The following is a 57,671-nucleotide window of genomic DNA, read 5'->3' as shown; positions in this document are numbered from 1 at the left end:
CTCCGATGTCCTGCCGTCGACCCGCCGTCCCCCGCACGGTCACCGGAACACCGACGGGCGGGCGCTCCCCCCTCCGGGGAAGTGCCCGCCCGTCGGCGGAGGTGCCGGGGCCCGGCCGGCTCAGCGGCCGCGGCGCCGCCCGCTCCGGCCGCGCTCGCCCGTCCGGGCCGCGCCCGCGGTCCGCCCGGCCCGGGCCGCCTTGGCCCGCCGGGTGGCGGCCTTCACCCCGCCGGGGCTCTCCCCCGCCTTGACCTGGACCACCCGGGTGGAGGTCTCCAGGGTGCCCTCGCCGACGGCGATGACGCTCCACTCGACCGCGCCCAGCTTGGTCAGCCCGGCCCGCGAGTCGGCCAGCTCCTGCTCCGCGCTGTCGCCCTTGAGCGCCAGCATCTGCCCGTGCGGACGCAGCAGCGGCAGCCCCCAGCCGGCCAGCCGGTCCAGCGGCGCCACGGCCCGGGCGGTCACCACGTCCACCGCGAGCTTGCCGACCATCTCCTCGGCGCGGCCGCGCAGCACGGTGACGTTCTCCAGGCCCAGCTCCCGGACGACCTCCTCCAGGAAGGTGGTCCGGCGCAGCAGCGGCTCCAGCAGCGTGACCGAGACGTCCGGCCGGGCCAGTGCCACCGGGATGCCCGGCAGGCCGGCGCCGGAGCCGACGTCGCAGAGGGTGGAGCCGGGCGGCAGCAGCTCGGCGAGCACCGCGCAGTTCAGGACGTGCCGGTCCCAGAGCCGGGGCACCTCGCGCGGCCCGATCAGCCCGCGGCGCACGCCCGCGGTCGCCAGCAGCTCCGTGTAGCGGACCGCGGCGTCGTAGCGGTCGCCGAAGACCTCCCGCGCGACGGCGGGCGCCTCGGCCAGCTCGGGCACGTCCGCCGCCCCGGCGTCCGGGCCCGTGGCGGCCGGATCCACGTCAGCCGCCCCCGGCCGGCCGTCGGCCGCGTTCTCCGTGTCCATCTCGACCTCTCCGATCCCCGGATCCACCGACCCGCTCTCCACACCGTTTCACGTGAAACATCTCGCGCCGGGCCCGGGCCCCGCGAAGGGACGACGACCCCGCCCGCACGAGGCGGACGGGGTCGCGTCCGGTGAACCCACCGGCCGCCTCGGCGGCCGGTCGTCGTGCCGCCGGCTCAGGCCGGGAGCACGACCACGCACCGCTGGGGCTCCTCGCCCTCGGACTCGCTGCGCAGACCCGCCGCCGCGACCGCGTCGTGGACGACCTTGCGCTCGAACGGCGTCATCGGCCGCAGCTTGACCTGCTCGCCCGTGCTCTTCGCCTGCTCGGCGGCCTGAGCGCCGATCGTGGCCAGCTCGGACCGCTTGCGGGCCCGGAAGCCGGCAATGTCCAGCATGAGGCGGCTGCGCTCGCCGGTCTCCCGGTGGACAGCCAACCGGGTCAGCTCCTGCAGCGCCTCCAGCACCTCGCCGTCCTGGCCGACCAGGCGCTGCAGCGCGCGGTCGTTGCCGTCACCGACGATGGAGACCAGGGCACGGTCGCCCTCGACGTCCATGTCGATGTCACCGTCGAGGTCGGCGATGTCGAGCAGACCCTCCAGGTAGTCCGCCGCGATGTCGCCCTCCTGCTCCAGTCGGGCGATGAGGTTCTCGTCGGCGCTGGCGGCGGCCTCGGCCTCGACGGCGGAGGTGGTGCCTTCCGTCACTGATGGACTCCTTCGGAGATGGGCCCGGGTAGGTGGGCCGGGGACGAAGCTCTGCGTGCGGTCCGGGTCAGGACTTCTTCTTCGGCCGCTGGCCGCCACCGCGCTTCGGCTGCTGCCGGGCGCCCTGCTGGCGGCCGGCTGCCGGCTTGGCACCGCCGGACTTGGCCGTGCCCTGCTGGGCGGGCGCCGGCTCGGCGGCCGCGTCGGCCGGAACGGCGTCCGCGGGCTCCTCGGCCGGGGTGTCCTTGGTCAGGTCGGCGGCCGGCTGGTGGCCGCCCTGCTGGCGCTGCGCCTTGGTCTGCTTGCGGGGCTGCTGGCGGCGGGCCTGGGCGGACTCCTCCACCACCGCGGCCGCGGCCGAGGCGGCGCTGACGGCGGCCTTCGACGGGGGCAGCATGCCCCAGAGCGCGCCCTTGATCTCCGTGCCGTCCGGGTTGAGCCGGCCGGCCTTCTTCAGCCGCTCCTGGCGCTCGGCCCACGCCTTGCTGCCCGGGGTCGGGTTGTTGTGGATGACGATCAGCTGCTGGCCCATGGACCAGACGTTGGTGGTCAGCCAGTAGACCAGGACACCGACGGGGAAGTTGATGCCCATCACGGCGAACATGATCGGGAAGACGTACATCAGCATCTTCTGCTGCTGCATGAACGGCGTCTTCACCGTGAGGTCGACGTTCTTGGTCATCAGCTGGCGCTGGGTGATGAACTGCGACAGCGACATCAGGATGATCATCACCGCGGTGACGATCTTGACGCTGGTCTCCGTGCTGCCCAGGAAGGTCGCGGACAGCGGGGCGCCGAAGATGTGCGCCTTGCCGGCGCTCACCAGCAGGTCGCCGTGGATGACGCCGATCGGCTCGTTCTTCGCGACCTTGGCGAGCACACCGTAGAGGGCGGTGAAGAACGGCGCCTGGACGATGATGGGAAGGCAGCTGGAGAACGGGTTGGTACCCGCCTCCTTGTACAGCTTCATCATCTCTTCGGACTGGCGCTGCCGGTCGTTCTTGTAGCGCTCCTGGATGGCCTTCATCTTCGGCTGGATCGCCTGCATGGCCCGGGTCGCCTTGATCTGCTTCACGAAGAGCGGGATCAGGCAGATCCGGATGACGACCACCATCGAGGCGATGGCCAGACCCCAGGCCCAGCCACCGTCCGGGTCGAAGATGTGGCTGTACAGCGAGTGGAACTGGACGATGATCCAGGACACCGCTGTGTACAGGGGATTCAGGAAGGAGAAGGTCACCGGTCAGGCTCCTTGGACATGTGGATTGGCCCCTCGGGGCCAATGGTCGCCGGGCCCTCGGGGTCCGGACCGGCGGGGGTGGTGGTCACCGGCTGTCCGGTGGCGGACCGGCTGTTCAGCCAGTCTCGCAGCCGCCGGTGCCACACCGGATGCCTGCGCGGCGGGACGTGATCGACCCCACCGGGCGTCCACGGATTGCAACGCAGGATGCGCCAGGCGGTCAGACCGCCGCCCTTGACCGCCCCGTGCACCTTCACGGCCTCGTAGCCGTAGTGCGAGCAGGAGGGGTAGTAACGGCAGACCGGACCGAGCAGTGGGCTGATGGTCCACTGGTAGACCCTGATCAGACCCATCAGCAGGTACTTCATCGCCCTGCTCCCGTCGGCGCCGTCATGGCGGGCTCCGCCTTCAGCAACCGCTTCAGCGCCGCGTCCAGGTCACGTTCGAGGTCCTGGTACGAGGCGGTCGCGGCCTGGGGCAGCGCACGCACCACTATCAGGCTACCGGCGGGCAGCCTGATGAGACGATCACGAACGAGGTGCCGCAGCCGGCGCTTGACCAGGTTGCGGACGACCGCCGGGCCGACGGCCTTGCTCACGACGAAACCCGCACGCGCCGAAGGAGTCCCCTCGGCGACGTGCGGGCGGGAGTCGCTGGTCCGGTCGACCTGCCCCTTGGGGTCACCGTCTCTGCTGAGATGGACGACCAGAAGGGGCCGGCCGGCCCGGCGACCGCGTTTCACTGCGGTCGCGAAGTCCTGGCGCCGCCGCAGCCGATTCTCGGAGGGCAGCACAACAGACTCTGGTGCGGATCAGGCGGACAGGCTGGCGCGGCCCTTGCCACGGCGGGCGGCCAGGATGGCGCGGCCGGCGCGGGTACGCATACGCAGCCGGAAGCCGTGGGTCTTCGCGCGACGACGGTTGTTCGGCTGGAAGGTGCGCTTGCTCACTCGGGGGCTCCTGAGGTGAATCGTAGGATGACGGGGAATCGCTTGGCCGTCACCGTGCGTCCGCGTGATCTCCCCTGATTCGGAAATCCGGCCCCATCACCCCAGTTCGGCTGGGGTTCGGGGCAATCCACGGCGCCCGTGCTGCGCGCCTTATGGAGCGGGTGGACCCGCGGACATGCGGCAGCGGCCATCGACAACTCGACCTGGTTACGGTACGCGGGACGGGGCACGGGGGTCAAACCGGCCCCCGGGGCGCGGCCCGCTCCGACGCACCCCCGCCCCCCTTTGCCCACAGCCTGTGGACAACGACTTGATCCGGCTCTGTTCGCTGACTACCGTTGCAGGACTTGTCTGGTTTGTTCTTCCTGGGGTCGGTCCGCCGGAGACGGGCCCGCCGATCCACTGTCTCCTGATCCACCACCCCCCTGCTGGAGCCGCGGGGAACCGAGAAAGCGTGCACCAGTGGCTGATGTCAACAGCGACCTCGTCCCGGTCTGGGCGAGGGTCGTCGAGCGGCTGGTCAGCGACCCTGACGTCGGGGAGATGGACAAGCAGTGGGTGCAGCGCACCCAGCCGATGTGGATGATGCACGACACCGCCCTGCTGGCGACCCCGAACGAGCGGGCCAAGCAGGTGCTGGAGGGCCGGCTGCTGCCGCAGCTCACCGAGGCCCTCAGCCGCGAGCTCAGCCGTCCGGTCCGGATCGCCGTGATGGTCGACGCCAACGCCGTGCCAACCACCCCCGCGCCGCCCGCCCAGGCCCCGGCCGAGCCGTACCCCGGCCCGTCCGCGGAGGACGAGGACGACGGCGGCTACGACGGCCAGGGCTACCAGCAGCCCTACGAGCAGGACTACGAGCGGCCCCGCTACGACACCGGCGGCTACGAGCAGCGCCCCGCGCCCTACGGCGGCCCGGGCCCCGGCCCGGCCTGGTCCGGCTACCCCGAGCAGGGCGGCTACCAGGAGCAGGGCGGCGGCTACCCCGAGCACGGGTACCAGGAGCAGCCGCCCGGTTACCGCCAGCCCGAGGAGCCGGCGGGCCGGCCCGCACCCCGCCCGCTGCCCGGCCCGCCCGCGACCACCCAGGGCGACCTGTTCGGCGGCGCCTACGGCCCCGGCCCGAACGAGCAGCCCCGGGCCGGCGCCGGTCGCCGGGGCCCGGGGGCCCGCCCGGCCGGCGGCCGCCCCGCGGAGAAGTCCGCGCCGGAGCGCGCCACCGAGCGCCCCGCCGTCCCCGGCGTGCCCGCCCCGCCCGGCGCTCCCCCGGCCGGCGGCTCGCGCAAGGACGAGCCGGCCGCCCGGCTGAACCCCAAGTACCTCTTCGACACCTTCGTGATCGGCGCGAGCAACCGCTTCGCGCACGCCGCGGCGGTGGCCGTCGCCGAGGCCCCGGCCAAGGCGTACAACCCGCTCTTCATCTACGGCGAGTCCGGGCTGGGCAAGACCCACCTGCTGCACGCCATCGGGCACTACTCGCGCAGCCTCTTCCCGGGGACCCGGGTGCGCTACGTGTCCTCGGAGGAGTTCACCAACGAGTTCATCAACTCGATCCGGGACGGCAAGGCGGACACCTTCCGCCGCCGCTACCGGGACATGGACATCCTGCTGGTGGACGACGTCCAGTTCCTGGCGAGCAAGGAGTCCACGCAGGAGGAGTTCTTCCACACCTTCAACACCCTGCACAACGCGAACAAGCAGATCGTCCTCTCCTCGGACCGGCCGCCCAAGCTGCTGACCACGCTGGAGGACCGGCTGCGCAACCGCTTCGAGTGGGGTCTGATCACCGACGTCACCCCGCCGGAGCTGGAGACCCGGATCGCGATCCTGCGCAAGAAGGCGATCCAGGAGCAACTCAACGCGCCGGCCGACGTGTTGGAGTTCATCGCGTCCCGGATCACCCGCAACATCCGGGAGTTGGAGGGCGCCCTGATCCGGGTCACCGCCTTCGCCAACCTCAACCGGGCGCCGGTGGACCTGGAGTTGGCCGGGATCGTCCTCAAGGACCTGATCCCGGGCGGGGACGAGGACGCCGGGCCGGAGATCACCGCGCAGGTCATCATGCAGCAGACCGCCGCGTACTTCGGACTCGGCGTGGACGACCTCTGCGGTTCCTCGCGCAGCCGGGTGCTGGTGACCGCGCGGCAGATCGCGATGTACCTGTGCCGGGAGCTGACCGACCTCTCGCTGCCGAAGATCGGTGCCCAGTTCGGCGGGCGCGACCACACCACGGTGATGCACGCCGACCGCAAGATCCGCTCGCTGATGGCCGAGCGCCGGTCGATCTACAACCAGGTCACCGAGCTGACCAACCGCATCAAGAGCTAGCCGGGGCCGGCCGCCGGCCACCCCCGGGAAAGGGCGTCAGGAGCGATCCTGACGCCCTTTCCGCATATCCACAGGTGTGCGCCGGGCACCGGCTGGGCAGGGTTGTCCACGACGGACGCTCCACCAGTCCACAGCCAGCCCCGAACATCTGACCGGTGATTCGAAAACCGGGGCCGCGCAGGGCAGTTGTCCACAGGGTGGGAGCCGTCCCCGTGGTCCACAGGCCGGGGAGTCCGGAGTTATCCAGAATTCGTCCACAGCTCCGTCACCGCTACGCTCTTCCGCGCAGGTCAGGTGCCTGTGGACTTGTGCACAACGGTTATCCACAGGGTGTGGACAATTGACGGGCCGCCAGTGGGCCGTTCGGGTTATCCACCGGTTGTCCCCAGGGGCACCCCGGTTATCCCCAGGTTGTCCACAGCGCGGTCCACAGTTCGACAACCGTGGGGCTCCGTTCATACCCTGGTGTGAAAGGCGTCACGTGAAGTTGACCGAGGCCCGTGGATAACCGGGCCCGGATCTGGGGAAAGCCCTGGGGATAACCTGTGGATACCCAACGTGCCCTGTGGGTAACGCTCCGCTGTCCACAGCGGGCCCTGTCCGTCCACAGCCGCCGTCCACACGCACTGTGGACAAAAAACGGGCCTTGACCTGCGGAAACGGGGTTATCCACGGTTTCCACAGGCCCTACTACTACCACTACACATTTAGACCCATCGACTCGCTTGAAAGTGGGTGGGCCCCGAATCTGTGGACAACCGCGCCCCGACATCTGTTCGGGTTGCTTCCGCCCGTCTGCCCCGTCTGTCGGCGGAGTACGTCAGACTGTCCTCGGCGACTGGAAGCGGAGTGGCAGAGCTCGGCGGACAGCCAGACCGACGATCAAGATCAGACGAACCAGAGTGCGAGCGGGAGCGCTCGATCCAGGAGGCGGTTACCGGTGAAGTTCCGGGTGGAGCGTGACGTCCTCGCGGAGGCGGTGGCCTGGGCTGCCCGCAGCCTCCCGGCACGGCCGCCGGTGCCGGTGCTGGCCGGCCTGCTGCTGACGGCGCAGGACGGCAGCCTGGCGCTGTCCGGCTTCGACTACGAGGTCTCGGCCCGGGTCGAGCTGGAGGCGGACATCGAGGAGGCCGGCACCGTGCTGGTCTCCGGCCGCCTGCTGAACGACATCTCGCGGAACCTCCCCAACAGGCCTGTGGAGATCTCCACCGACGGCCAGCGGGTCAGCGTGGTCTGCGGCAGCTCGCGCTTCACCCTCCCCACCCTCCCGGTGGACGAGTACCCGGCACTGCCCCAGATGCCCACCGCCACCGGCACCGTCTCCGGCGACGTCTTCGCCTCCGCGGTCAGCCAGGCCGCGGTGGCCGCCGGCCGTGACGACACCCTCCCGGTGCTCACCGGTGTGCGGGTCGAGATCGAGGGCGACCGGATCACCCTGGCCGCCACCGACCGCTACCGCTTCGCGGTCCGCGAGCTGCTGTGGAAGCCCGAGCAGTCGGACATCTCCGCCGTCGCCCTGGTGCCGGCGAAGACCCTGCAGGACATCGCCAAGTCCCTGGGCAGCGGCGACAACGTCTCGATCGCGCTGTCCTCGGGCGGCGCGGGCGAGGGCCTGATCGGCTTCGAGGGCGCCGGCCGCCGGACCACCACCCGGCTGCTGGAGGGCGAGTTCCCCAAGTTCCGCAGCCTCTTCCCGACCGAGTTCAGCGCCGTCGCCGCGATCCAGACGCAGCCCTTCCTGGAGGCGCTCAAGCGCGTCTCGCTGGTCGCCGAGCGCAACACCCCGGTCCGGCTCAGCTTCGAGCAGGGCGTGCTGACCCTGGAGGCGGGCTCGGGCGACGACGCCCAGGCCACCGAGCGGATCGACGCCGACCTCGAGGGCGACGACATCTCGATCGCCTTCAACCCGGGCTACCTGGAGGAGGGCCTCAAGGCCATCGACTCCGCCTACGCCCAGCTCAGCTTCACCACCCCGACCAAGCCCGCCCTGCTCAGCGGCAAGGCCTCGGTGGACGCCGAGGAGGACCGGGCGTACCAGTACCTGATCATGCCGGTCCGCCTCTCCGGCTGACTCTGCGGCTGAGCCCGCCCGCGCGGGATCCACAGGCTGTGCACACCCGCTGTGCACAGCCTGTGGACGTCTCCCCCGGTCGGCCCGACCACCAGGAGCCGGCACCGCTCCACCGCGTAGGCTCGGGGCGTGCGGCAACGGCGCCGCCGGCAGGCACGTCACCACAGGTAAGGACTTGGTCATGGAGCTCGGCCTCATCGGTCTCGGCAAGATGGGCGGCAACATGCGCGAGCGGATCCGCCGCGCCGGCCACACCGTCATCGGCTACGACCGCAACCCGGACATCTCCGACGTCGAGAGCCTGCAGGAACTCGTCACCAAGCTCGAGGGCCCCCGGGTGGTCTGGGTGATGGTCCCGGCCGGCGCCGCCACCCAGGCGACCGTCGACGAGCTCGCCGAGCTGCTCTCCCCCGGCGACGTGGTCGTCGACGGCGGCAACTCCCGCTGGACCGACGACGTCAAGCACGCCGAGGCGCTGGCCGCCAAGGGCATCGGCTTCGTGGACTGCGGCGTCTCCGGCGGCGTCTGGGGCCTGGAGAACGGCTACGCCCTGATGTACGGCGGCGACGCCGAGCACGTGGCCAAGGTCCTGCCGGTCTTCGACGCGCTCAAGCCCGAGGGCGACTTCGGCTCGGTGCACGCGGGCGCGGTCGGCGCCGGCCACTTCGCCAAGATGGTCCACAACGGCATCGAGTACGCGATGATGCAGGCCTTCGCCGAGGGCTGGGAGCTGCTCGAGGCCGCCCCCGAGGTCACCGACGTGCGCGAGGTCTTCCGCAGCTGGCAGGAGGGCACCGTCATCCGCTCCTGGCTGCTGGACCTCGCCGTCCGCGCCCTGGACGAGGACGAGCACCTGGCCAAGCTGCGCGGCTGGGCCGCCGACTCCGGCGAGGGCCGCTGGACGGTCGAGGCCGCGATCGACCACGCGGTGCCGCTGCCGGCGATCACCGCCTCGCTGTTCGCGCGCTTCGCCTCCCGGCAGGACGACTCGCCGCAGATGAAGATGATCGCCGCGCTGCGCAACCAGTTCGGCGGCCACGCGGTCGAGTCCAAGTAAGCAGGAAACGCGCCGCCCGGGGGCCCTCCCCCGGGCGGGCACGTCCACAGAAGGCGAGCGCAGTCCACAGCCATGCACGTCGCGCACCTGTCGCTCGCCGACTTCCGGTCGTACACCCTGGCCGAGGTTCCCCTCGACCCGGGCGTGACGGCCTTCGTCGGTCCCAACGGCCAGGGCAAGACCAACCTGGTCGAGGCGATCGGCTACGTCGCCACCCTGGGCAGCCACCGGGTCGCCACCGACGCGCCGCTGATCCGGCTGGGCGCCGAGCGGGCGGTGATCCGCACCTCGGTGGTGGACCGCGGCCGCTCCACGCTGGTCGAGCTGGAGCTCGCCCCCGGCAAGGCCAACCGGGCCCGGATCAACCGCTCCGACAACGTCCGCCCGCGCGACGTGCTGGGCCTGCTGCGCACCGTGCTGTTCGCCCCCGAGGACCTCAGCCTCGTCAAGGGCGACCCGGGCGAGCGCCGCCGCTTCCTGGACGAGCTGCTGACCGCCCGGGCCCCCCGGCTGGCCGGGGTCCGGCAGGACTACGAGCGCGTGCTCAAGCAGCGCAACGCCCTGCTGAAGACCGCCGCGATGGCCCGCCGGGCCGGCGGCGGCAAGGGCGCCGACCTCTCCACCCTGGAGGTCTGGGACGGCCACCTGGCCAGGGCCGGAGCCGAGCTGACGGCCTTCCGGATCCAGCTGGTGGCCGCGCTGCAGCCGCTGGTGACGGCCGCCTACGGGCGGCTGGCGCCCGGCGGCGGGGAGACCGCGCTGGAGTACCGCAGCTCCTTCGAGGGCGAGCTGCCGACCAGCCGGGAGCAGGCCGAGGAACAGCTGCTGGGGGCGCTGCAGGCGGTCCGGAAGCAGGAGGTCGAGCGCGGGATCACCCTGGTCGGCCCGCACCGCGACGAGCTGGTGCTCAAGCTCGGCCCGCTGCCGGCCAAGGGCTACGCCAGCCACGGGGAGTCCTGGTCGTTCGCGCTGGCGCTGCGGCTGGCCTCGTACGAGCTGCTGCGCGCCGACGGCGGGGAGCCGGTGCTGATCCTGGACGACGTGTTCGCCGAGCTGGACGCCGCCCGCCGGGACCGGCTGGCCGAGCTGGTCGCCGACGGCGAGCAGGTGCTGGTCACCGCGGCGGTCGCCGAGGACGTGCCGAAGGCGCTGGCCGGTGCCCGGTTCGCGGTCGCCGACGGCGCCGTCCGCCGGATCGACGCCTAGGGCACCCGCCCGCCCGAACGCCCGAACGCCCGCTCGTCCGGCCGCCCGAGCGCCCGGCCCCCTCCGCCCGGTCGGGCCGCCGCCCCCGTCCGTCCGGTCCCCACCCGTCACACCCGTCCCCCGGGCCCGCGCGCTCCCGTAGGCTGGACGGCTCATCGGCGCGCGACCGCGACCGTTGTCCACAGGCTGGGGAAAAGGAGATCGCCGTGAGCGAGTCCGCGGAGCAGCGGCCCGCCGGGCCCGGTGACGCGGCGCCCACCGGCGCCGACCTCGCCCGCTCGGCGCTGCGGGCGGCCCGGGCCAACGCCCGCCAGCGCGGCGAGCAGGTGCGGGAGAAGCGCGAGGCGAAGCGGTACGGCCTGCGCAGCGGCGCCCGCTCGGACGGCCGCGACCCCGTCCCGCTGGGTGCGGCACTGAACCGGCTGCTGACCGAGCGCGGCTGGGAGTCCTCGGCCGCGGTCGGCGGAGTGATGGGCCGCTGGCCGCAGATCGTCGGCCCGGACATCGCCGCGCACTGCCACCCCTCCTCCTTCGACGACACCGCCGCGGTCCTCACCGTGCAGTGCGACTCCACCGCATGGGCCACCCAACTGCGGTGGCTGGCCAAGCAGTTGGTGGCCCGTCTGAACCACGAGCTGGGGCACGGCACGGTCCGCACCATCAAGGTCCTCGGCCCGGCGGCACCCGCTCGCGGCTACGGCCGGCTGCGGGCGCCGGGGAGCAAGGGGCCGGGCGACACCTGGGGCTGACCGGTGCCGGCCCGGCCCCGACCGGACCACGATCTTCCGGAACCCCTGACAGCCCTTCCAGGCGCTCTGGGCCCCCGGGGCGAGTATCGGGACATGTGCAGAGGGGATTCAGGGCGGCGTATCTGCCTTCAAGGGCTGCCAAACGCCCATCTCTGTCAGTCGTACCGGTAGACTGAGAGCCAAACACTGTTGCTAGTGGCAACCGAGTCGAAACGCCGTGGTCGCACGCTCGCCCGCACGGGGCGGGAATGCGGCCCGTGCTGTGCCAGAGAGGGCGCTTCGTGGCCGATTCCGGCAACCCCAGCCAGACCCCAGACCAGACCGACCAGGCTTCCTACACCGGTAGCAACATCCAGGTGCTGGAAGGCCTCGACGCCGTCCGCAAGCGCCCCGGCATGTACATCGGCTCCACCGGCGAGCGCGGCCTGCACCACCTGGTGCAGGAGGTCGTGGACAACTCCGTCGACGAGGCGATGGCGGGGTACGCCGACACCATCGACGTCACGATCATGCCCGACGGTGCGATCCGCGTCGTCGACAACGGCCGAGGCATCCCGGTGGACATCGTCCCCGGTCAGGACAAGCCCGCCGTCGAGGTCGTGCTCACGGTCCTGCACGCCGGCGGCAAGTTCGGCGGCGGCGGCTACGCGGTCTCCGGTGGTCTGCACGGCGTCGGCGTCTCCGTGGTGAACGCGCTGTCCACCCGGCTCTCCGTGGAGATCCACAAGGACGGCCACATCTGGACCCAGGACTACAAGATGGGCGCGCCGGTCGCCCCCCTGGTCAAGGGCGAGCAGACCGACCGGACGGGCACCACGGTGACCTTCTGGGCGGACGGCGACATCTTCGAGACCACCGTCTACTCCTTCGAGACGCTCTCCCGGCGCTTCCAGGAGATGGCCTTCCTCAACAAGGGCCTGTCGATCTCGCTGACCGACGAGCGCCCCGAGCACGTCGACGAGGACGGCAAGCCGCTCACCGTCACGTACAAGTACGACGGCGGCATCGCCGACTTCGTCGCCCACCTCAACTCCCGCAAGGGCGAGGTCGTCCACCCCTCGGTGATCGACTTCGAGGCCGAGGACAAGGACAAGGCGATCTCGGTGGAGGTCGCGATGCAGTGGAACTCCTCGTACACCGAGGGGGTCTACAGCTTCGCCAACACCATCCACACCCACGGCGGCGGCACCCACGAGGAGGGCTTCCGCGCCGCGCTGACCGGCCTGGTCAACCGCTACGCGCGGGACAAGAAGCTGCTCCGCGAGAAGGACGACAACCTCTCCGGCGAGGACATCCGCGAGGGCCTGACCGCGATCATCTCGGTCAAGCTCGGCGAGCCGCAGTTCGAGGGCCAGACCAAGGACAAGCTGGGCAACACCGAGGCCAAGACCTTCGTCCAGAAGGTCGTCCACGAGCAGCTCAACGACTGGCTGGACCGCAACCCCAACGAGGCCGCGGACATCATCCGCAAGTCCATCCAGGCCGCCACCGCGCGCGTCGCCGCCCGCAAGGCCCGCGACCTGACGCGCCGCAAGGGCCTGCTGGAGTCCGCCTCGCTGCCGGGCAAGCTCTCCGACTGCCAGTCCAAGGACCCGTCCGAGTGCGAGATCTTCATCGTCGAGGGTGACTCCGCCGGCGGCTCGGCCAAGCAGGGCCGCGACCCGCGCACCCAGGCCATCCTGCCGATCCGCGGCAAGATCCTGAACGTCGAGAAGGCCCGGATCGACAAGGTGCTGCAGAACACCGAGGTCCAGGCGCTGATCTCGGCCTTCGGCTGCGGCATCCAGGAGGACTACGACGACGCCAAGCTCCGCTATCACAAGATCGTCCTGATGGCGGACGCCGACGTCGACGGACAGCACATCCGCACCCTGCTGCTCACCCTGCTGTTCCGCTTCATGCGGCCGCTGGTCGAGTCCGGCTACGTGTACCTCGCCATGCCCCCGCTGTACAAGATCAAGTGGGGCAAGGACGACTTCGAGTACGCCTACTCCGACCGCGAGCGCGACGCGGTCATCGCGGCCGGCGTGGAGGCCGGGCGCCGGCTGCCCAAGGACGACGCGATCCAGCGCTTCAAGGGTCTCGGCGAGATGAACGCCGAGGAGCTCCGGGTCACCACCATGGACGCCGAGCACCGGCTGCTGCTCCAGGTCACCCTGGAGGACGCCGCCCGTGCCGACGAGCTGTTCTCCGTGCTGATGGGCGAGGACGTCGAGGCGCGCCGCTCCTTCATCCAGCGCAACGCCAAGGACGTCCGCTTCCTGGACGTGTGACGCCGCCCGACCCGGCAGCGAGCACGTACCAGTCCGCGTGAAAGGAAACTGACCACCAGTGGTCGACGACAACCGTCCCGACGGCGAACAGCCCGAGACCCCCCAGGCCGCCGAGGCCACCGCCCAGACGACGATGCGCATCGAGCCGGTCGAGCTCGAGACCGAGATGCAGCGGTCCTACCTCGACTACGCGATGAGCGTGATCGTCAGCCGGGCGCTCCCCGAGGTCCGCGACGGCCTCAAGCCGGTGCACCGACGCGTGCTCTACGCGATGTACGACGGCGGGTACCGCCCCGAGAAGGGCTACTACAAGTGCGCCCGCGTCGTCGGCGACGTGATGGGCAACTACCACCCGCACGGCGACACCTCGATCTACGACACCGTGGTCCGGCTGGCCCAGCCGTGGTCGCTGCGGATGCCGCTGGTCGACGGCAACGGCAACTTCGGCTCCCCGGGCAACGACCCGGCCGCGGCCATGCGCTACACCGAGTGCAAGATGATGCCGCTGGCCATGGAGATGATGCGCGACATCGACGAGGAGACCGTCGACTTCGCCGCCAACTACGACGGCCGCTCGCAGGAGCCCACCGTCCTGCCCGCGCGCATCCCCAACCTGCTGGTCAACGGTGCCACCGGCATCGCGGTCGGCATGGCCACCAACATCCCGCCGCACAACCTGCGCGAGGTCGCCTCCGGCGCGCTCTGGGCGCTGGAGCACCCGGACGCCTCCAACGAGGAGCTGCTCGAGGCGCTGATCGAGCGGATCAAGGGCCCCGACTTCCCCACCGGCGCGCTGATCGTCGGCCGCCGCGGGATCGACGACTACTGCCGCACCGGCCGCGGTTCGGTCACCATGCGCGCCGTGGTCGAGGTCGAGGAGATCCAGGGCCGCCAGTGCCTGGTCATCACCGAGCTGCCCTACCAGGTCAACCCGGACAACCTCGCGCTGAAGATCGCCGACCTGGTCAAGGACGGCAAGATCGCCGGCATCGCCGACGTCCGCGACGAGTCCTCGTCCCGCACCGGCACCCGCCTGGTGGTCGTGCTCAAGCGCGACGCCGTCGCCAAGGTCGTGCTGAACAACCTGTACAAGCACACCGAGCTGCAGACCAACTTCGGCGCCAACATGCTGGCCCTGGTCGACGGCGTGCCGCGCACGCTGGCGCTGGACGCCTTCATCCGGCACTGGGTCAACCACCAGGTCGAGGTCATCGTCCGGCGCACCACCTTCCGCCTGCGCAAGGCGGAGGAGCGCGCCCACATCCTGCGCGCCCTGCTGCGCGCCCTGGACGTGATCGACGAGGTCATCGCGCTGATCCGGGCCTCGGCGAGCGCCGACGCCGCCCGCACCGGCCTGATGGGCCTGCTGGGGATCGACGAGCTCCAGGCCAACGCCATCCTGGAGATGCAGCTGCGCCGCCTGGCCGCCCTGGAGCGCCAGCGGATCACCGACGAGCACGACGAGCTGCAGCGCAAGATCGACGAGTACAACGCGATCCTGGCCTCGCCGACCCGCCAGCGGGAGATCATCTCCGAGGAGCTCACCGCGATCGTCGAGAAGTACGGCGACGAGCGGCGCTCCACCCTCATCCCCTCCGACGGCGACCTCTCCATCGAGGACCTCATCGCCGAGGAGGACATCGTCGTCACGATCACCCGCGGCGGCTACGTCAAGCGGACCCGCTCCGACCTCTACCGCTCGCAGAAGCGCGGCGGCAAGGGCGTGCGCGGTGCCCAGCTGAAGCAGGACGACATCGTCGACCACTTCTTCGTGACGACGACCCACAACTGGATCCTCTTCTTCACCAACAAGGGCCGGGTCTACCGGGCCAAGGGCTACGAGCTGCCGGACGCCGGGCGCGACGCCCGCGGCCAGCACGTCGCCAACCTGCTGGCCTTCCAGCCGGAGGAGCACATCGCCCAGGTGATGGCCGTCCGGACGTACGAGGACAAGCCGTACCTGGTCCTCGCCACCCGGGCCGGCCTGGTGAAGAAGTCCCCGCTGAAGGACTACGACTCCCCGCGCTCCGGCGGCCTGATCGCGATCAACCTGCGCCAGGACGACGAGGGCCGGGACGACGAGCTGATCGGCGCCGAGCTGGTCTCCTCCGAGGACGACCTGCTGCTGGTCTCCAAGAAGGCCCAGTCGATCCGCTTCACCGCGACCGACGACGCCCTGCGGCCGACCGGCCGCGCCACCTCCGGCGTCAAGGGCATGGCCTTCCGCGAGGACGACGAGATGCTCTCGATGAACGTCGTCCGGCCGGGGACGTACGTCTTCACCGCGACCGACGGCGGGTACGCCAAGCGCACCGGCGTGGACGAGTACCGTGTCCAGGGACGCGGCGGCTACGGCACCAAGGCGGCGAAGATCGTCGAGGGCCGGGGCTCGCTGGTCGGGGCGCTCGTGGTCGACGACACCGACGAGATCATGGCGATCACCCTGTCGGGTGGGGTGATCCGCACCAGGGTTTCCGAAGTTCGTGAAACCGGACGTGACACCATGGGCGTCCAACTGATCAACCTCGGAAAGCGCGACGCGGTCGTGGGCATGGCCCGCAACGCGGAGGCCGAGGACGAGGAGACGGCGGAGGACGAGGTCGCGGACACCGCGTCCACCGAGACGGCCGAGGGTACGGAGACGGTGGCCGGCGGCGACGCCGAGGCCTGAACCGAACCGCGGACCGGCGCCGTCGCGTCCAGAGAGAGGACGCGGCGGCTCCGGTCGCCGACCAGTTCCGGGCAATCCCGCCGGGCGCTGGATGACGAGTGACGAAGCAGGGCGGTGCCGCCGCCCTGGTGGGAAGTGCGGGAGGACCAGGTGAGTGGAGCCACGGGTGCTGCGGGAGGACCCTCCGGCGGCCGTCCGGGCGCGCAGGGCGGGGGTGGGTACGGCGTGCCCCAGCCGCCGGCCGAGCACTCGGCCGCGTCCACCTCGCTGATGCCACCGGTGGGCGGAGCGGGCCAGGGCGGCGCGACCTACGGCGGTCAGACGCCCCCGCCGCCGAGCGCACCGGCGCCCGGCTCGGGCGGCTTCTCGCAGCCGACCACCTACGCCAAGGGGCAGCCGACCCCGGCCCGGGGCACCCGGACCGGCGGCACCACCCCGCCCGGCGGCACGCCCGTCCCGGGCGCCGCGCGCCGTCCGGCCGCGGCCCCCGCGGCCGCCGGTCCCGGCCTCGGCCGGACCCGCAAGGCCCGGCTGCGGGTGACCAAGGCCGACCCGTGGTCCGTGATGAAGGTCAGCTTCCTGCTGTCGCTGGCGGTCGGGATCATCATCATCGTGGCCGCGGCGGTGCTGTGGATGACGCTCGACTCGCTCGGCGTCTTCGACTCGCTGACCAAGACCCTGAAGGACGTCACCGGCTCGGACAGCACCGGCGGCCTGAACCTGATGGACTACGTGGGCTTCGGCAAGGTGATGACCTTCACCGCGCTGATCGCCGTGGTCGACGTCGTGCTGCTGACCGCGCTGTCCACGCTCTCGGCGTTCATCTACAACGCGGCGGCCGGCTTCACCGGCGGCATCGAGCTGACGCTGGCCGAGGAGGACTGACCCCGGGTCGGTTCCTGATCCGGGCTCAGCCCGCCGTCCACGGACGGAATGACCGGGCCCCGCAGGCTGTTCCAGCCTGTGGGGCCCGTCGGCATTTCGGGTGACAGCCGGCCGCCCGCGGCGTGCCGCCCGGAAACGGGCCGGCCGCGGTGGGTTTAGCTGGACGCCGCCCGGTCCAGGTCTGGGAGTGCCGCAGGCCGCCCCCCGGTCCGCCCGACCGGGCCGGAGGACGTTCCGCAGGACGGCTGGACGGAGGCGCACGTGGCGAAGCTCGCAGATCGACTGGTCGGGGCCGTGGAGGGGCTGCTGGGGGTGCCGGCACCGCTGCGGCTGCAGGTCTGGGACGGCAGCGCGGCCGGGCCGCCGGGAGCCCCCACCGTGGTCCTGCGCAACCGCCGGGCGCTGCGCCGGCTGCTCTGGCAGCCGGGCGAGCTGGGCCTGGCCCGGGCCTACGTCGCGGGGGACCTGGAGGTCGCCCCCGACTCCGACCTCTACGAGGTGCTCTCGGCCGTCGGCCGGTTCGGCGAGCTCCCGGAGATCCGCACGCTGCGGCTCGGCCCGGGCGAGGTGCTCGGCGAGCCGGGCCGGCGCGCCCTGACGGCCGTGCTGCGGGCCGGGGCGCTCGGCCCGGAGCCGACGCCGCCGCCGGAGGAGGTCCGCCGGGCCCGCGGACGGCTGCACAGCCGGGGCAGGGACCGCGCGGCCATCAGCCACCACTACGACGTCGGCAACGACTTCTACGGGCTCGTGCTGGGCCCCTCGATGGTCTACTCGTGCGCCTACTGGACGCCGGAGGCGAAGAGCCTGGAGGCCGCCCAGGAGGCCAAGCTCGACCTGGTCTGCCGCAAGCTCGGCCTGCGCCCCGGCATGCGCCTGCTGGACGTGGGCTGCGGCTGGGGCTCGCTGCTGCTGCACGCGGCCCGGCACTACGGCGTCACCGCCGTCGGCGTCTCCATCTCCCGGGAACAGGTCGCGCTGGCCCGCCACCGGGTCGAGGAGGCCGGTCTGGCCGACCGGGTGGAGGTCCGGCTCCAGGACTACCGGGAGGTCCCCGACCGCCCCTTCGACGCGATCTCCAGCATCGGGATGGCCGAGCACGTCGGCTCCGTGCAGTACCGGGCCTACGCCGAGGGCCTGTACCGGCTGCTGGTGCCCGGCGGCCGGCTGCTCAACCACCAGATCGCCCGCCGCCCCGACCACCCCGGCGAGCCCTACCGCCCCAGTCCCTTCATCGACCGCTACGTCTTCCCCGACGGCGAGCTCTCCCCGGTCGGTTCCACCGTGGCCCGGCTGGAGGAGGCCGGCTTCGAGGTCCGGGACGTCGAGTCGCTGCGCGAGCACTACGGGCTGACCCTGCGCGAGTGGGTGGCCAACCTGGAGGCCCGCTGGACGGAGGCGGTCGGACTGGTCGGCCGCGGCCGGGCCCGGGTCTGGCGGCTGTACATGGCCGCCAGCGCGCTCGCCTTCGAGCAGAACCGGATCGGGGTCAACCAGGTCCTCGCCGTCCGCAGCACCGACGCGGGCGCGGCCGGACTCCCGCCGACCCGCGGGGAGTGGCTGCTGGGCCGCCCGGCCGTCGGGGCGTCGCCGCTGGTCGGGGGAGTCCGCGCGGCGGCCCCCGCCGACCCGGATTTGGGGGATCGGCCATCGGTCCGCTAATCTTTCAGTGCGGCAAGGGCCTATAGCTCAGACGGTTAGAGCGCTTCCCTGATAAGGAAGAGGCCACAGGTTCAAGTCCTGTTAGGCCCACCACCGCGAAGGGTCCGGAGCCATGTGCTCCGGGCCCTTCGGCGTTCCGCGCGGACGCCGGCCGGAGCCGGGGGTTCGACCGGATGTCACCGCCGGCCGGTTGTTCCGGTAACCTTTGCCGCGTGGCAGGGGCCTATAGCTCAGACGGTTAGAGCGCTTCCCTGATAAGGAAGAGGCCACAGGTTCAAGTCCTGTTAGGCCCACCTCCACGAGGGGCCCGGAGTGCAGCACTCCGGGCCCCTCGGCGTTTCCCCGGCCCGGCCCGGTCCGGGCGGCCCGACCGGTACGACAGGAGGTGCGGCGTCAATCCTCGGCCCGGACCCCCGGGTTGGCCGCAGCGGTGGCTGGTCACGATTGGGACACCGGTGTGTATCATCGGCCGCAAGGGCGGTCCGGCACCCGACAGCCCGTTTGCGCTCGAAACACATCTGGACTCGTCGGCCCGGTCACTCCGGCCGGAGCACCGGCTCCTGAGTCCGCCAACGCAAGAAGGACGAGGTCCCGCGGTGAAGAAGCTTCTCCTGGTCGCCCTGGTCGCCCTCGGCGGCTTCTTTGTCTACCGTCAGGTCCAGGCGGACCGCGCCGAGCAGGACCTGTGGACCGAGGCCACCGACCCGGTTCCGGCCGGTCGCTGAGCCCGGACGATCTGACGATCGACGATCTCCGGAGGCGCACGACCGCGCCTCCCGGGCCGGCCGGCCCGGTCACCCGACCGGATCGGCCGCGCCCCAGGCACCGCCCGGACACCGCCTCGGCGGCCGGTCCGGTCGGCCCGGGGGGACGGCGCTGGGAAACGCGCCGGAACCCGGTACGCTAGTGCCCGTCGGCACCCGCGGTGCCTGACGAGGGGCATTAGCTCAGTTGGTAGAGCGCTGCCTTTGCAAGGCAGATGTCAGGAGTTCGAGTCTCCTATGCTCCACAGTTCCACGCAGTCGTGACGCAGATCGGCCGCTGACCTGAATCCGGGTCAGCGGCCGATCTGCGTTCCGGCGGGCCCCGCCGGTCGGGCGGGGCCGTTGCGGCGGTCAGTGGTGCTTGCGCGGGTCGTGCGGCTTGGGGCGGTCGTCCTCGGCGGGCCGGCCGGGCGGCGGGCCGGGTTCGGCGTCCCCGGTGCCGTTGCCGTTGCCGGCAGCCGGCGGGGTGACCGCCGGGCCGTTCGCGGCGTCCGCGGCGGTGACCCCGGCCGGGCCCGCGCCGCCCGCCGCGTGGGCGCCGGCCGGCCGGCCGGCCGCCCCGGTCGGGGGCTCCACCAGCCACTCCGGGTTGCTGTGCCGGCGCCACCACTGCCACGCCAGCACGCCGCTGCCGACCGCCACCGCGCCGGCCACGGCGAGCCCGGTGGCGCAGCGGTTGCGGTGCCGGCGCCGGGCGTTGCGGGCGGCGAGGTCGCTGATCTCGGCCGAGGTGACGTTGCCCTGCAGGGCGGTGAAGGCGGCGGCGCCGCGGGTCTGCGCCTCCTGGGCGACCGGGACGACGACGGCCCGGGCGTCCTCGACGGCCTGGGCGACCCTGGGGCCGACCGTGGAGCGGGCCTGGTCGGCGGCGTGGGCGGCGGACAGCCGGGCCGCCAGAGCGGCCTCCTGGGCCCGGTGGAGGGCCTTCAGGGTGCTCTTCTGGGCCTCCGGCGGCAGGCTGGCGAAGAGGTGACCGAACTGCGGCGCGAGGTGCCGGTCGTACTGGACGCGGAGGCCCTGGGCGGCCTGGGCGGCCTTCGGCCCGAGGGCGTCCATGGCGGGGCCCAGGCGTTGCCTCGCGCCGTCCGCGAACTGCGCGGCGGTGTCCCGGGTCTTGGTGGCCGTCTCACGAGCCGAGTCCGAAAAGGTCACGAGTCTCTCCTCCTGGGTGGCGTCCTTTACGCACATATCCACCTGAATGCTGATCATGCATCCTGATTTGTCCACCGGCACTCCGGAGTGGGCCGTCTGCGGGGCCCGGGTACCGGCCCTCGGGGCGCCCGGGGCGCGAAGCCCCGGCAGTAGGCTGACGGCCTCGCTGGTAGCGCACGGGAAGGGGAACGCCGATGCTCCCGGACGATCGGACACCGGAGGCCGCGACGGGCTGCTGCTACCGGCACCCGGGGACGGCCACCGGCGTCCGCTGCACCCGCTGCGACCGGCCGATCTGCCCGGAGTGCATGGTGCCCGCCGCGGTGGGCTTCCAGTGCCCCGGGTGCGTCGGGGACGGGCACCGGGGGGCGCGCCGGGCGACCACCCGGTTCGGCGGGGCCCCGGGCGCGGGCGACGCACTGGTCACCAGGGTGCTGGTCGGGATCAACGCGGTGGTCTTCGTCCTGGCCGCCTACGTCCTCGCGCCGCGGCTCGGGCAGGTCTGGGAGCTGTACAGCGTCGGGCGGGGCGTCGCCGGCGGGCCGGAGGGCGTGGCCGCCGGCCCGGACCAGTGGTACCGCCTGCTGACCGCCGCCTTCCTGCACCTCCAGTGGTGGCACGTCGGCCTGAACATGCTGGTGCTGCTCCGGCTCGGCCCCGAGCTGGAGGAGGCGCTCGGCCGGCTGCGCTTCCTGGCCCTCTACCTGCTCTCCGGACTCGGCGGCAGCGCCCTGGCCTTCCTGGTGTCGGGCGACGGCCTGCGGACGGTGGGCGCCTCCGGCGCGATCTTCGGCCTGATCGGCGCCACGGTGGTGATGCGGCTGCGCGACCGGGGACCGCTGGCCTGGGTGGTGGCCTTCCTGGTGTTCAACCTGGTGATCACCTTCGCCCGGTCGGACGTGATCGACTGGCGGGCGCACCTCGGCGGCCTCTTCGTGGGCGGCCTGACGGCGGCCGGGCTGATGTACGCGCCGCGCGAGCGGCGCGGCCCGCTCCAGGCGCTGACCGTGCTGGGGGCGGTGGCCGTGGTGGCGGCGATGGTGATGATCGGGATGGCCCGCTACGGCGCGTGACGCCGCCGGGGGGTTGTCCACAGCGGGTGCGGGGTTGTGCACAGGCTGTTCCGCGCCCCCGTGGTGAACTGCTGTTCTACGCGTGTCCTGCTGTGCGGTTCCCCCGGACCGGGGGAGTTGTGCACAGCTGTGGACAGTCCGCGGACACCTGGTTATCCACAGGCTGGGGAGACTTTTCCCCACTGTGGATAACCATGTGGATAAGCGCGACAACCCGATTGTCGGGATAGCGCATCGGATGGGCGTCCGGGCCCGGACACGCCTGACCGCCGCCCCGGGTCACGCGGTCCGGAGCGGCGGGAGGGGAGGCCCGGTGCGGGCCTCAGGACGAGCGGGAGGTCACTTCCACTGGGTGGAGACGCCGAACCCCGCGGCGATGAACCCGAAGCCCACCAGGATGTTCCAGTTCCGCCAGCTCTCGATCGGGTAGCTGCCGCTGGTCACGTAGTAGGTGACGATCCACACCAGGCCGATCAGGAACAGTGCCAGCATCAGCGGCGCGACCCAACTACGGCCCGAACTGATCTTCACCGCGGCGGCCGTGGTCGGCGGGGTGTAGTCGGACTTCTTGCGGAGTCGAGACTTCGGCACGAGGAGCTCTCCTGTCGATGCGCTGTGAGACCGCGCAGAGGTGCAGCGGGGGTTCGAGTCGGCGGTGGTGGGCTGTGGGGAACGCTACGGGGACCGTTCCCGCAGTCGCCACCGGCGTCCGTTAGCGTAGTGGCTCGGCGGGTCTTAAGGAGATAAGGGTACGGTGCCTAATTTGTCGATTCCCCCTCGGCCGACCGCCACCCGCCGCTCCCGCACCCGAATTGTCGGACGTGCCCTGACCTGCGCCGTCTTCGCGCTCGCCGGACTGCTCTTCTACATCAGCGCGCAGACCGCCCGCGGCACCGACCTGCGGACCGACAACTCGCTGCTCAGCCTCGGCGACGTGATACGCCAGCGCAGCGCGCAGAACCAGCAGGCCCAGGCCCAGCTCAGCGACCTCCAGGCCCGCGCCCAGGAGCTCACCGGCCAGCAGGGCCGCAACCCCGCCGACGCCGCCCGGATGGACGGCCTGCGGCTCGGCGCGGCCCTGGAACCGCTGCAGGGCGGCGGCCTGACCGTCACCCTCAACGACGCCCCGCCGAACGCCACCGCGCGGATCCCGAACGTCCCGGAGCCCGGCGTCAACGACCTGGTCATCCACCAGCAGGACATCCAGGCGGTGGTCAACGCGCTGTGGCGGGGCGGCGCCGAGGGCGTCCAGGTGATGGACCAGCGGCTGGTCGCCACCAGCGCCGTCCGCTGCGTCGGCAACACCCTGCTGCTCCAGGGCCGGGTCTACTCGCCGCCCTACGTGGTCCGGGCGGTGGGCCGGACCGACGCCCTGCGGGCGGCCGTGGACACCGATCCGACGATCCGCAACTACCTGCAGTACGTCCAGGCGTACGGGCTCGGCTGGAAGGTCCAGGAGAGCGGCGACCTGACCCTTCCCGGCTACACCGGCACCACCGAGCTGCGATCGGCCGGCGGACAGCAGTGACGGGACCGGCCTCCCGGCCGTTGATCCCGGGTCTACTCTTGACCCCAGTCCGCTACGTCGAGGGAGCACCATGTACGGCTGGATCTGGCGTCATCTCCCGGGGAACACCCTGGTCCGGGCCGTCATCTCGCTGCTCCTCGTCGTCGGGATCGTCTACCTCCTCTTCACCTACGTCTTCCCGTGGGCGGAACCGTTGCTCCCCTTCGGTGACGTCACAGTGGACGGCGGCGACGGTGCCGCGGCCGGCTGAACCGACGGCCCGGCCCCTCCACCCAGTCGACCCCGCCCCGCATCCCACGGAGACCACGCGAGAATGACCACCCAGCCGACCCCGCCCCGCATCCTGGTCGTCGACAACTACGACAGTTTCGTCTTCAACCTGGTCCAGTACCTGTACCAGCTCGGCGCCACCTGCGAGGTGGTGCGCAACGACGAGGTGACCGTCGGGCACGCCGTCCGCCGGTCCGGTGACGAGGGCTTCGACGGGGTGCTGCTCTCCCCCGGCCCGGGCGCGCCCGAGGAGGCCGGGGTCTGCATCGAGATGGTGCACCACTGCGCGGGGATCGGGCTGCCGGTCTTCGGCGTCTGCCTGGGCCTGCAGTCGATCGCGGTGGCGTACGGCGCGGTGGTCGGCCGGGCGCCGGAGCTGCTGCACGGCAAGACCTCGCTGGTCGAGCACGAGGACGGCGGAGTGTTCGCCGGACTGCCCTCGCCGCTGACCGCCACCCGCTACCACTCGCTGGCGGTCGACCCGGACACCGTGCCGGACGACCTGCTGGCCGTCACCGCGCGCACCGGGAGCGGTGTGATCATGGGCCTCCGCCACCGTGAACTGCCCGTCGAGGGCGTGCAGTTCCACCCCGAGTCGGTGCTCACCGAGGGCGGGCACCGGATGCTCGCGAACTGGCTGGCCGAGTGCGGTCACCCGCAGGCCGTGGACCGGTCGGCCGGGCTCGCCCCGGTGATCGGCCGGGGCTGAGCGGCGTGACCACGCTGCGTCCGGAGGGGCGTTACCAGCCGGAGGCGGGCCCGTACGACGGGGCGCAGCAGTACGGCGAGGTGCAGCAGCAGTACGGCGGTGCCCAGTTCGGCGGTGCCCCGTACGGGGACGGGTCGTACGGGGGCGGCGCCGGCGCCGAGCCGCACCGTCAGGAGCCGTACCGGCAGGGCCCGGGCGCTCCCGAGGACGCCTGGGGCGTCTACGAGCAGGCCGCGCAGCCCGGGGCGTCCGGCCCGGAGTACCCGTGGCTGCCCGACCAGACCCTCCAGCTGCGGCTGCCGGCCTTCGAGGCCGGGCCGGCCGCCGAGCCCGCCCCGCCGACCGGCGGCCGGGCCGAGCGCCGGCGGGCCGCGCAGGGCCGCACCTCGGTGCGCTCCGGCAACGGGCGGCGCCGGGCGAACGGCCGCGCGGCCGGGCGGGCGCGCCCCAAGGAGTCCAAGGCCGTGGTGGCCGCGCGCATGGTGGGCGAGCTGTGCATCACGCTCGGCGTCGTGATGCTGCTGTTCGTCTCCTACCAGCTGTGGTGGACCAACGTGCAGGCCGACGCGGCCGCCAGCGGCGCCCGCAACCAGCTGGAGCAGCAGTTCGACGCCGCGCAGGCGCCGGCTCCCGGCCAGCCGGCCCCGGACCCGGCCAAGCCGGAGGTGTTCGAGCCCGGCAAGGGCTTCGCCATCATCTACCTGCCCAAGCTGGGCCTGAAGTTCCCGATCGCCGAGGGCACCTCCAAGTCGGCGGTGCTCGACAAGGGCCTGGTCGGCCACTACACGGGCACCGGCATGCCGGCCGACAAGTCGGGCAACTTCGCGCTGGCCGCGCACCGCAACACCCACGGCGAGCCGTTCCGGTACATCAACCAGCTCGCCAAGGGCGACAAGGTCGTGGTGGAGACCGCCACCTCGTACTACACCTACGAGATCACCGGCGGCATCCCGGAGACCTCCCCGAGCAACGTGAGCGTGATCAAGCCGGTGCCCAACGGCGCCGGGTACGCGGGCCCCGGCCGGTACATCACGCTGACCACCTGCACCCCGGAGTTCACCTCGAAGTTCCGCCTCATCGTCTTTGGCAAGATGACCGAGGAACGGCCGCGCAGTCAGGGCAAGCCGGCCGCGATCGGCGGGTAGTCGCCCGGCCGCCCGGCACGGATGGGGAGCAGCGCAGATGACGGACGAGACGGCGCAGTCGGCCGAGCCGGTGCAGGAGGCCTTCCCGCCGCCCGGGGAGGGCCCGGAGCCGGCCCGGCGCGGCCCGGGCCGGGCACTGGCCGCGCTCGGCGTCTTCGGCGAGCTGCTGATCACCCTGGGGCTGGTGCTGGGCCTGTTCGTGGCCTACTCGCTGTGGTGGACCAACGTGGAGGCCGACCGCACCGCGGCCGCGGCCGCCGACCGGCTGCGCGGCGCCTGGGCCGCGGGCCCGACCGCCGCCCCCGCACCGGCGTCGCCCGGTGCGACGCCGGCGCCCGGCGCCGCGCCCGCCGCGCCGTACGCGGCCGGCGACGCGCTCGGCTTCCTGCACGTCCCGGCGATGGGCCGGGACTACCAGGTGCTGATCAGGATGGGCACCGGCGGCGACGTCCTGGCCGAGGGCGTGGCCGGGGTGTACGAGCAGCCCTACCGCGCCGCGATGCCCTGGGACCCGAGCGGCAACTTCGCGCTGGCCGCCCACCGGGACGGCCACGGCGCCAAGTTCCACGACCTGGACGCCGTCCACAGGGGCGACGCGGTCGTCGTGGAGACCAGGGACAAGTGGTACGTCTACAAGGTCGACAACACCCTGCCGGAGACCTCCAAGTACGACACCGGCATCGTCGCGCCCGTCCCGGTCGGCTCCGGTTACACCGGGCCCGGCCGGTACATCACGCTGACCACCTGCACGCCGGTGTACACCTCGCGCTACCGGATGGCGGTGTGGGGGAGCCTGGTGCGGGTGGACGACGTGGACGCCAAGCGGACGCCGCCGCCGGAGCTGCGCCACTCCTGACGGCCGGTCGGCGGGCCCGCGGCCCGCGCGGGGCCGGTGCCCGGAACGCCCGAGGGCCCGTCGCGGTGATCGCGACGGGCCCTCGGCGTACTGCTCGGGACAACCAGGCCTCAGAAGAACGGGAACCAGGGCTTAGTTGTTGGGCTGCCCTTTGGTGTTGGTGGGTGAGGGGAGGGGGTCGCCCCCTTTGGTCGGCTCCGCCGGCCTGGTGACCAGGGCGACCTGGCTGTTCGGGTCCAGCTGGGTGCCGGCCGGCGGGTTGCTGCCCATGACCAGCGCGTTCGGGTCGGACGGGCCGGTGACGGTGTAGCCCAGGCCGGCCTTGCCGAGCGCGGCGATGGCGTCCGACAGCTTGACGTTCTGCAGCGGCGGGACGGTGGCCTTGTCCGGGGCCTTGTAGATCGTCAGCGTGATCTTCGAGTTCGCCGGGGCCTTGCTGTTCGCCGGGATCGACTGCGACGCGACCGTGTTGATCTTGGTCGGGTCGTTGGTCTGGGTGGTCTTCGAGGCGTCCACCTGGAAGCCGGCCTGCTCCAGCTGGGCCTGGGCGGCCTCCTTCGGCTGGCCCACCACGCCAGGGACGGCGACCTTGCTCTTGCCCTGCGACACGGTCAGCTTGACCGGGGCGGTCGGGTCGCCGGCCGCGTTGCCCGCCGGGTCCTGGGCGGTGACCGTCTCCTGCGGAGCGGTGTCGTCGTCCTTGTACTCGGTGGTGACGTTGGTGAAGCCGGCGTCGGCGAGCGCCTTCGTCGCCTGGTCCTTGGTCTTGCCGACCACGCTCGGCACGTTCGACTTGGCCGGGCCCGAGGAGAGCTGCACCGTGATGGTGCTGTTCTCCGCCACCTGCGCCGCGGCGGCCGGGCTCTGGCTGCAGACCTGGTCCTTCTTGACGTTGCTGTCCGGGCAGGCGACCTTGTCGCCCTCGGCCACCACGAGCTTGGGACCGGCCGCGGCGGCGGCCGTCTTGGCGTCCGCCAGGCTCTTGCCGACCAGGCTCGGCACGGCGACCTTCGGCGATTCCTTCTTGGCGCCGTCGTTGCCGTTGAACATCGCCTGGGCCACGAAGAAGGTGCCGACCAGGACCAGCACGGCGGCGACCGCCAGCACGATCCAGGAGGTGTTGTTCTTCTTCGGCGGCTCCTCGCCGCGCCGGCCGCCCTCGCGGCCGTAGCCGTCGTCGCCGCCGCCCGACGGGCCACCGGCGTAGGTCTGGCCGTAACCGTCGTCCTGGTAGCCCCCGGGCTGCCCGTAGCCGGCCTGCGGGGCGGCCTGCGGCAGGACGGTGGTCGGGCCGCCGCCGGGCTGCTGCGGCAGCACGTTGGTCTGGCCGTACGGGTCGTGCTGCTGCGGGTAGCCGTTCTGGTCGTAGCCGTAGCCGGCGGCGCCCATGCCGTAGGCGGCCTGCTGCGCGGCGGCCACCGGCAGGCCGTCGAGGAAGCGCTCGATGTCGTCGCGCATCTCGTCGGCGGTCTGGTAGCGGTAGTCGCGCTCCTTGGCGAGCGCCTTCAGCACGATCGCGTCGATCTCCGGGCGCACCTCGGGATCGAAGACGGACGGCGGCTGCGCCTCCTCCCGGACGTGCTGGTAGGCCACCGCGACCGGGGAGTCGCCGACGAACGGCGGCCGGACGGTCAGCAGTTCGTACAGCAGGCAGCCGGTGGAGTAGAGGTCGGAGCGGGCGTCGACCTGCTCGCCCTTGGCCTGCTCCGGGGAGAGGTACTGGGCGGTGCCGATGACGGCCGAGGTCTGGGTCATGGTCATCCCGGCGTCGCCCATCGCGCGCGCGATGCCGAAGTCCATGACCTTGACGTTGCCCTGCCGGGTCAGCATCACGTTGGCCGGCTTGATGTCCCGGTGCACGATGCCGGCGCGGTGCGAGTACTCCAGCGCCTGCAGGATGCCGATCGTCATCTCCAGCGCGCGCTCGGGCAGCAGCCTGCGGCCGGAGTGCAGCAGCTCGCGCAGCGTGGACCCCTCGACGTACTCCATCACGATGTACGGGATGGAGATGCCGTCGATGTAGTCCTCGCCGGTGTCGTACACGGCGACGATCGCGGGGTGGTTCAGGGACGCCGCGGACTGGGCCTCGCGGCGGAAGCGGGCCTGGAACGACGGATCCCGGGCCATGTCGGCCCGGAGCGTCTTCACTGCGACGGAACGGCCGAGCCGGGTGTCATGGCCGAGGTACACCTCGGCCATGCCGCCGCGCCCGAGGACGCCGCCGAGCTCGTACCTGCCGCCGAGGCGACGAGGCTCTTCCATAGTTCCGACCCTCTCCCTCACCCGCCGGTGAGGTTGTGACGTAGGTGTCCCCGCACGCTCTGGGTGACGCCGCGCGGGACTCGACCGGTTCTCCGGCCGGGCCGTGCGCGGCCTCGCGGGCGGCAACGGGCACACCCGCTGCTGGCGGATACGCTACCGGTCGGACCACGGAGGACCGGAGTCAGCCGTCGGCCGATATCAGACCGGTATCCGGACGGGGGTGCCGATCGTGACATTCCACTCACCGCAGCCGCGCCCTACTTGCCGAGTGCGGCCTGCATCACCGCCTTGGCGATCGGGGCGGCCAGCCGGCCGCCGCTGATGCCGTCGCGGTTGTTGGAGCCGTCCTCGACCACGACCGCGACCGCGACCGACTGGCCGTCGGAGGTCTTGGCCCAGGACGTGAACCAGGCGAAGGGCAGTCCGGCGTTGTCCTCGCCGTGCTGCGCGGTGCCGGTCTTGCCGCCGACCTGCAGGCCCGGGATCTTGGCGTTCTTGCCGGTGCCGTTCTCCACCACGGAGACCATCAGGTCCTGCATCTTCTGCGCGGTGGCCGGGCTCATCGGCTGGGAGAACTGCTTCTCGGTGTGCTTGGAGATGGTGGTCAGCGAGGCCGAGCGCTCCTGGTCGACCAGGTAGGGCTGCATCAGGCTGCCGTTGTTGGCGATCGCGGCGGAGACCATGGCCATCTGCAGCGGGGTGGCGCGGGTGTCGTGCTGGCCGATCGAGTCCTGCGCGGTGCCGTCCAGGCTGGCGCTGTCCGGGAAGATGCTCTTCTCGGAGCGGACCGGGGTGTCGATCGTGCTGTTGAAGCCGAACTTCTCGGCCTGCGCCCGCATCTTCTCCTTGCCGAGGTCGGCGCCGATCTTGGCGAAGACCGTGTTGCAGGACTGGTCCATGCCGGACTTGACGGTGGCGTTCTCGCAGCGCTCGTTGGGGCTCTCGTTCTTCAGCTGGGTGCTGGTGCCCGGCAGGATGTACGGCTCCGGCGTCGTCGTGGCGTCGTCGACGTTCTGGTAGAGGCCGTTCTCGAACGCGGCGGTCGCGGTGACCAGCTTGAAGGTCGAGCCGGGCGGATAGGTCTCCTTCAGCGCCCGGTTGAGCATCGGCTTGTTCGGGTCGGCGTTGAGGTCCGTCCAGGCCTTGGAGTCGGTGCCCTCGCTGCCGGCGATGGTGCTCGGGTCGTAGGAGGGGGTGGAGACCAGCGCCAGGATCGCGCCGGTCTTCGGGTCGATCGCGACGACCGCGCCCTTCTTGTCGCCGAGGCCGTCGAAGGCGGCCTTCTGGACCTTGGCGTTGATCGTGGTGAGGACGTCCCCGCCGCGCTTCTGCTCGCCGGTCAGCATGTCCAGGGTGTTGCGGAAGAACAGCCGGTCGTCGCTGCCGGAGAGGATGCCGTCCTCCAGGTTCTCCAGCTGGCTGGAGCCGAAGACCTGGGAGGAGTACCCGGTGACCGGGGCGTACATCGGGCCGTCGACCCAGGAGCGCTTGTACTTGTAGCGCAGGCCGTTGACGAAGTCGGACTTGGTGACCGGCTGCCCGCCGACGATGATGTTGCCGCGCGGGTGGGCGTAGCGGTCGTACTGCTGGCGCTTGTTGTTCTTGTTGCCGGCCCAGGCGTCGGCCTGGACGCCCTGCACCCAGTTGGTGCGGACCATCAGGGCCAGGATCAGGACGAGGCAGAAGATCGAGACCCGGCGGATCGGCTTGTTCATCGGACGGGTCCTCCCTGGCCCTCGGTGGCGGGGGCCGGTTCGGCCCCGGGTCGGCGGGCGCTGTCGCTGATCTTCAGCAGGATGGCGACCAGTGCCCAGTTGGCGACCACGGACGAGCCGCCCTGGGCGAGGAACGGCATGGTCATACCGGTCAGCGGGATCAGCCCGGTGACACCGCCGGCGACGACGAAGACCTGTAGGGCCATCGCCGAGGAGAGGCCGACCGCGAACAGCTTGCCGAACGGGTCGCGGGCGGCGACCGCGGTGCGCAGACCGCGCTGCACCAGCAGCCCGTACAGCAGGAAGATCGCCATCAGGCCGGTCAGTCCGAGCTCCTCGCCGAACGAGCCCAGGATGAAGTCGCTCTTGGCGGCGAAGTTGATCAGCCAGGAGCGGCCCTGGCCCAGGCCCGAGCCGGTCACCCCGCCGGATCCGAGCGCCATCAGCGACTGGCCGATCTGCTCGGTGGCGCCCTTCGGCGGGTGCGGGGCGAAGGCGGCCATCGGGTCGAGCCAGGCGTTGATGCGGACCTTCACGTGGTCGGCGGTCGAGGCCACGGCGACCGCGCCGCCGATCGACATCAGCAGACCGAACAGGATCCAGCTCGTCCGCTCGGTGGCGACGTAGAGCATCACCACGAACAGGCCGAAGAACAGGAAGGACGTGCCGAGGTCGTTCTCGAAGATCAGGATCAGCAGGCTGAGCAGCCAGATGACGACGATCGGGCCGAGGTCGCGGCCGCGCGGCAGGTACAGCCCCATGAAGCGGCGGCTGGCCAGCGCCAGGGCGTCCCGCTTGACCATCAGGTAGCCGGAGAAGAACACCGTCAGGATGATCTTGGCGAACTCGCCGGGCTGGATGGAGAAGCTGCCCACCCGGATCCAGATCTTGGCGCCGAAGTCCTCCGCCCGGGCCGGGAAGAAGGCCGGCGCGGCGAGCAGCACCAGCGCCGCCACCATCGAGATGTAGGTGTAGCGCTGCAGGACCCGGTGGTCCTTCAGGAACACCATCACGCCGATGAACAGCGTGATGCCCAGTCCCGACCACATCAGCTGGTTCTGGGCCGCCGGGTAGTTGCCGCTGAGCAGCTTGCCGGCCTTGTCGAGGCGCCAGATCATCACCACGCCGAGCCCGTTCAGCAGCGTGGCGATCGGCAGCATCAGCGGGTCGGCGTACGGCGCGAAGCGGCGCACCAGCAGGTGCGCCACCAGGGCCAGCGCGCCCATGCCGAGCCCGTAGCCGAGCATGCCGGCGGGCAGCGCGGAGTCCATCGCGAGGCCGACGTTGGCGTACGCGAGGATCGGCAGGACGACGGCGAAGGCCAGCAGGGCCAGCTCGGTGTTGCGCCGGTTCGGCGCGCCCTGCGGGGAGATGGTGGTGTTGCCCCGGCGTCGGGGCGCGGCGGGTTCGGCCGCCGCGCGACGCCGGCCGGTCCGGCCGGGGTCGCCGCTCAGGTCGTAGGTGCTCACGTGGTGACCGCCCCCTGACGGCCGGCGGTCCCGCAGGGGGCGGGCCTATGTCGGATCACGGACGTCACGGCTTCGGGCAGGACTCGGCCCGGCCGCGCTCCTCGTCGGTCAGCCCGGGCAGGTCGCCCGGCGAACCGGCGGCCGGCGCGGTGGCGCTCGGCGAGGGGGCGGGCGTGCTCGGGGCGGGCGTGCTCGGGGCGGGCGTGCTCGGGGCGGGCGTGCTCGTGGTGGGCGCGGGCGTGGGCGAGGCGCTGGGGACGGCGGCGGCCGGTCCGCGGCTCTTCTCGCCCGGGGTGGGTGTGCTCGCCAGGAACGCGGCGTGGGTGGCCTGCGTCGCCGGGGTGCCCTGCGCGGGCGGGGCGGCCTGGGCCGCCTGGGCGACCTTCTGGCAGAGCTGGGACCAGCCGTCGAGCTCCTGGACGGTGGCGTTGGCGTCGTTCAGGCTGCCGACCGAGATGGTCTTGCTGAGGTGCGCCCGCTGGTCCTGCGGCAGAAACTTCAGCTTGACGTTGCTGAACGAGGAGTGGACGGAGGACAGGCTCAGGCCGGCCAGGTTCTGGTTGACGCCCTGGTAGACCGCGACGTGGTCGCCGTCCTCGCCGACGTAGTACTGGTCCTGGGTCCACTGGTAACCGAGGAACCCGGCACCGCCGAGCAGGCCGAGGGTGACCAGGACGGCCACCGAGACGGTCAGGCCCTTGCGCTTGCGCCGGCTCGGACGCGGCTCGTCGAACTCCTCGGTGCCGTACACCGACGGCTCGGCCGGGTAGCCGTACTCGCCCTCGTAGCCCTCGGCCGGGCCGAAGCCGCCCTGGCCGCCGTACTCGCCCTCGTAACCCTCGGCCGGGCCGAAGGTGCCCTGCGGGTTGCGGCCGAGGCCGGCCGCGCGGCCGGCCGGGGTGTCGGCGATCGAGCGGTCGGCCGCGGCCGAGGACGGCGGGGTGTCGGCGACCGCGCCGACCACCACCGGGACGTCGTTGAACTGGCCGCTCATGGTGTCCGTGGCGCCGACGTCGATGACGTCGGCCACGATGCAGGTGATGTTGTCCGGACCGCCGCCGCGCAGCGCGAGCTGGATCAGCTCCTGCACGGTCTGCTCGGGCGAGTAGAAGCTGCCGAGGGTGTCCTGGAGGGTCTGGTGGCTGACCGGGCCGGAGAGGCCGTCGGAGCAGATCAGGTAGCGGTCGCCGGCCCGGACCTCGCGGATCGACAGGTCCGGTTCGACCTGGCCGCGGCCGTCGAGCGCCCGCATCAGCAGCGAGCGCTGCGGGTGGGTCTCGGCCTCCTCCGGGGTGATCCGGCCCTCGTCGACCAGGCGCTGCACCCAGGTGTGGTCCTGGGTGATCTGCACCAGCGAACCGTCGCGCAGCAGGTAGGCGCGGGAGTCGCCGACGTGCACCATGCCCATCCGCTGGCCCGTCCAGAGCATGGCGGTCAGCGTGCAGCCCATGCCCTCCAGCTGGGGGTCGTCCTCGACCATCTGCCGGAGCCGGTCGTTGGCGCCCTGGACGGCGTCGCCCAGCAGGGTCAGCAGGTCGGCGCCCGGCACGTCCTCGTCCAGCCGGACGATCGAGCCGAGCACCTCGGAGGACGCGACCTCGCCGGCCGCGGCGCCGCCCATGCCGTCGGCCACGGCCAGCAGCCGCGGCCCGGCGTAGCCGGAGTCCTCGTTCCCCTCCCGGATCAGTCCCTTGTGGGAGCCGGCGGCGAAGCGCAGCACCAGGGTCATGCGACCTGTGCCCCCCTCTGGGTCATGGACGGGATGCTGTCCCTCATGCGCTACTACTTCCGCAGTTCGATGACGGTCCTGCCGATACGGATCGGCATGCCCGGCTGGAGCGGGGTGGGCGCGGTCAGGCGCTGCCGGTCCAGATAGGTGCCGTTGGTGGAGCCTAGATCCTCGACCGTCCACTGCCCAGTCTGATCCGGATAGATCCTGGCATGCCGGGAGGACGCGTAGTCGTCGTCCAGCACGATGGTCGAGTCGTGCGCGCGGCCCAGGGTGATCGTCTGGCCCTGCAGCGCGACGGTGGTCCCGGCCAGCGAGCCCTGCACGACCACGAGCTGGGTCGGGGCGCCGCGGCGGCGCCCGCCGCCCTGGGTCTGGCCCGCCGCGGGGGCGGGCGCGGTCTGGGCGGGCGCGGGGCGGCCCCCGGGGGCGCCGGTGGCCACGGTGGTGGCCGCGGAGCCGTTCGCGGCCGCGTTGGCGCCGCGGCGCGAGGACCGGGGGTTCACCTTGGTCCCGAACAGGTCGCTGCGGATCACCTGGATCGCGACGATGACGAACAGCCACAGCACGGCCAGGAAGCCCAGCCGCATGACCGTGAGGGTCAGTTCTGACATGGCCGGCCCGCCCGTCGGTGAGTGAGGCGCGCGAACAACTCGGACACTACCCTTCGACCTGTCGGTAGACGATGGTGGTGGAGCCCACGACGATGCGGGAGCCGTCGCGGAGCGTAGCGCGCTGGGTGTGCTGCCCGTCCACCACGATGCCGTTGGTGGATCCCAGGTCGAGGACCATCGAAGGGGTGCCGGGGCGGATCTCGGCGTGCTTCCGGGAGACCCCGGGGTCGTCGATCCGCACGTCCGCCTCGGTCGAGCGGCCGAGGACGCAGGCCGCGCCGGAGATCTGGTGGCGGGCGCCGTTCACCTCGATCCAGCGGCGGACCGAGGCGCCGTGGCCGGCACCCGGGAAGGCCCGGACGTTGCCGCCGGAGGTCGCGGGCGGGCCCGGGGGCATCGCCGGGGGCGCGGCGGGCGGCGGGGGCGTGCCGAACTGGCCGGCGCCCTGCTGCTGCCACGGTGCGCCCTGGGCCGGTGCGGCCGGCTGGCGGTCGTAGCCGGGCTGCTGCTGCTGGGGGGAGTACTGCTGGGGTTCCTCGGCTGCCAGGGTGCGGCTGCGCACCCGGTACAGCCCGGTGTCCAGGTCGTCGGCCTTCTCCAGGTTCACCTGGAGCGGGCCCATGAAGGTGTACCGCTGGGCCTCGGCGTACTCGCGGACCATGCCGGCCAGCTCGGTGCCCAGCTGCCCGGAGTAGGGGCTGAGCCGCTCGTGGTCGTGCGGGCTCAGCTCGACGATGAAGTCGTTCGGCACGACGGTGCGGTCGCGGTTCCAGATGCTCGCGTTGTTGTCGCACTCGCGCTGCAGCGCACCGGCGATCTCCACGGGCTGGACCTCGGACTTGAACACCTTGGCGAAGGTGCCGTTGACGAGACCCTCGAGTCGCTGCTCGAACTTCTTCAGCACTCCCATGGGGCACCCCCTTCCAGGGTTCGTTCGCCTGCCTGCCGACCGGATCCCCCCGGGGAGTCGGTCGCGCCTACTTGCGGTACTTCCGTACTGATCGTATCCACGCCGGGCCCTTCCGTACGGTTCCCGGACAGCGTGGTGCCCGGGGGTGGGCTCGGACACACAGGGTGACGCATGTCGGGTACGGCACGCCAGATGTGCCCGCCCGGGCGGCCCCGCACCCCTCGCTCACCCGTTCGTCGCGCATCCGTTCGGATGCGGTCGGTTCCGTGCGGGAACGGATTCGGAGCGGCCCCCCGGGTCGTGCTACTGTTTTCCACGTCGGAAGGGCCGCCCGAAAGGGAGGCCGGTCCAAGGAAACGCGAAGTACTCATGGTACCGAGCGGTTCGGAAGATCGGTCGGCAACGAGGACGACACCCATGCGCGGGTGGCGGAATAGGCAGACGCGCTGGATTCAGGTTCCAGTGCCCGAAAGGGCGTGGGGGTTCAACTCCCCCCTCGCGCACAGCGGAACACCGCGAGGTGTTCGGCATCATCGACGAAAAGGTCGGTACCGTGATCACGGTACCGACCTTTTCGCTGTGCCCGGACGGACGGGCGCACCACCCGGGCCGCGCCCGCCCGGGGGCGGTCAGGCGGGGGCCGCGCGGACCCGGAAGTCGCGGGCGGTGGCGCGGATGGCGGCCTCCACCTCGGCGCCGGTCGCCCCCCGGAACCGGAACCGCCCGCCGACGTGCTCGTAGTAGGCGTCCGCCGCGGGCAGCACCTCCCCGGCGGCGAGCAGCGACTCCGCGTACGGGCCCGGCACCCGGCCCGTCATCGGGGTGACGGCGGTGATCCGGCAGGGCCGCTCCGCGGGCGCGGGGACCAGCAGCCAGCCGCCGACCGCCCCGGAGGCCGGCCGGCCCTTGGCCGGCTGCTCCCCCAGCTGCAGGGCGAACGCCGCCTCCATCAGGTCGTAGCCGTGCAGGTCGCGCCAGACGAACGGGATCTCCGCGCCGCCGACCCGGGCGCCGACCTCCAGGAAGGAGCAGTGCGGGGTGCCGTCCGGGCCGGTGCCGACGAACACCTCCAGGTGGAAGACGGTCGGGGCGGCGGTCAGCGCGGCGAGGAAGCGCGGGGCCGCGGCCTCCACGGCGGCCAGGACGGCCGGGTCGGTCTCCTCGACGGAGCCCAGGTAGGAGCCGTCCCGGAAGCCCAGGCAGGTGTTGACGTAGCGGGAGGCGCGCCAGACGTCGAGGCGGCCGTCCCGGAACAGGCCGTCGACGTGGTAGATCGGGTCGGTCCGCCGGACCTGCACCAGCAGCGGCGCCTCGTCGCCCCAGCGCACCCCGGCGAGGTCCGCCGGGCCGTGCACGATCCGCACGCCCGCGCTCGAACTGCCCCGTACGGGCTTCAGCACGAGCGGCCAGCCGTGCCGCGCCGCGAACCGCTCCACGTCCGCGGCGGCGGACACCGCGGCGAACGCGGGCACGGGGAGCCCGGCGTCCCGGACCCGCCGGCACATCTCCAGCTTGTCGCGGAAGGGCAGCAGGTCCTGCGGGGTGGCGCCGGCCAGGCCCCACTCCGCGCGCAACTGCGCGGCGATCAGCAGGTCGTCCTCCTTGAGCGCGACCACGGCCTGCGGGGCGCCGTGGCGCCGGGTCAGTTCCCAGACCGCCTCGCGCACCTCGACCAGGTCGTCGGTGGCGGCCACCAGCACGACGCCGGCCGCGGCGGCGGGCACACCGGCCGCGCCCACCTCGGTGGTCACGTAACTGACGGCGTGGGTCGCGTGATCGAGGTAGTCGTCGTAGTGTGCGTACGCGTCCCGCCAGCGGTGGATGACCACCACGTGCCGGCGCGCTCCCGCGTCCTCGTTCCTCGTAGTCGGCATGAGAACGTCCTCCAGGACGACTTGGTCATGGCCCGATCAAGCTATCCTCCGGGAAGGCGGGAGGCAATGATTCATTTCCCCCGTTAACGCCAGGCCGCCGATCTGGCAGAGTTGGGCCGGGGAATGGCCGAAACACCGTGGGGAGGGGTGTCGTTGAGCGGCTTCGAGGTGAATGGCGCGACAACGGTCCGGCTTTTCGGATTTCACCACGCCGGGGGGTCCGGCACGTTGTTCCACGGCTGGCAGGACCGGCTGCCCGCGGGCTGGGAGGTGCGGGCGCTGGACGCGCCGGGGCACGGCAGCCTGATGGGACGCGAACTGATCGACGAACTCGACCGGCTGGTGGGCTACTTCCTCGACCAGGTGCGCCCCGGGGACGACGTTCCGTACGCGTTCTTCGGGCACAGCATGGGGGGCATCGTCGCGTACGAACTGGCCCGCCGGCTGGTCGGGGAGGGCGCCGTGCCGCCGGTCTGGCTCGGGATCTCCGCCTGCCGGGCCCCGCGCTCCGCGCCTCCGGTCGTCCTGCGGCACACCCTGAGCGAGGCTCAGCTGCGCCGGCACGTGCGCGAACTCGGCGGCACGCCGGAGCAGTTGCTGGACGACCCGAGGCTCTGGGAGATCTTCGGCCCGATCATCCGGGCCGACCTGCGACTGGTGGAGCAGTGGCGGCCCGCGCACGCGGAGCCGCTGCCGGTGCCGCTCACGGTGTTCCGCGGCCGCGACGACGCGCTCGCGACCCCGGGCCGGGTCGCCGCCTGGGAGGCGGAGTCCACCGCGTTCCGCGGGCTGCGCACGCTCGACGGGGACCACTTCTACTTCGGCGCCGACCCGGCACCGCTGCTGCGGCACCTCGTCGAGGACGTCCGGTCGGCGCGCACGGCGCTGCCGCACCCCGCCCGGTGACACCGACGGCCGCCGCGGCGGACGGGGCCGACGGGGCCGTCGCCTGCCGGGTCTGGTGGGCCCGCACCGCGGACCACCGACCGGGGCTGGAGGCGCTGCTCGCGCCGGCCGAGGCGGTGCGGCGCGACCTGTACGCGGCCGAGGCCGACCGGCGCCGGTTCACCGTGGCGGCCGCGCTGCTGCGGCTGGCCGCCGCGGAGTTCTCGGGCACCGGCCCGCGGGAGGTCGAGGTGCTGCGCGACTGCCCGGACTGCCCGCTGCCGCACGGACGGCCCCGGATCACCGGCCCGCTGGACGCGTCGGTCTCCTACGCGGGGGACGTCGTGCTGGTCGCGGTGACCGCGGGGGCGGTCGTCGGCGTGGACGCCGAGGCCCCGGCGGCCTCGCCCCGGCGGCAGTCGGCGGCCCTGCGGCGGGCCCTGGGCGAGCGGGAGTCGGCCGAGCTGGGGCGCGTCCCGGAGGCGGAGCGGGACGGCTGGCTGCTGCGGCGGTGGACGTACAAGGAGGCGGTCCTGAAGGCCACCGGCGAGGGGCTCCGGGTGCCGCCGACCGCGGTCGGGGTGAGCGAGGAGTCGGGGACCGCCCGGCTGACCGCCTACCCGGGCCGCCCGCCGGGCGGCGGCCGGACCGTCCTGCTGCCGCTCGGGATACCGACCGGCGCCATGCCCCCCGGGGGCACGGCTTCGGCGGCGTTCCTGCTGGACCGGGACGCACCGGTCCGGCAGGCGCCGGGGAGATACGGCCGGGAGCTCTTCGACACCGACGGGGGCCCCGGGTGACGACGGAGAGGAATGCACGTGACGGAACAAGGCAGGCCGCGGCTGACCATCGTCGGGAGCGGGGGGCAGCCCTACCGGGAGTACTGCTACCAGTCCCTCGCCGGCGACTACGCGTTGTCGGCGGTCCTCCCCGCTGAGCCGACCTGGCAGCGCGAATACCTCACCGACCACCGGGTGGTCGACTGCACCGACCCGGACGCGATCGCCGCGGCGCTGGCCGAACTGGCCCCGGAGCAGGGGCCGTCCGGGGTGTTCACCTGGGACGAGCTGGTCCTCGAGGCGACGGCGCTGGCCTGTGAGAAGCTCGGGCTGCCGCACATGTCGTCCGCGGCCGTCGCGCGGTGCCGGGACAAGTACGCGACGAGGTCGCTGATGGCCGGGGCCGGACTGCCGTCGGCGGCGCACCGGCTGGTGTCCTCCGCCGACGAGGCGGTCGCCGCGGCGGAGGAGTTCGGCTTCCCCGTGGTGGTGAAGCCCCGCTCGCTGGCCGGCAGCATCGGGGTGGTCAGGGCCGAGGACGCGGCCGCCGTGCGCGCCGCGTTCGAGCTGGCCACCGGGGCGGCGTACGCCACCCTGCCGGCCGGTGAGGGCATCCTCGTCGAGGAGTACCTGGACGGCCCCGAGATCAGCGTGGACAGCGTGGTCTTCGAGGGCGTGGTGCACTGCGTCCACGTGGCGCAGAAGCGGCTCGGCTTCCCCCCGTACTTCGAGGAGGTGGGCCACCTCGTCACCGCCGCCACCCCGGACGCCCTGCCGCAGGAGGTCGCCGAACTCGTCCGGGCCGCGCACCGCACCCTGGGCGTGGACTACGGCGTCACCCACGCCGAGGTCAGGCTGACCACGGCCGGGCCCCGGCTGGTCGAGCTGAACGCCCGGCTCGGCGGGGACCTGATACCCCTGATCAGCCGGATGGCCACCGGGATCGACCTGGTGAAGGCCGCCGCCGAGATCGCGCTCGGGCACGACCCGGAGCCGGTCACCCGCGGCGGCGGCGGGGGCGGCACGGCGGAGGTCCGCTTCGTCTACCCGCCGCACGACTGCACGGTGCGGTCCGTCGACCTGACGGCCGCGGGGAGCGTGCCGGGCATCGTCCACACGGCCGCGCTCGCCGGGCCCGGTACGCAGCTGCTGCTGCCCCCGAAGAACCCGATCCCGCGGCTCGCGGCGCTGATCGCGGTGGCGGGGGACGAGGCCGGCACCGGGCGGGCGCTCGACCTCGCGCAGGAGCGGGTCGTCGCCGACGTCGAGCCGCTGACCGGCTGACCGGCGGTCGGCCCCGGGCCGCCGGGCCCGGGGCCGACCCGTCGCGCCCTACGCGTCCGCGGGCCCGGCCTTGACGATCCGGGCGACGAAGAAGCCCTCGAAGAGGTCGCTCGGGGCCACCCGGACCGCGTGCTTGAGGCGCTCGTCGAACTTCGTGCCGCGCCAGGAGGTGACCCCGGGCAGGAACGACGGCTCGGAGAACCCGAGCGGCTCCAGCGTCAGGTCGGAGCGGCGCTGCAGGATCTTGCTGACCGGGAACTCGTCCTCCTCCGGGCTGAGCGTGCAGGTGGAGTACACCATCACGCCGCCCGGCTTCAGCAGGGTGTAGGCCGCGCTGAGCATCTTCAGCTGGAGGAACTTGTACTTCTCGATGCGCTCCTCGGACCAGTAGCGCAACGTGATCGGCTTGCGCATGTCGACCCGGCCCTCGCCCGAGCACTGCACGTCGAGCAGGATCCGGTCGAAGGACTCGGCCGGCAGCTCCTTGTCGATGTACTGGGCCTGGTGCGTGGTCAGCTCGCCGTAGTTGACGCCGTAGGTCTTGGCCAGCTCGCCGAGCTTGCGGGCGCGCGGCGCGGCGGCGTCGTTCAGCCAGAGGTCGCAGTCGTTGCCCACCCGGGCGGCGAGGTGGAAGGCCTTGCCGCCGGGCGCGGACGCCACGTCCAGAATGCTGTCCCCGGGGCGCGGGTCGAGTGCCACCGGGGGAATGAGGCTGGACGCGTTCTGCAGATAGACGCGGCCTTCGTGGGCGAGTTCGAGAATGTCCTCGAATCCGTCGCTCTCGGGCCACAGGAAAGTGTGGTCGCACCATTCGACGGGAAATGCGCTGGGCGCCTTCTCGCGGACTATGTCGAGGGTTTCCCGGTATTTCGCCTCGTCGAGGAGGCGGTTGACCCGGATCGACGTCGGGCGGGCGCCCCGGAACACGTCCTTGACCTGGTTCGGGCGGATCCGGAGCACCTCGGCCATGCGCTGCTCGAACTGGCGGATGGTTCGCGCGTTGGACACGACTGGGCTCCTCTCGCCGTGACCAACGGGGCCGGCGGCTGTGTCTGGGGGCAAGTCCCTACATTTTGGCAGCAAGGGGCCGGGCCGTCCAATAACCGCAGGTGGGCCGACCGGGCACCGCACGGGCCGTGGCACGGCGACGGCCCCCGGGACGGTGTCCAGGGGGCCGACCGGTCGGCCGGCGGCGTCCGGGGCGGTCCGTGGGGACCGTCCGGACGCCGCCGGCCGTGCCGCCGCGCGGTGCGCCGGCGAATGCCTCAGGGCGTTTCGAACGTCAGCAGGACGCGCTTGCGGGTCTCGTCGTGCAGCTCGTCGATCCGCGCCTCGTCGGTGACGTGGAAAAAGGCGTCGTAGGTGTACATCCAGCCCTCGCGGGTGGCCTTCGACTCGCCCCGGCCCGGCACCCGCTGGCCCGCCTGCAGATAACTCTGCTCGAAATCGAATTCGGGCTGCGCGTGCACCCAGTCGAGACCGGTGAATTCCTTGAAGATGCCCGACTCGACCGCGTTGACGAAGACGCCGAGGAGGAAGCCCTCCTTGACCCGCGCGTACTTGCGCGGCAGCGGCTCGCCCATCTGCAGCTTGCGGCCCATCTCCCGGACGTCGGCGTCGAGCCAGGCGATCAGGGTCTTGGCGACGCTGCCGCCGCCGATCCGCGGGTTGATCTCGATGATGGAGACGTTCTCGCCGTCCCACTTGAGCTCGATGTGGACGAAGGTGTCGTCGACCCCGAGCTCGCGCAGCGCCTCCTCGAGGATGTCGCGGATGCGCGCCTCCTCCTCGGCGGAGACGAAGGGGGTGGGGCAGACGTTGGCGGTCTCCAGGCGGAAGCCGTCCTGCTCGGCCCAGAGCAGCTTCTCCTGGATCAGCAGCGGGACGAGGTCGCCGTTCTGGACGAAGGCCTCGAAGGACAGCTCCCGGCCGGCGCCGATGAAGGACTCCAGGAGGACCTCGTTGCGCGGGTCCCAGACCCGGGTGCCGTCGTCGAACGGACCGTGCGGGTGGTCGGCGCGCAGGCTCTCGAAGGTCTCGGCCAGCTCGTCGTAGGCACGCGCCGGGTCCTTCACGATGTCCACGAAGGCGCTCGCGGTGCCCCAGATCGGCTTGATGACGAACGGCGTGCCGAGGCGCTCGACCGCGGCGGCGACGTTCTCGGGCGTGAGGTCCGCGGCGGCGAACACCTCGGTGTGCAGCGGGAGCTGCTCGGCGAGCACCTCGCGCAGCCGGGGCTTGATGCGGCAGTTGAGCTGCCCCTGGAAGCCGGGGAAGTCCATGCCGAGGCGGCGCGCGGCGCCCAGCTGCACCGGCCAGATCTTGTCGTTGATGATCGAGAACCGGTCGAGCCTGCCCTGGAAGGGGGTGAGGGCCTCCACGACCGCGTCCTCGGAGAAGACGTCGGGGCAGATGACCACCTCGTCGGCGCACTCCTCGTAGACGGAGGCGAACTCCTCGGTGGCGAGGAACAGGACGGGGACGCCGTGCTCGCGCAGACTTCGCGCCCGATTACGCAACTCCGGCCAGAGTTCCATTCCCGGAATGGACACCTCGACGAAATACCCGGTAAGGGACGGGGAGTTGAGTTCATCCGATGCATTCACGCGAGTCAGGCTAACACCGGGCAGCAGGTGCGACAAGGCTCTGCCGGAGCCCAAGTTGTCCGCATACTATTGGGCCTGAACTGTTTCTTTGGGAACATGACAAACTGGACAATCGTGACCCTTGTGGCGATCACGGATTATTTCCCGCGAGTTGCCCCCGGCGCCCGCCGGCCGGTCCGGACGCGGATTTCGATTTCCCGGCGGGGGTTCGACGAAATCCGGAGGGACCTGCGGTACGGTCGGAGGTTGCTTGCGGGTCCTTACCTGCCCTCATAGGATAACGATTCAGGTCATATAAAAATGATGGGTGGTGGGTTGTGACCGAGTCAAAAGCTGCGGGCGCCGACAGCACCGCGGCCATTTCGGCCAGGGGCTTGAAAAAGAGGTTCGGGGACTTCGAGGCGGTCCGGGGCGTCGATTTCACCGTGCCGAGGGGCGAGGCCTTCGGGTTCCTCGGCCCCAACGGCGCCGGGAAGTCCTCGACCATGCGGATGATCTCCTGCATGTCCCCGCGGACCGGGGGCGACCTGAGGGTGCTCGGCATGGACCCCGACACGCACGGCCCGGCGATCCGCTCCCGCATCGGGATCGTGCCGCAGGCCGACAACCTCGACAGCGAGCTGACCGTCCGGCAGAACCTGCAGACGTACGGCCGGTACTTCGGGCTGTCCCGGGCGCACGTGCGGCGCAAGGCCGTCGAGCTGATGGAGTTCGCCCAGCTCTCCGACCGGGCCGACGACGCGGTGGAGCCGCTCTCCGGGGGCATGAAGCGCCGGCTCACCATCGCCCGGGGCCTGGTCAACGACCCCGAGGTGGTCCTGCTCGACGAGCCGACCACCGGACTCGACCCGCAGGCCCGGCACCTGCTCTGGGACCGGCTCTTCCGGCTCAAGCAGAGCGGCGTCACGCTGATCCTCACCACGCACTACATGGACGAGGCCGAGCAGCTCTGCGACCGCCTGGTGGTGATGGACGCGGGCCGGATCGTCGCCGAGGGCTCGCCGGCCGCACTGATCGAGCAGTACTCCACCCGCGAGGTCCTGGAACTGCGGTTCCGGCCCGGCACCCCCGGCCAGTACGTGGGCCAGGTCGACAGCCTGGTGGAGCGGGTCGAGGTGCTCCCCGACCGGCTGCTGCTGTACACGAAGAACGCCGAGGACACCGCGGCCCGGGTGGCCGAACGCGGCGTCGACCCGCTCTCCACCCTGGTGCGGCGCTCCACCCTGGAGGACGTCTTCCTGCGCCTGACCGGCCGAATGCTGGTGGACTGACATGGCCCTCGACACGCACACGCGACAGGAGGCCCGTGCCACCGGCGCGGTGGTCGGGCCCTGGCGGGCGATGGGCCTGCGCATCGAGGGCCAGTGGGCCTGGTACCGGCGCTACTGGCGGGCCAACCTCTACTCCTCCGGGCTCCAGCCGGTGCTCTTCCTCGGGGCGATGGGCCTCGGCTTCGGCTCCCAGGTCAAGGCCGGCTCGATCCCGGACGGCATCACCTACCTGCAGTACATCGCCCCCGCGCTGCTGGTCAGCGGCGTCATCGCGACGGCGGTGAACGAGTCGGGGCACCCCGTCCTGTCCGGCTTCAAGTGGAAGCGGGACTACGTGGCGATCAGCGCGACCCCGATCACGCCGGAGCAGCTCTTCGGCGGACAGCTCCTCTGGATCGTCATCAGGCTGGCGGTCTCGGCGGGGATCTACGGGGTCGCCGCGCTGTTCTTCGGGGCGTGGACCGGGCCCGGCGTCCTGCTCGCGCTGCCGCTCGCGGTGCTCATCGGGGCGGCCTGCGCGGCACCGGTCATGGCGTTCGCCGCCACCACCCGGGGCGAGGGGCACGCCTTCGTCGCGCTGAACCGCTTCGTGGTGCTGCCGATGACGCTGTTCGCCGGCACGTTCTTCCCGGTCGACCGGCTGCCCGCCGTGGTGCAGCCGCTGGTCTGGCTCTCCCCCGTCTGGCACGGCAACGAGCTGGTCCGGGGCGTCACGCTGGACGGCCTCGCGCCGCTGCCCGCACTGGGGCACGCGCTGTTCCTGCTCGCCATGCTGGTCGCCGGCGTGTACGTCGGCCGCCGGCGCTTCCGCCGCAGGCTGGTGATCTGACGTGGAGAAGCAGATGACTCCCGACGCGCCCGCGGCGCCGGCGGCACCGGCCCCGTCGGGGCCCACCGCCGGCCGCATCGCCGCGCAGGCCCGGCACGGCGGCGGCCCGCTGCTGCGGATCCTGCCGGCCGGCAGCTACTCCGGGCTCGCGCACCGCCTGGTGGAGCGCACCGCGCTGGTCTACTCCCGGGCCTGGCTGGTCCTGGTCTCCGGCGTCTTCGAGCCGCTGTTCTACCTGCTGGCCTTCCAGGTCGGCTTCAGCTCGCTGATCGACGGCGTGACCGGGCCGGACGGCCGCCCGATGACCTACGTGGCCTTCGTCGCGCCGGCGCTGCTGGTGTCCTCCGCGATGAACGGTGCGGTCTACGAGACGCTCAGCATCTTCTACAAGCTGCGCTTCGACCGGCTCTACGACATGATGCTGGCCACCCCGATGGGGGCGCTGGACGTCGCCATCGGCGAGATCTCCTGGGCGGTGCTGCGCAGCGGCCTGTACGCCACGGCGTTCCTCGGCGTGATGGCGGCGATGGGCCTGGCGACCTCGCCCTGGGCGCTGATGCTGATCCCCACCGCGCTGCTGATCGCGACGGCGTTCGCGGCCCTGGGCATGGTGTGCGCGACGCTGCTGAGGTCGTCCTCGCAGTTCGACTACATCCACGTCGTGGTGATGCCGATGTTCCTGTTCTCCACGACCTTCTACCCGATGTCGGTGTACCCGCCGGTGCTGCGGTTCCTGGTGGAGCTCTCGCCGCTGTACCACGGCATCGAGCTGGCCCGCGGGTTCTCGGTCGGCGCGCTCGACCCCTCGATGATCGGGCACGCCTGCTACCTCGCGGCGCTCGCCGCGGTGGGCCTGTACGGCGCCTCGCGCCGGATCGGCAAGCTGCTGCTGAGCTGACCGGAGGGCGTACGGCGACGGGGCGGGCGGTCGGGACGAGGAGTCCCGGCCGCCCGCCCCGCGTTTCCCGCGGAAGCGGGCCCGTCGAGCGGGCCGGCCGAACCGGCCCGCTGAACGGGCCGGCTGACCGGGTCGGCTAAATGGTGGGGGCCAATTCGTACCACTTGACCGGCGGCTGGTCGGCCTGCACCGGGAGCAGGAACCGGTGGAGTTCTATGTCGGCCAGGACGTAACGCTGGAAGCCGTCCCGGAAACGGTGCCGGATCGCCTCGGAGCGCTGCTTGTAGTCGTTCTTGGTCAGTAGACGGAGAACGGCCGCCTCCGGCTGGAGCATGAACACGAATTGACCCTCGACCCCGTTCATGTACCGCGAGTGGTCGTGCGGGTAGATCGGCGCGAAGACGCTGATGAAGCATTCCTCGCCCTCGAGGACGAGGAACCACTTCGGGTCGGTGGCGGTTTCCGGGTCCAGTCCGGCCGGGGCGGCGTCCGTGAGATTCCTGTGCAGGAATTCGACGAAGTTCCGGAAGACCTGCTGGAGGTCCTCGAAGGATTCACCGAAAACCCGGGTGGGGAACGCGTACACGTACCCGTCGATGACGTCGTGGTCCTGCACCCGGATGAACTGGCGCAGGGTCGGCAGCGACGCCTTCATGTTGTCCTCGAACGAGAGGGCCTCGTCGTAGGACGGCGGCCCCCAGAGGACCGACTTCTGGGCGAAGGGGCAGAAGGTCTGCATCTGGATGGGACGGATGAGTTCCGTCGTCACCGCGCGCGACGGGTCGAACTCCGTCTCCCGGGACCGGCCGTCCAGGGTGCGGGTGTGCTCCAGGTGCCCGTTCAGGTGGGCCCCCAGGTCGTCGTGCGAGTCGAAGCCGGCGAACGCCGCCCGCAGCACCCCCGGGATCAGGCCGTGCAGGGCGACGACCCGGGGGTCGCTGCCCTGCCGGGCCTCGGAGCGGTAGAACGCCATCGTGTAGTGCACCGGCTCGACCGCCGCGGCCACCAGGGCCGCGACCTGCTCCGGCTCCTGCCGACCGGCGCGCCACAGGGACGCGTCGGTCAGGTCGGCCGGCATCGCGGCGTCGTTGCAGGCCTGCTGCATGGAGACGCCGTAGGCGTTGGCGAGCGCGAGCGCGGCCACCACGATCTCGACCAGGGGCCCCTTGGCCGCGGCCGGGTCGGCGCCCCCGGCGGCGAGCCGCCCGAGCGCGTCGACCTCGGCGGCCAGGTGCGCGTCGGTCGGGAGGGGGGCCCAGTAGTGGCCCCTCTCCTCGACCAGGCGGTGCACCGCGTCCTGGAGCCGGGTCACGTGCAGTTTCACTTCTGGTTCCCCCTTGCTGTGCTGTGCCGTGCGGTGGTGCGTCGCAGCCGGTCAGACCGTGCCGTCGACCGGGGCCTTGCGGACCAGGAACGGGCCGATGGCCAGGTAGTCGATCTCGGTCCCCAGGAAGGTGTTCACCGCGTCGGCCGGGGAGCAGATGATCGGCTCCTGGTCGTTGAACGAGGTGTTGAGGACCATCGGGACCCCGGTCAGGGCCCGGAACTCGCTGATGATGCCGTGGAAGCGCGGGTTCACGTCGGCCCGGACGGCCTGGATGCGGCAGGTGTTGTCGACGTGCAGCACCGCGCCCATCCGGTCGTGCTTGTCGGCCTTCGCCGGGTACGCCATCAGCATGTAGTCGGCGGCGGTGGTCTCCTTGGCGATCTCGAACCACTCCGGCACCTCCTCGCTGAGCACGCTGGGCGCCAGCGGACGGAAGTACTCGCGGTGCTTGACCTTGTGGTTGAGGTCGTCGCGCATCTCGCGGCGGCGCGGGTCGCCGATGATGCTGCGGTTGCCCAGGGCGCGGGGGCCGAGCTCCATCGAGCCCTGGAACAGGCCGATGACGTTGCCCTCGCTGAGCAGCTTGGCGACGTCCTTCTCGAAGTCCGCGGCGCGCACGACCTCCAGGCCCTCGCGGGAGGCGAGCTCGGCCTCGATCTCGGCGTCGGTGTAGGACGGCCCCCAGTAGGCGTGGCGCATCTCGGGGGCGCGCTCCTGGCCGAGCACGTCGTTCCACACGTGCAGGGCGGCGCCGAGCGAGAGGCCGCCGTCGTGCGCGGCGGGCTGCACGTACAGCTCGTCGAACGGGCCCTGCTCGAAGGCGACCTGGTTGGTGACGCAGTTCAGCGCGACGCCGCCGGCCAGGCAGAGCCGGCTCGACCCGGTCAGCGCGTGCAGGTGGCGGGCCATGTGCAGGACCAGCTCGTTGGTCTTCTCCTGCAGCGCGGCCGCGATGTCGTGGTGGACGTCCTGCAGCTCGTCGTCCCGCTCGCGCGGGGCGACGCCGAGGACGGACTCCAGGCCCGAGGTGTCGGCCGACGGCGGGTAGTACAGGATGTCGCTGAACTTCAGCAGGTCCTGGCGCATGTCGAAGCCGCCGTCCTCGGTGGTCCAGGCGAGCCGGTCGAAGGCCGCGGCGAAGCGCTGCGGGTCGCCGTAGGCCGCGAGGCCCATCACCTTGGCCGCGTCGTAGACGCCGAAGCCGAGGAAGACCGAGACCAGCTCCCACAGGTAGCCGATGGAGGCCGGGTAGCGGACGCTCTGCACGCAGTCCAGCTTGGCGCCCTTGCCGTGGTAGAGCCGGGTCGAGTAGGCGTCGTCGCCGAGCGCGTCGACGACCAGCACCGCGGCGTCCTGGAACGCCGACGCGAAGTAGGTGGACGCGCCGTGGGCGGTGTGGTGGGCCACCCAGTGGAACTCGCCGACGAAGCCCAGCTCGGCGAACTTCTTGGGGATGTTGGGCAGCGTGGCGAGGAACAGCGACTGCTTCTCGACGCTGTCCCACGGCGAGGGCAGGCCGCCGTCCAGGACGGCCCGGATCTCGTCGGGGTCGGCCGCGCAGGTCACGTGGTCGACGTCCGCCATGGTGATGCCGGCGCGCTCCAGGCAGAAGCCGATGGCGTTCATCGGGAGCTCGTCCGGGTTGTCGGCGCGGGCCTCCTTGCCGTGCTTGACGCGGTTGAAGCGCTCCTCCTCCGCGGCGGCGACGACCGCGCCGTCCTTGAGGAGACAGGCCGAGGACTCGTGGTAGACCGAGTTGATGCCGAGGATGTACATGTGGGGCTCCCTTGGTGTGGTGTCAGATCAGCGGCTGGTAGGCGAGGTTGGGGAAGTAGTCCTCCCTGGTGCCCTCGCGCCGGACGTCCCAGGTGGCGCAGTGCAGGGAGCCGCCGTACTCGAAAACGTTGCGGAACGGGATGGGGAAGACCTCGAAGCCGAGCTTGTCGAGGAGGTCCTGGAGCGGCTTCTCCTGCTCCTCGCAGATGACCTTGGTCGGCGAGATGCTCAGCACGTTCATCGACAGCCACTTGGACGACTGGCAGTACAGCGGCATCTCGTCGTTGCCGAGCACCGGCTGCGGGACGTCGACCAGCTCCCAGTCGTTGTCCAGGAACATCTTCTCCTCGCCCTCGCGCAGCGGCCGCTCCGGGTTGGTGAGGATCAGGCCCGGGCGCACCGGCACGAAGGTGCAGTCGATGTGCGAGGGGAAGAAGTCGAGCGGGAAGTGCACCGGGTGCACCCGGAAGCCGCGCGGCTCCAGATGTCGCTTGAGCCAGTGGATGCCCGCGCGGTTGGTGGTCATCGACTCCTGGACCAGGATGTCCCGGCCGAAGCGGCTCATGTCGGCCGCGTCGAAGACGACCTCGTCCTGGTTGATGCAGAACTCGAAGGAGTGCATCTCCTCGTGCCGCTTCTCCAGCGGCCAGTCCCAGAACTCCTCGCGGTACATGCCGTCGGCCATCGACGGCTTGGGGGCCGTCGTCCACTCGACGCGGGGGTCGGCGTTCCAGTACTCGTAGACCAGCTTGCGGTAGGGCTGGTACTCGAAGTACCGGGCCCGGCGCGACATGGTGGCCTCGATGATCTCGTTGCCCATGGTGATCATGACGTCGCGCGGGCAGACGGCGCAGTACTGGTTCTCCACCTCGAAGTCCGGGGTGCGGACCGGGGCCGAGAAGTCGTGCAGCTCGGGCCGGCGCACCGTGACGCCCTGGGACTCCAGCAGCGAGGCGAGCCCGGCCAGCTCCTCGTTGGCCAGGTCGACGGCCTCCTTGGACTTGGGGCCGGTGGGGAAGGGGGTGCCGGGGGCGTTGCGGACGGAGGGGCGGCTGCCGGGCTCGGTGGGCTCGAAGTTGGCGTTGTCGGCGGAGCCGACGACCATCTCCTGCAGCGGGTCCCACTCGTTCCAGGAGTTGACAACACTTGAGGTCTGCACGGATCTGCTTCCTATCTCTCGGAGTGTGCGGGCTCTACGCGGTCGGTCAGTCGTACGCCTTGGAGAAGAGGTCGACCACGTACGGGCCGAACTCGACGGCCTCGTAGCGGGGCGGGTTGTCCGCGTCGCAGCAGACGGCGAGCGGCTCGATCAGGGCGTCGTACCGCGGTTCGAAGAAGAAGGGGACCGAGTAGCGGTCCACCGTGCCCGGCAGCGTCACCCGGTGCCAGGTGGCGCGGTACCGGTCGTTGGTCCAACGCTGCATCATCTGGCCGATGTTGACCAGGAAGGTGCCGGGGATGTGCGGTGCGGAGATCCACTGGCCCTCCGGGTTGCGCACCTCCAGGCCGCCGACCTCGTCCTGCTGGAGGACGGCCAGGAACCCGTAGTCGACGTGGGCGCCGAAGCCGTGCTCCACCTCGTCCATCGGGAGCGCCTCGGGGGCGGCCCGGCCGACGGTCTCGTTGTACGGCGGGTAGTGGACCATCCGCAGGTCGCTCAACTCCACGCCGTGGTACGGCGCGAAGTGGTGCTCGTCCAGGCCGAGGCTGAGCGCCATGCCCGCCGCGATCCGCCCGCTCAGCCCGTACAGCTGGTCCCAGGCGCGCATCACGGTGGTGCGGAACTCGGGCAGGGCCGGCGGCCACTGGCCGGGGTCGTCGAGCGGGTGGGCGTCGGCGCTGCGGGCCGCCGCGGCCTTCGCGATGGTGTCGGCGTTCCGGCCGGAGCGGGGCTGCAGGTCCAGGCACTCGTGCCAGTCCGTCTTGCCGCCGGTGACCTCGCCGCCGAGCGGCACGTAGCCGCGGAACTGTTCGGTGATGCCGAGCCGGATCCGCATCTTCTCCTCCAGCGGGAGGGCGAAGAACTTCTGCGCGGCGTCGAACAGTTCACGGCTGTCGGCCTCGGCGATCCCGTGGTCCCTGACGTAGAAGAAGCCGACGTCGAGGCAGGCCGCACCGATCTGCTCCACGGTCTCCCGCAGCGCGGCCGGGTCCGGGTCGGGGGTCACCAGCGGGGCGATGCTGATGACCGGGACCTCCTTGAAGGCCGCTCCGCTGCTGTGTTCGCTCAACGCTCCGCTCCGTTCTCGTTCTGCGCGTCCCCGGCGTCCCGGCCGGGATCGGTCACGTCCATGCGCTCCGGCAGCCCGTCGACCCGCTGCCCCGGGTCGGCCACCAGGGCCCGCAGCAGGGCGACGAAGTGGTCGCCGTGGCCGCGGACGGTGGCCTCGTCGAAGAGGTCCGTGCGGTAGTCGAAGTCGAGCCGCACGCCGCCCTCGTGCTCCAGCCCGTCCAGCCGGAAGTCGACCAGGGCGAACCGGGTCGGCACCGGGCGGTACTCGGCCGTCAGCCCGTCGAACTCCGGGCACGGGGCGGAGCGGTCCATGTTGAAGACCGTGCGCAGCGGCAGCGGGAAGGCGTCCGGGGCCGCGCCCAGCGCCTCGCGCAGCCGGGCGAACGGCACCTCCTGGTGCTCGAAGGAGGCCAGCACCTCCTCCCGGGTGCGGCGGAGGTGGTCGGCGAGCGTCGCACCGGGGGCCAGCGTGCTGCGGACCGGGAGGAAGTGGGCGCAGTAGCCGACCACCGACTCGCTGCCCTTGAAGGCCCGGTTGGCCTGCGGCGTGCCGATCACGACGTCGCCCTGGCCGGTCAGGCGGTGGGTGAGCAGGCCGTACGCGGCGAGGAGGGTCATGAACAGGCTGGCCTTGTGGGCCCGGCCGACCTTCTTCAGCGCCTCGCAGAGCTCGGGCTCCAGGGTCATGGTGATCCGGGCGCCCTGGTGGGTGGGCACCGCGGGGCGCTCGCGGTCGGCGGGCAGCACGGTGTCCGGGAGGCCGTCCGCGAACCGCTCCAGCCAGTACTGCTGGTGCTCGGCGAGCTCGGGGCGGCGGCGCTGCTGCCAGGCCGTGAAGTCGCGGTGCTGGGACGGGCGCGCCAGACCGTGCGGGGTGCCCCGGCGCTCGGCGGTGTACAGCGCCGCGAGCTCCTCGGTCAGGACCGACACCGACCAGCCGTCCGAGACGACGTGGTGGGTGAGCAGCGTCAGCTCGTGCAGGTCGTCGGCGAGCCGGAGCACGGTGATCCGCGCCAGCGGGCCCGCGGCGAGGTCGAAGGGCACGGCCATCGCGGCGTGCCACCAGTCGGCGACCGCCTCGTCGGTGCGGCCGGCGGCGGCCGCGGTGAGGTCGACGACCTCGACCGGCACCACGGTGCCCGGCCGGACCTCGGCCGCCCCGCCCTCGGGGAACACGGTGCGCAGCGCCTCGTGGCGGGCCGTCAGCGTGCTCACCGCGCGGCGCAGCGCGTCGACGTCGAGGGGGCCGCGCAGCCGGATCGACTCGGGGACCGCCCAGGACGGCGCGCCGGCGGCACCGGCCCGCTCCAGGGCGAGCAGCTCGCGCTGCTCCTCGCCGAGCGGTGCGGCGGTGGTCGTGGTGCCGGGGGCGGGCGGCAGGAACTCGCCGTCGCGCATGGCCGCGATCGACTCCTTGACCGCGGTGATGATGCCCTCGATGTCCTCGTCGGTGTGCGCGGTGGACAGGAAGCAGGTCCGGCCCTCCCACAGGTAGATGCCGCGGGTCAGCAGGTGGAAGTGGAAGACCTCGATGTCCAGCGGCTGGTAGGCGTAGCTGGCGTTGCCCTTCCAGGCGAACCGGAAGACCGAGGCGAAGTGCAGCACCCGGATGGGCACCTCCCCGGCCTCGAAGAAGGCGTTCAGGGTTTCGGCCAGGTAGGTCGTGCGGGCGCTCAGCCGCTCCTGCAGCGCCGGGCCCTGCTCGCGCAGGTGCAGCAGGATCGCCCGGGTGCTGGCCATGGCCAGCGGGTGCATCTCGAAGGTGGAGCCGATGTAGGTCTTCTCGCTGTCCGGGTCGGGGCCCGGGCCGTCGGCCCACACGCCGCCGTCGACCTGGTCCAGGAACTCGGCCCGGCCCGCGACCACGCTGACCGGGAGACCGCCGCCGACGACCTTGCCGTAGGCCGCGAGGTCGGCCCGGACCCCGAAGTGGGCCTGTGCGCCGCCGGGGTGCACCCGGAAGCCGGTGATCACCTCGTCGAAGATCAGCGGAACGCCGAGGCGGGTGGTCAGGGCGCGCAGCTCCCGGAGGAACTCGGCCGGCTGCAGGGTGGGGTTGCGGCTCTGCACCGGCTCCACCAGCACACCGGCCAGCTCGTCGGCGTGCTCCTCGATGGCCTTGAGGGAGGAGGCGGCGCCGTAGGTGAGGATGAGCGGGTCCTGGGCGGCCTGCGGGGAGATCCCGGGGGCCATCGGCACCGAGTGCGAGGGGTCGTTCAGCACGTCCGGCAGGGCGAGCACCCGGTCGTCCTGCCCGTGGTACGAGCCGGAGAACATCACGAACCGGGACCGGCCGGTCTTGGCCTGCGCCATCCGCAGCGCGCCGCGCACCGCGTCGGTGCCGGTCACCGCGAAGAACAGCCGCTCCATGCCGGTCATCTCGCAGATCAGCTGCGCGACCTCGTCGGAGAGCGCCGAGATGGGGCCGGTCTGCAGGGCGAGCTCCAGCTGGGCGGCGACCGCCCCGGTGACGAACTCCGGGTCGTGCCCGCAGAGCAGGACGCCTACGCCCATGGCGACGTCGATGTACTCGTTGCCGTCGACGTCCCAGAAGTGGGCGCCGCTGGCCCGCTCGCCGATGACCGGGTAGGAGACCGACCGGGTCTCCGGGCGCACCGAGCGCATCCGGGTGTCGGCGCGCAGCGCGCGGTAGTCGACGGCCCGGGCCAGCGAGCCGGCCGTGCGCTTCTTGTAGGTCTCCAGCAGGTCGTCGAGGTGCTGCTGCTGGCGGGCGGTCAGCTCGCGGGGCGGGGCGCCGGCGGAGGCCGGGCGCTTCGCGGCGGGCGCGGCGGGGCGCACGGCGGGCAGGGCCGGACGGGCGGTGGGCACCGGCGCGGCCGGGGTGACGGCCGCGGCGGCCGGGGCGGCGCCGTGCTGGGCGAGGACCTCCAGCTGCCGGGACATCACCTCCAGCTGGGCGGCCATCAGCGCGCCGATCGAGCCCTGGTCGCCGACGGCGCCCTGGACGGTGAGCGGCCGGGCGGCCGGAGCGGTCACCGGGGCGGCCTGGGCCTCCACGGGTGCCGGGACGGCGACGGCGGCCGGGGCCGGCCGGTCGCCGGGCACCGGGTGCCCGGCCGGGAGCTCGGCGTCCAGGTGGGCGGCGAGGGCCTCCGGGGTGTCCAGGTCGTCGAAGAGCCGCCCGACGGTCAGCGTGATGCCGTACAGGTCGGTGACGTCCTGGATGATCCGCACCATCAGCAGCGAGTCGGCGCCGAGGTCGACCAGGCTGGCCCCGGGCTCGACGTCCTGCAGGGCCAACTCCAGGCCCGCGCCGACCCGCTCCCGCAGGTCGGCCAGGATCAGCTCCCGCCGCCCGGCCGCGGTGGCCGCGGTGGCCGGGGCGGCCTGGGCGGGGACCTGCGCCAGGGGGGTGGTGTGCTGGGGCACGGTGGTTTCTTCTCTCTGCGTGAACCAGTGGGGGCTGCGCTGGAAGGGGTAGGTCGGGGCCGGGACCCGCCTGCGGGCGTACTCCGCGTCGAAGGCGGCCCAGTCGACGTCCACCCCGGCGGTGTGCAGTTCGGCGACGCTGTGCAGCAGCTGCTTCCAGTCGTCGCGGCCCTCCCACAGGGAGGACAGCCAGCGCACCGCGGGGCCGGTCCAGCTCTGCCGGCCGAGCAGTTGGAGCACCGGCTGCGGGCCGATCTCCAGCACCGCGCCGCACTCCTCGCCGGCGAGCACCGCCATGCCGTCGGAGAACCGGACCGGCTCGCGCATGTGGCGGCGCCAGTAGGCGGCGTCCACCGCGTCGATCGGCGTCCCGGTGACGTTGGAGATCATCCGGATCCGGGGGGCGGTGTAGGCGACGGTGGCGGCCAGCGCCTCGAACTCGGCCAGCGCGGGCTCGATCATCGGCGAGTGCGGGGCGTGCGGGATCCGCAGCGGCCGCCCGTCCAGGCCGCGCTCCTTGAGCTCGGCCAGCGCCCGGGAGACGTCGTCGGCGACCCCGGCGATCAGGGTCTCGCGGGGGCCGTTCATCCCCGCCGTGCTCACCCGGCCGGCGAGCCCCGCGAGGACCGGCGCGACCTCCTCGGGCGAGGCGAAGACGGCGGCGGTCGCCCCGCCGGTGGTGGTGGCCTCGATCAGCCGGGCCCGGCCGGCGACCAGCCGCAGGCCGTCCTCCAGCGAGAAGAAGCCCGCGACGCAGGCGGCCGCGTACTCGCCGGTGCTGTGCCCGAGGACCACCCGGGGCTCGACGCCCCAGGAGCGCCACAGCTCGGCCAGGGCGTACTCCAGCGCGAAGATGGCCGGCTGGGCGTGCGAGGTCCGGTCGAGCAGTCCCGCGCCCGGGCCGTCCGGGGCCGGGTACAGCACGTCGAGCAGCGGGGCGTCCAGCAGGCCCTGCTCGCGCAGGATCGCGTCGCAGCGCTCCAGGGTCCGGCGGAAGCCGGGGTGGGTCTCGAACAGCTTCCGGCCCATGCCGGGGTACTGGGAGCCCTGGCCGGTGAAGAGGAAGGCGACGGCGGGCCGGCCGGTGGCGTGCCCGACCGAGACCCGGGCGCGGCGGCCCTCGGCGAACGCGGACAGCAGCTCGGCGGCGGCGGTGCCGTCGGCGGCGGACAGCGCGAGCCGGTGGGCGAAGGCCGTCCGACCGGTGCCCGCGGTGAACGCGGTGTCGGCGAGCTCCGCCGCGGACCGGCCGCGCAGCGACGCGGCGTAGCGGCCGGCGAGCTCGCGCAGCGCCTCGGGGCTGCGGGCGGACAGCGGCAGCACGTGGTGCGGCCGGTCCGGGGCGCCCGTGGTCTCCGGGGTGTCCGGGTTGTCCGTGGCTCCGGGGGTGTCCGAGCCGGTCGGCGCGGCCTCCAGGACGATGTGGGCGTTGGTGCCGCTGAAGCCGAAGGAGCTGACGCCGGCCGCCCGGGTGCCCTCGGGCCAGGCCCGGACCTCGGTCGGCACCTCGACGGGCAGCCGGTCCCACGCGATGTGCGGGCTGGGCCGGTCGAAGTTGAGGTTCGGCGGGACCTCGCCGTGCCGCAGCACCTGCACGGCCTTGATCAGGCCGGCCACGCCGGCGGCGGCCTCCAGGTGCCCGATGTTGGTCTTGGCGGCGCCGATCAGCAGCGGACCGGCCGTACCGCGGTCCCGGAAGACCGTGCCGAGGGCGTCCACCTCGATCGGGTCGCCGAGCTGGGTGCCGGTGCCGTGCGCCTCGACGTAGCCGACCTCGTGCGGCGCGAGCCCGGCGTCCGCCAGCGCCTGCCGGATGACCTCCTGCTGGGCCGTCCCGCTGGGCGCGGTCAGGCCGTTGGTGCGGCCGTCCTGGTTGACGGCCGTGCCCCGGATCACCGCGTGGACGGTGTCCCCGTCGGCGAGCGCGTCGTCGAGCCGCTTGAGGACGACCACGCCGCCGCCCTCGCCGCGGGCGTAGCCGTCCGCGCGGGCGTCGAAGGTCTTGCAGCGGCCGTCGGCGGCGAGGGCCGAGCCCTTGCAGAAGGCGATGAAGGCGTCCGGGGACAGCATCAGGCTGACGCCGCCGGCCAGGGCCAGGTCGGACTCGCCGGTGCGCAGGCTCTGCACCGCCAGGTGCACGGCCACCAGCGCCGACGAACAGGCGGTGTCCAGCGCCAGGTTGGGGCCGCGCAGGCCCAGGTGGTAGGAGAGCCGGCCGCTGGCCACGCTCAGCGCGGTGCCGGTGACGTCGTGCATCTCCACCGACTCCGCGCCGCGGACCTGCATCTGCTGCAGGTACTCGGCCTCCGAGATGCCGACGAACACGCCGGTGCGCGAGCCGGTGAGCGAGCGCGGGTCGCGTCCGGAGTCCTCCAGCGCCTCCCAGGCCACCTCCAGCAGCAGCCGCTGCTGCGGGTCGAGGCGCTTGGCCTCGCGCGGCGAGATCCCGAAGAAGGTCGCGTCGAACCCGGCGACGTCGTCGAGGAAGCCGCCCCGGCGGCAGTACATCCGGTCCTCGGCCGCGGGGTCGGGGTCGTAGTGGGCGTCCACGTCCCAGCGGTCGGCGGGGATGTCGCGGATCGCCTCGCCGCCGGAGCGCAGCAGCTCCCAGTAGGCGTCCGGGTCGGGGGCGGAGGGCAGGCGGCAGCCCATGCCGATGACGGCGATCGGCTGGGCCCGGTCGCGCTCCAGCTCCTTGACCCGGGTCTTCAGGGTCCGGATGGCGGTGAGGGCCTTCCGCAGCCTGAGCGCGTCGGGGCTGTCATGTCGGTCGGTCACGGCGTGGTGTCCTCGTCGTCGTTCAGCAGGAGGTCGAGCTCGCGGTCGACGCTGGCGCGCAGGTCGTCCAGCTCGAACTCGTCCGGGGTGTCGGACTCGGGGTCGGATCCGGTGGCGGTCTCCAGGCCGAGCTCCCGGACCAGGTGGGCCTGGAGCTGCTCGACCGTGGGGTGGTTGAAGGCGATGGTGGAACCGAGCACCACGTCCAGGTCGCGCTGCAGGCGGTTGCTGAACTCGACCACCATCAGCGAGTCCATGCCCAGTTCGGAGAAGGCGGTGTGCCCGTCGACCCGGTACCCGGAGGGCAGTTCGAGCAGCGCGGTGAGCTGCTGCTCCAGGTACTGGCGGAGCAGCCCGTCGCGTTCGGCGGCCGGGGCCTGCGCCAGCCGGGTGCGCCACGGTTCGGCCGCGGCGGGCGGGGCCGCGGCGTCGGCCCGCGGCCGGGCCGGGCGGAGCGTGGGCATGACGCCGATCTGGGCGACCGGCGCCCCGAGCAGCGCGGTGAGCGCCGCCAGGCCCTGCTCGACCGGGATCATCGCCACGCCGCTGCGGGTCATCCGGTCCGCCAGGTCCGCGGCCATGCCGACCTCGGCCCAGGGGCCCCAGTTGACGGCGAGTCCGGGCAGTCCGAGGGAGCGGCGGCGGGCCATCAGGCCGTCCAGGTAGGCGTTGGCGGCCGCGTAGTTGCCCTGGCCGCCGTCCTCCAGCAGGGCGGCGACGGAGGAGAAGGCGGTGAAGAAGTCGAGGTGGATGCCGCGTTCGCGGGTGATGCGGTCGAGGGCGTGGGCGCCGTCGACCT

Annotated in this window: 45 protein-coding genes and 4 tRNA genes; 26 read left to right on the top strand and 23 right to left on the bottom strand. The window is 72.2% G+C overall.

Annotated elements, in window-relative coordinates; all coding sequences use genetic code 11:
- Positions 1–120: 120 nt before the first annotated feature.
- From rsmG to rpmH, 6 genes are all read right to left on the bottom strand, one after another.
- On the bottom strand, positions 121–954 hold the full coding sequence (rsmG, locus tag AB0N04_RS29025; protein WP_360212862.1) for a 16S rRNA (guanine(527)-N(7))-methyltransferase RsmG: 834 nt from the start codon (positions 952–954) through the stop codon (positions 121–123).
- Between the two features lie 176 nt (positions 955–1,130).
- On the bottom strand, positions 1,131–1,661 hold the full coding sequence (locus AB0N04_RS29020) for a R3H domain-containing nucleic acid-binding protein (protein ID WP_360212864.1): 531 nt from the start codon (positions 1,659–1,661) through the stop codon (positions 1,131–1,133).
- 67 nt (positions 1,662–1,728) lie between these two features.
- Positions 1,729–2,901, bottom strand: a complete 1,173-nt coding sequence (yidC, locus tag AB0N04_RS29015; protein ID WP_360212866.1) for a membrane protein insertase YidC — start codon at positions 2,899–2,901, stop codon at positions 1,729–1,731.
- The gene (gene yidD / locus AB0N04_RS29010) at positions 2,898–3,269 is read right to left on the bottom strand and encodes a membrane protein insertion efficiency factor YidD (protein ID WP_360212868.1); all 372 of its coding nucleotides are present in this window, start codon (positions 3,267–3,269) and stop codon (positions 2,898–2,900) included. Before yidD ends, yidC begins: the two co-directional genes overlap by 4 nt.
- Positions 3,266–3,694 (bottom strand): ribonuclease P protein component, encoded by a 429-nt coding sequence (gene rnpA, locus AB0N04_RS29005; RefSeq protein WP_360212870.1) that lies wholly within the window; start codon positions 3,692–3,694, stop codon positions 3,266–3,268. The genes yidD and rnpA overlap by 4 nt, the downstream gene beginning before the upstream one ends.
- Positions 3,695–3,712: 18 nt before the next feature.
- A complete protein-coding gene (rpmH, locus tag AB0N04_RS29000; RefSeq protein ID WP_030059672.1) occupies positions 3,713–3,850 on the bottom strand; it encodes a 50S ribosomal protein L34 in 138 nt (45 codons plus the stop codon).
- Positions 3,851–4,312: 462 nt separating this feature from the next.
- On the opposite strand from rpmH, the gene dnaA reads away from it, so the two are divergent.
- The 13 genes from dnaA to AB0N04_RS28935 all read left to right on the top strand — a co-directional run bounded on the left by dnaA (position 4,313) and on the right by AB0N04_RS28935 (position 19,755).
- A complete protein-coding gene (gene dnaA, locus AB0N04_RS28995; RefSeq protein ID WP_360212872.1) occupies positions 4,313–6,175 on the top strand; it encodes a chromosomal replication initiator protein DnaA in 1,863 nt (620 codons plus the stop codon).
- Positions 6,176–7,115: 940 nt separating this feature from the next.
- Positions 7,116–8,246, top strand: coding sequence for a DNA polymerase III subunit beta (gene dnaN / locus AB0N04_RS28990; protein ID WP_360212874.1), 1,131 nt, complete (start codon positions 7,116–7,118; stop codon positions 8,244–8,246).
- Positions 8,247–8,427: 181 nt separating this feature from the next.
- Positions 8,428–9,303: a phosphogluconate dehydrogenase (NAD(+)-dependent, decarboxylating) gene (gene gnd / locus AB0N04_RS28985; RefSeq protein WP_360212876.1), complete on the top strand. Its 876-nt coding sequence runs from the start codon at positions 8,428–8,430 to the stop codon at positions 9,301–9,303.
- A 72-nt stretch (positions 9,304–9,375) separates the two neighbouring features.
- Complete coding sequence (gene recF, locus AB0N04_RS28980; protein WP_360212878.1) at positions 9,376–10,509, top strand: DNA replication/repair protein RecF; 1,134 nt, start codon at positions 9,376–9,378, stop codon at positions 10,507–10,509.
- A 206-nt stretch (positions 10,510–10,715) separates the two neighbouring features.
- A complete protein-coding gene (locus AB0N04_RS28975) occupies positions 10,716–11,258 on the top strand; it encodes a DciA family protein (protein WP_360212880.1) in 543 nt (180 codons plus the stop codon).
- Positions 11,259–11,515: 257 nt separating this feature from the next.
- Entirely contained in the window at positions 11,516–13,531 is a 2,016-nt protein-coding gene (gene gyrB / locus AB0N04_RS28970; RefSeq protein ID WP_360212882.1) for a DNA topoisomerase (ATP-hydrolyzing) subunit B, read from the top strand.
- Positions 13,532–13,589: 58 nt separating this feature from the next.
- Entirely contained in the window at positions 13,590–16,202 is a 2,613-nt protein-coding gene (gene gyrA, locus AB0N04_RS28965; protein ID WP_360212884.1) for a DNA gyrase subunit A, read from the top strand.
- Positions 16,203–16,427: 225 nt separating this feature from the next.
- Positions 16,428–17,087 (top strand): DUF3566 domain-containing protein, encoded by a 660-nt coding sequence (locus AB0N04_RS28960; protein ID WP_360212886.1) that lies wholly within the window; start codon positions 16,428–16,430, stop codon positions 17,085–17,087.
- A 261-nt stretch (positions 17,088–17,348) separates the two neighbouring features.
- Positions 17,349–18,746, top strand: a complete 1,398-nt coding sequence (locus AB0N04_RS28955) for a cyclopropane-fatty-acyl-phospholipid synthase family protein (protein WP_360212888.1) — start codon at positions 17,349–17,351, stop codon at positions 18,744–18,746.
- A gap of 16 nt (positions 18,747–18,762) precedes the next feature.
- Positions 18,763–18,839, top strand: a tRNA-Ile gene (locus AB0N04_RS28950).
- 126 nt (positions 18,840–18,965) lie between these two features.
- Positions 18,966–19,039: transfer RNA gene (locus AB0N04_RS28945), tRNA-Ile, on the top strand.
- A gap of 303 nt (positions 19,040–19,342) precedes the next feature.
- Positions 19,343–19,471 carry a DLW-39 family protein gene (locus AB0N04_RS28940; RefSeq protein ID WP_014137031.1) on the top strand — a complete coding sequence of 43 codons (129 nt, stop codon included), beginning with the start codon at positions 19,343–19,345 and terminating at the stop codon, positions 19,469–19,471.
- A 211-nt stretch (positions 19,472–19,682) separates the two neighbouring features.
- Positions 19,683–19,755, top strand: a tRNA-Ala gene (locus tag AB0N04_RS28935).
- A gap of 106 nt (positions 19,756–19,861) precedes the next feature.
- Here the strand turns inward: AB0N04_RS28935 and AB0N04_RS28930 are convergent.
- Positions 19,862–20,662, bottom strand: a complete 801-nt coding sequence (locus AB0N04_RS28930) for a DUF5324 family protein (protein WP_360212890.1) — start codon at positions 20,660–20,662, stop codon at positions 19,862–19,864.
- A 194-nt stretch (positions 20,663–20,856) separates the two neighbouring features.
- Here AB0N04_RS28930 and AB0N04_RS28925 point away from each other — a divergent pair, with 194 nt between their 5' ends.
- The gene (locus AB0N04_RS28925) at positions 20,857–21,735 is read left to right on the top strand and encodes a rhomboid family intramembrane serine protease (protein WP_360212892.1); all 879 of its coding nucleotides are present in this window, start codon (positions 20,857–20,859) and stop codon (positions 21,733–21,735) included.
- 339 nt (positions 21,736–22,074) lie between these two features.
- Here the strand turns inward: AB0N04_RS28925 and crgA are convergent, their stop codons facing one another.
- Entirely contained in the window at positions 22,075–22,326 is a 252-nt protein-coding gene (crgA, locus tag AB0N04_RS28920) for a cell division protein CrgA (protein ID WP_360212894.1), read from the bottom strand.
- Between the two features lie 172 nt (positions 22,327–22,498).
- Here crgA and AB0N04_RS28915 point away from each other — a divergent pair, with 172 nt between their 5' ends.
- From AB0N04_RS28915 to AB0N04_RS28895, 5 genes are all read left to right on the top strand, one after another.
- Positions 22,499–23,263 (top strand): DUF881 domain-containing protein, encoded by a 765-nt coding sequence (locus AB0N04_RS28915; RefSeq protein WP_360212896.1) that lies wholly within the window; start codon positions 22,499–22,501, stop codon positions 23,261–23,263.
- 70 nt (positions 23,264–23,333) lie between these two features.
- Complete coding sequence (locus AB0N04_RS28910; RefSeq protein WP_280673909.1) at positions 23,334–23,513, top strand: hypothetical protein; 180 nt, start codon at positions 23,334–23,336, stop codon at positions 23,511–23,513.
- Positions 23,514–23,576: 63 nt separating this feature from the next.
- Positions 23,577–24,242, top strand: a complete 666-nt coding sequence (locus AB0N04_RS28905; RefSeq protein WP_360212898.1) for an aminodeoxychorismate/anthranilate synthase component II — start codon at positions 23,577–23,579, stop codon at positions 24,240–24,242.
- 5 nt (positions 24,243–24,247) lie between these two features.
- Positions 24,248–25,387 (top strand): class E sortase, encoded by a 1,140-nt coding sequence (locus AB0N04_RS28900; RefSeq protein ID WP_360212900.1) that lies wholly within the window; start codon positions 24,248–24,250, stop codon positions 25,385–25,387.
- Positions 25,388–25,424: 37 nt separating this feature from the next.
- Complete coding sequence (locus AB0N04_RS28895; RefSeq protein ID WP_360212902.1) at positions 25,425–26,243, top strand: class E sortase; 819 nt, start codon at positions 25,425–25,427, stop codon at positions 26,241–26,243.
- 132 nt (positions 26,244–26,375) lie between these two features.
- Here the strand turns inward: AB0N04_RS28895 and pknB are convergent, their stop codons facing one another.
- The 6 genes from pknB to AB0N04_RS28865 all read right to left on the bottom strand — a co-directional run bounded on the left by pknB (position 26,376) and on the right by AB0N04_RS28865 (position 34,942).
- The gene (pknB, locus tag AB0N04_RS28890) at positions 26,376–28,505 is read right to left on the bottom strand and encodes a Stk1 family PASTA domain-containing Ser/Thr kinase (RefSeq protein WP_360212904.1); all 2,130 of its coding nucleotides are present in this window, start codon (positions 28,503–28,505) and stop codon (positions 26,376–26,378) included.
- A 257-nt stretch (positions 28,506–28,762) separates the two neighbouring features.
- Complete coding sequence (locus tag AB0N04_RS28885; protein ID WP_360212906.1) at positions 28,763–30,220, bottom strand: penicillin-binding protein 2; 1,458 nt, start codon at positions 30,218–30,220, stop codon at positions 28,763–28,765.
- Positions 30,217–31,593: an FtsW/RodA/SpoVE family cell cycle protein gene (locus AB0N04_RS28880; RefSeq protein ID WP_360212942.1), complete on the bottom strand. Its 1,377-nt coding sequence runs from the start codon at positions 31,591–31,593 to the stop codon at positions 30,217–30,219. The genes AB0N04_RS28885 and AB0N04_RS28880 overlap by 4 nt, the downstream gene beginning before the upstream one ends.
- 160 nt (positions 31,594–31,753) lie before the next feature.
- A complete protein-coding gene (locus AB0N04_RS28875; protein WP_360212908.1) occupies positions 31,754–33,418 on the bottom strand; it encodes a protein phosphatase 2C domain-containing protein in 1,665 nt (554 codons plus the stop codon).
- A gap of 53 nt (positions 33,419–33,471) precedes the next feature.
- The gene (locus AB0N04_RS28870) at positions 33,472–34,032 is read right to left on the bottom strand and encodes an FHA domain-containing protein (RefSeq protein WP_360212910.1); all 561 of its coding nucleotides are present in this window, start codon (positions 34,030–34,032) and stop codon (positions 33,472–33,474) included.
- A 46-nt stretch (positions 34,033–34,078) separates the two neighbouring features.
- The gene (locus tag AB0N04_RS28865; protein ID WP_360212912.1) at positions 34,079–34,942 is read right to left on the bottom strand and encodes a DUF3662 and FHA domain-containing protein; all 864 of its coding nucleotides are present in this window, start codon (positions 34,940–34,942) and stop codon (positions 34,079–34,081) included.
- A 419-nt stretch (positions 34,943–35,361) separates the two neighbouring features.
- Here AB0N04_RS28865 and AB0N04_RS28860 point away from each other — a divergent pair.
- Positions 35,362–35,445: transfer RNA gene (locus tag AB0N04_RS28860), tRNA-Leu, on the top strand.
- Between the two features lie 126 nt (positions 35,446–35,571).
- Here AB0N04_RS28860 and AB0N04_RS28855 read toward each other — a convergent pair.
- Positions 35,572–36,816, bottom strand: a complete 1,245-nt coding sequence (locus AB0N04_RS28855) for a biotin carboxylase (protein ID WP_360212914.1) — start codon at positions 36,814–36,816, stop codon at positions 35,572–35,574.
- A gap of 147 nt (positions 36,817–36,963) precedes the next feature.
- Here AB0N04_RS28855 and AB0N04_RS28850 point away from each other — a divergent pair, with 147 nt between their 5' ends.
- Genes AB0N04_RS28850 through AB0N04_RS28840 form a run of 3 tightly spaced genes read left to right on the top strand, consistent with a single transcriptional unit; the run spans position 36,964 to position 39,764 of the window.
- Positions 36,964–37,722 carry an alpha/beta fold hydrolase gene (locus AB0N04_RS28850; RefSeq protein WP_363365541.1) on the top strand — a complete coding sequence of 253 codons (759 nt, stop codon included), beginning with the start codon at positions 36,964–36,966 and terminating at the stop codon, positions 37,720–37,722.
- Positions 37,719–38,501, top strand: coding sequence for a 4'-phosphopantetheinyl transferase superfamily protein (locus AB0N04_RS28845; protein ID WP_360212916.1), 783 nt, complete (start codon positions 37,719–37,721; stop codon positions 38,499–38,501). The genes AB0N04_RS28850 and AB0N04_RS28845 overlap by 4 nt, the downstream gene beginning before the upstream one ends.
- A gap of 18 nt (positions 38,502–38,519) precedes the next feature.
- Positions 38,520–39,764 (top strand): ATP-grasp domain-containing protein, encoded by a 1,245-nt coding sequence (locus AB0N04_RS28840; RefSeq protein WP_360212918.1) that lies wholly within the window; start codon positions 38,520–38,522, stop codon positions 39,762–39,764.
- Positions 39,765–39,812: 48 nt separating this feature from the next.
- Here the strand turns inward: AB0N04_RS28840 and AB0N04_RS28835 are convergent, their stop codons facing one another.
- Together AB0N04_RS28835 and AB0N04_RS28830 are read right to left on the bottom strand one after the other, a co-directional pair.
- Entirely contained in the window at positions 39,813–40,772 is a 960-nt protein-coding gene (locus tag AB0N04_RS28835) for an RsmB/NOP family class I SAM-dependent RNA methyltransferase (RefSeq protein WP_360212920.1), read from the bottom strand.
- Between the two features lie 257 nt (positions 40,773–41,029).
- Entirely contained in the window at positions 41,030–42,301 is a 1,272-nt protein-coding gene (locus AB0N04_RS28830; RefSeq protein ID WP_360212922.1) for an ATP-grasp domain-containing protein, read from the bottom strand.
- Positions 42,302–42,744: 443 nt separating this feature from the next.
- On the opposite strand from AB0N04_RS28830, the gene AB0N04_RS28825 reads away from it, so the two are divergent.
- From AB0N04_RS28825 to AB0N04_RS28815, 3 genes are read left to right on the top strand one after another with little or no spacing between them, the layout of a single operon-like run.
- Positions 42,745–43,641 (top strand): ABC transporter ATP-binding protein, encoded by an 897-nt coding sequence (locus AB0N04_RS28825; RefSeq protein WP_360212924.1) that lies wholly within the window; start codon positions 42,745–42,747, stop codon positions 43,639–43,641.
- A 1-nt stretch (position 43,642) separates the two neighbouring features.
- Entirely contained in the window at positions 43,643–44,470 is an 828-nt protein-coding gene (locus AB0N04_RS28820; protein WP_360212926.1) for an ABC transporter permease, read from the top strand.
- 13 nt (positions 44,471–44,483) lie between these two features.
- Positions 44,484–45,368 (top strand): ABC transporter permease, encoded by an 885-nt coding sequence (locus AB0N04_RS28815; RefSeq protein WP_360212928.1) that lies wholly within the window; start codon positions 44,484–44,486, stop codon positions 45,366–45,368.
- A 136-nt stretch (positions 45,369–45,504) separates the two neighbouring features.
- On the opposite strand, the gene AB0N04_RS28810 is transcribed toward AB0N04_RS28815, so the two are convergent.
- The 6 genes from AB0N04_RS28810 to AB0N04_RS28785 form a co-directional block, all read right to left on the bottom strand.
- A complete protein-coding gene (locus tag AB0N04_RS28810) occupies positions 45,505–46,692 on the bottom strand; it encodes a YqcI/YcgG family protein (protein WP_360212930.1) in 1,188 nt (395 codons plus the stop codon).
- 51 nt (positions 46,693–46,743) lie between these two features.
- Positions 46,744–48,471, bottom strand: a complete 1,728-nt coding sequence (locus AB0N04_RS28805; RefSeq protein ID WP_360212932.1) for a carbamoyltransferase C-terminal domain-containing protein — start codon at positions 48,469–48,471, stop codon at positions 46,744–46,746.
- Between the two features lie 22 nt (positions 48,472–48,493).
- Positions 48,494–49,576, bottom strand: coding sequence for a glycine amidinotransferase (locus tag AB0N04_RS28800; protein ID WP_360212946.1), 1,083 nt, complete (start codon positions 49,574–49,576; stop codon positions 48,494–48,496).
- Between the two features lie 100 nt (positions 49,577–49,676).
- Positions 49,677–50,702, bottom strand: a complete 1,026-nt coding sequence (locus tag AB0N04_RS28795; RefSeq protein ID WP_360212934.1) for a 2-oxoglutarate and iron-dependent oxygenase domain-containing protein — start codon at positions 50,700–50,702, stop codon at positions 49,677–49,679.
- The gene (gene gdnH, locus AB0N04_RS28790; RefSeq protein ID WP_360212936.1) at positions 50,699–56,872 is read right to left on the bottom strand and encodes a guadinomine polyketide synthase module 4 GdnH; all 6,174 of its coding nucleotides are present in this window, start codon (positions 56,870–56,872) and stop codon (positions 50,699–50,701) included. Before gdnH ends, AB0N04_RS28795 begins: the two co-directional genes overlap by 4 nt.
- Positions 56,869–57,671, bottom strand: an 803-nt coding sequence (locus AB0N04_RS28785; RefSeq protein WP_360212938.1) for a beta-ketoacyl reductase, incomplete at its 5' end; no start/stop codon positions are given. The genes AB0N04_RS28785 and gdnH, both read right to left, overlap by 4 nt.

This window comes from Kitasatospora sp. NPDC051702 (assembly GCF_040681575.1).
GTDB lineage: Bacteria > Actinomycetota > Actinomycetes > Streptomycetales > Streptomycetaceae > Kitasatospora.
Note: the sequence above shows the minus strand (reverse complement) of the source record. Positions and strands in the feature narration are given on the sequence as shown.

Excerpts from the sequence above, each read along its gene's own strand:
- rsmG (WP_360212862.1), bottom strand. The coding sequence starts at position 954 with ATGGACACGGAGAACGCGGCCGACGGCCGGCCGGGGGCGGCTGACGTG.
- yidD (WP_360212868.1), bottom strand. The coding sequence starts at position 3,269 with ATGAAGTACCTGCTGATGGGTCTGATCAGGGTCTACCAGTGGACCATC.
- gnd (WP_360212876.1), top strand. The coding sequence starts at position 8,428 with ATGGAGCTCGGCCTCATCGGTCTCGGCAAGATGGGCGGCAACATGCGC.
- recF (WP_360212878.1), top strand. The coding sequence starts at position 9,376 with ATGCACGTCGCGCACCTGTCGCTCGCCGACTTCCGGTCGTACACCCTG.
- AB0N04_RS28925 (WP_360212892.1), top strand. The coding sequence starts at position 20,857 with ATGCTCCCGGACGATCGGACACCGGAGGCCGCGACGGGCTGCTGCTAC.
- AB0N04_RS28910 (WP_280673909.1), top strand. The coding sequence starts at position 23,334 with ATGTACGGCTGGATCTGGCGTCATCTCCCGGGGAACACCCTGGTCCGG.
- AB0N04_RS28905 (WP_360212898.1), top strand. The coding sequence starts at position 23,577 with ATGACCACCCAGCCGACCCCGCCCCGCATCCTGGTCGTCGACAACTAC.
- AB0N04_RS28895 (WP_360212902.1), top strand. The coding sequence starts at position 25,425 with ATGACGGACGAGACGGCGCAGTCGGCCGAGCCGGTGCAGGAGGCCTTC.
- pknB (WP_360212904.1), bottom strand. The coding sequence starts at position 28,505 with ATGGAAGAGCCTCGTCGCCTCGGCGGCAGGTACGAGCTCGGCGGCGTC.
- AB0N04_RS28885 (WP_360212906.1), bottom strand. The coding sequence starts at position 30,220 with ATGAACAAGCCGATCCGCCGGGTCTCGATCTTCTGCCTCGTCCTGATC.
- AB0N04_RS28875 (WP_360212908.1), bottom strand. The coding sequence starts at position 33,418 with ATGACCCTGGTGCTGCGCTTCGCCGCCGGCTCCCACAAGGGACTGATC.
- AB0N04_RS28870 (WP_360212910.1), bottom strand. The coding sequence starts at position 34,032 with ATGTCAGAACTGACCCTCACGGTCATGCGGCTGGGCTTCCTGGCCGTG.
- AB0N04_RS28865 (WP_360212912.1), bottom strand. The coding sequence starts at position 34,942 with ATGGGAGTGCTGAAGAAGTTCGAGCAGCGACTCGAGGGTCTCGTCAAC.
- AB0N04_RS28855 (WP_360212914.1), bottom strand. The coding sequence starts at position 36,816 with ATGCCGACTACGAGGAACGAGGACGCGGGAGCGCGCCGGCACGTGGTG.
- AB0N04_RS28830 (WP_360212922.1), bottom strand. The coding sequence starts at position 42,301 with ATGGAACTCTGGCCGGAGTTGCGTAATCGGGCGCGAAGTCTGCGCGAG.
- AB0N04_RS28820 (WP_360212926.1), top strand. The coding sequence starts at position 43,643 with ATGGCCCTCGACACGCACACGCGACAGGAGGCCCGTGCCACCGGCGCG.
- AB0N04_RS28815 (WP_360212928.1), top strand. The coding sequence starts at position 44,484 with ATGACTCCCGACGCGCCCGCGGCGCCGGCGGCACCGGCCCCGTCGGGG.
- AB0N04_RS28805 (WP_360212932.1), bottom strand. The coding sequence starts at position 48,471 with ATGTACATCCTCGGCATCAACTCGGTCTACCACGAGTCCTCGGCCTGT.
- AB0N04_RS28800 (WP_360212946.1), bottom strand. The coding sequence starts at position 49,576 with ATGGTCGTCGGCTCCGCCGACAACGCCAACTTCGAGCCCACCGAGCCC.